General features: G+C 67.3%; 63 protein-coding genes, 38 tRNA genes and 1 other RNA gene. 72 read left to right on the forward strand and 30 right to left on the reverse strand.

From position 1 onward, the window contains the following. The first annotated feature begins 122 nt into the window (after positions 1-122). From DEJ19_RS21340 to DEJ19_RS21630, 58 genes are all read left to right on the forward strand, one after another. Positions 123-1,319, forward strand: a complete 1,197-nt coding sequence (locus DEJ19_RS21340) for a MinD/ParA family ATP-binding protein (protein WP_284176611.1) — start codon at positions 123-125, stop codon at positions 1,317-1,319. After that, the gene (locus DEJ19_RS21345; protein WP_111232453.1) at positions 1,316-1,687 is read left to right on the forward strand and encodes a WhiB family transcriptional regulator; all 372 of its coding nucleotides are present in this window, start codon (positions 1,316-1,318) and stop codon (positions 1,685-1,687) included. The genes DEJ19_RS21340 and DEJ19_RS21345 overlap by 4 nt, the downstream gene beginning before the upstream one ends. Beyond that, positions 1,684-2,664, forward strand: coding sequence for a hypothetical protein (locus DEJ19_RS21350; RefSeq protein WP_111232452.1), 981 nt, complete (start codon positions 1,684-1,686; stop codon positions 2,662-2,664). The genes DEJ19_RS21345 and DEJ19_RS21350 overlap by 4 nt, the downstream gene beginning before the upstream one ends. Before the next feature lie 107 nt (positions 2,665-2,771). Continuing rightward, positions 2,772-3,077: a hypothetical protein gene (locus DEJ19_RS21355; protein WP_146250600.1), complete on the forward strand. Its 306-nt coding sequence runs from the start codon at positions 2,772-2,774 to the stop codon at positions 3,075-3,077. Continuing rightward, entirely contained in the window at positions 3,074-3,919 is an 846-nt protein-coding gene (locus DEJ19_RS21360) for a hypothetical protein (protein ID WP_111232450.1), read from the forward strand. Before DEJ19_RS21355 ends, DEJ19_RS21360 begins: the two co-directional genes overlap by 4 nt. 81 nt (positions 3,920-4,000) lie before the next feature. Then, positions 4,001-5,344, forward strand: coding sequence for a hypothetical protein (locus DEJ19_RS21365; protein WP_111232449.1), 1,344 nt, complete (start codon positions 4,001-4,003; stop codon positions 5,342-5,344). 414 nt (positions 5,345-5,758) lie between these two features. Continuing rightward, positions 5,759-5,834: transfer RNA gene (locus DEJ19_RS21370), tRNA-Trp, on the forward strand. Positions 5,835-6,202: 368 nt separating this feature from the next. Next, a tRNA-Tyr gene (locus tag DEJ19_RS21375) sits at positions 6,203-6,287 on the forward strand. Between the two features lie 18 nt (positions 6,288-6,305). After that, positions 6,306-6,382, forward strand: a tRNA-Asp gene (locus tag DEJ19_RS21380). A gap of 124 nt (positions 6,383-6,506) precedes the next feature. Next, positions 6,507-6,602, forward strand: a tRNA-Ser gene (locus DEJ19_RS21385). A 99-nt stretch (positions 6,603-6,701) separates the two neighbouring features. After that, a tRNA-Ser gene (locus tag DEJ19_RS21390) sits at positions 6,702-6,791 on the forward strand. Between the two features lie 142 nt (positions 6,792-6,933). Next, a tRNA-Lys gene (locus DEJ19_RS21395) sits at positions 6,934-7,005 on the forward strand. A 15-nt stretch (positions 7,006-7,020) separates the two neighbouring features. Further along, positions 7,021-7,097, forward strand: a tRNA-Ile gene (locus DEJ19_RS21400). A 176-nt stretch (positions 7,098-7,273) separates the two neighbouring features. After that, positions 7,274-7,346, forward strand: a tRNA-Asn gene (locus DEJ19_RS21405). A gap of 431 nt (positions 7,347-7,777) precedes the next feature. Next, positions 7,778-7,853 (forward strand) — tRNA-Thr (locus DEJ19_RS21410). A gap of 105 nt (positions 7,854-7,958) precedes the next feature. After that, positions 7,959-8,030 (forward strand) — tRNA-Val (locus DEJ19_RS21415). Positions 8,031-8,051: 21 nt separating this feature from the next. Further along, complete coding sequence (locus tag DEJ19_RS21420; protein WP_111232448.1) at positions 8,052-8,315, forward strand: Panacea domain-containing protein; 264 nt, start codon at positions 8,052-8,054, stop codon at positions 8,313-8,315. Continuing rightward, a tRNA-Thr gene (locus DEJ19_RS21425) sits at positions 8,306-8,377 on the forward strand. The genes DEJ19_RS21420 and DEJ19_RS21425 overlap by 10 nt, the downstream gene beginning before the upstream one ends. Positions 8,378-8,549: 172 nt before the next feature. Beyond that, positions 8,550-8,941, forward strand: a transfer-messenger RNA (tmRNA) gene (ssrA, locus tag DEJ19_RS21430). Positions 8,942-8,985: 44 nt separating this feature from the next. Beyond that, positions 8,986-9,074 (forward strand) — tRNA-Ser (locus DEJ19_RS21435). Positions 9,075-9,214: 140 nt separating this feature from the next. Further along, a tRNA-Ser gene (locus DEJ19_RS21440) sits at positions 9,215-9,303 on the forward strand. Positions 9,304-9,312: 9 nt separating this feature from the next. Continuing rightward, positions 9,313-9,397: transfer RNA gene (locus DEJ19_RS21445), tRNA-Leu, on the forward strand. A gap of 55 nt (positions 9,398-9,452) precedes the next feature. Then, entirely contained in the window at positions 9,453-9,677 is a 225-nt protein-coding gene (locus DEJ19_RS21450) for a DUF3039 domain-containing protein (RefSeq protein ID WP_111232447.1), read from the forward strand. 117 nt (positions 9,678-9,794) lie between these two features. Next, positions 9,795-9,880: transfer RNA gene (locus DEJ19_RS21455), tRNA-Leu, on the forward strand. A 14-nt stretch (positions 9,881-9,894) separates the two neighbouring features. Next, positions 9,895-9,978 (forward strand) — tRNA-Leu (locus tag DEJ19_RS21460). A 13-nt stretch (positions 9,979-9,991) separates the two neighbouring features. Further along, a tRNA-Met gene (locus DEJ19_RS21465) sits at positions 9,992-10,067 on the forward strand. 257 nt (positions 10,068-10,324) lie between these two features. Next, positions 10,325-10,396 (forward strand) — tRNA-Gln (locus tag DEJ19_RS21470). A 2-nt stretch (positions 10,397-10,398) separates the two neighbouring features. Beyond that, positions 10,399-10,474, forward strand: a tRNA-His gene (locus tag DEJ19_RS21475). Positions 10,475-10,497: 23 nt separating this feature from the next. Next, positions 10,498-10,573 (forward strand) — tRNA-Arg (locus tag DEJ19_RS21480). 34 nt (positions 10,574-10,607) lie between these two features. Continuing rightward, positions 10,608-10,680, forward strand: a tRNA-Gln gene (locus DEJ19_RS21485). Positions 10,681-10,711: 31 nt separating this feature from the next. Then, positions 10,712-10,783 (forward strand) — tRNA-Gln (locus DEJ19_RS21490). A 39-nt stretch (positions 10,784-10,822) separates the two neighbouring features. Further along, complete coding sequence (locus tag DEJ19_RS21495; RefSeq protein WP_111232446.1) at positions 10,823-11,182, forward strand: hypothetical protein; 360 nt, start codon at positions 10,823-10,825, stop codon at positions 11,180-11,182. A 9-nt stretch (positions 11,183-11,191) separates the two neighbouring features. Continuing rightward, a tRNA-Glu gene (locus DEJ19_RS21500) sits at positions 11,192-11,264 on the forward strand. Positions 11,265-11,324: 60 nt separating this feature from the next. After that, a tRNA-Glu gene (locus DEJ19_RS21505) sits at positions 11,325-11,400 on the forward strand. 20 nt (positions 11,401-11,420) lie between these two features. Beyond that, on the forward strand, positions 11,421-11,597 hold the full coding sequence (locus DEJ19_RS21510; protein ID WP_181441463.1) for a hypothetical protein: 177 nt from the start codon (positions 11,421-11,423) through the stop codon (positions 11,595-11,597). A gap of 13 nt (positions 11,598-11,610) precedes the next feature. Further along, a tRNA-Met gene (locus tag DEJ19_RS21515) sits at positions 11,611-11,687 on the forward strand. Between the two features lie 21 nt (positions 11,688-11,708). Continuing rightward, positions 11,709-12,323 carry a hypothetical protein gene (locus DEJ19_RS21520; RefSeq protein ID WP_111232445.1) on the forward strand — a complete coding sequence of 205 codons (615 nt, stop codon included), beginning with the start codon at positions 11,709-11,711 and terminating at the stop codon, positions 12,321-12,323. A gap of 40 nt (positions 12,324-12,363) precedes the next feature. Continuing rightward, a complete protein-coding gene (locus DEJ19_RS21525; protein ID WP_111232444.1) occupies positions 12,364-12,750 on the forward strand; it encodes a hypothetical protein in 387 nt (128 codons plus the stop codon). Positions 12,751-12,787: 37 nt separating this feature from the next. Continuing rightward, positions 12,788-12,860 (forward strand) — tRNA-Phe (locus DEJ19_RS21530). Between the two features lie 30 nt (positions 12,861-12,890). After that, a tRNA-Pro gene (locus DEJ19_RS21535) sits at positions 12,891-12,964 on the forward strand. A 31-nt stretch (positions 12,965-12,995) separates the two neighbouring features. After that, a tRNA-Ala gene (locus DEJ19_RS21540) sits at positions 12,996-13,068 on the forward strand. Positions 13,069-13,208: 140 nt separating this feature from the next. Then, positions 13,209-13,284, forward strand: a tRNA-Ala gene (locus DEJ19_RS21545). Between the two features lie 24 nt (positions 13,285-13,308). Then, positions 13,309-13,385 (forward strand) — tRNA-Pro (locus tag DEJ19_RS21550). A gap of 37 nt (positions 13,386-13,422) precedes the next feature. Then, on the forward strand, positions 13,423-13,956 hold the full coding sequence (locus tag DEJ19_RS21555; protein WP_111232443.1) for an HAD domain-containing protein: 534 nt from the start codon (positions 13,423-13,425) through the stop codon (positions 13,954-13,956). A 9-nt stretch (positions 13,957-13,965) separates the two neighbouring features. Then, positions 13,966-14,041, forward strand: a tRNA-Arg gene (locus DEJ19_RS21560). Positions 14,042-14,059: 18 nt separating this feature from the next. After that, complete coding sequence (locus DEJ19_RS21565; RefSeq protein WP_146250599.1) at positions 14,060-14,410, forward strand: hypothetical protein; 351 nt, start codon at positions 14,060-14,062, stop codon at positions 14,408-14,410. A gap of 56 nt (positions 14,411-14,466) precedes the next feature. Then, a complete protein-coding gene (locus DEJ19_RS21570) occupies positions 14,467-15,528 on the forward strand; it encodes an RNA ligase (ATP) (protein ID WP_111232441.1) in 1,062 nt (353 codons plus the stop codon). A gap of 111 nt (positions 15,529-15,639) precedes the next feature. Further along, positions 15,640-15,712: transfer RNA gene (locus tag DEJ19_RS21575), tRNA-Ala, on the forward strand. A gap of 352 nt (positions 15,713-16,064) precedes the next feature. Further along, positions 16,065-16,139: transfer RNA gene (locus DEJ19_RS21580), tRNA-Cys, on the forward strand. A gap of 66 nt (positions 16,140-16,205) precedes the next feature. Continuing rightward, a complete protein-coding gene (locus DEJ19_RS21585) occupies positions 16,206-16,913 on the forward strand; it encodes a hypothetical protein (RefSeq protein WP_111232440.1) in 708 nt (235 codons plus the stop codon). Between the two features lie 84 nt (positions 16,914-16,997). Then, positions 16,998-17,069, forward strand: a tRNA-Thr gene (locus tag DEJ19_RS21590). Between the two features lie 24 nt (positions 17,070-17,093). Next, positions 17,094-17,169, forward strand: a tRNA-Lys gene (locus tag DEJ19_RS21595). 1 nt (position 17,170) lies between these two features. Further along, a tRNA-Gly gene (locus DEJ19_RS21600) sits at positions 17,171-17,245 on the forward strand. A 52-nt stretch (positions 17,246-17,297) separates the two neighbouring features. After that, positions 17,298-17,374, forward strand: a tRNA-Gly gene (locus DEJ19_RS21605). A gap of 118 nt (positions 17,375-17,492) precedes the next feature. Beyond that, positions 17,493-17,708: a hypothetical protein gene (locus tag DEJ19_RS21610; RefSeq protein ID WP_111232439.1), complete on the forward strand. Its 216-nt coding sequence runs from the start codon at positions 17,493-17,495 to the stop codon at positions 17,706-17,708. A gap of 28 nt (positions 17,709-17,736) precedes the next feature. Continuing rightward, positions 17,737-17,810: transfer RNA gene (locus tag DEJ19_RS21615), tRNA-Arg, on the forward strand. Between the two features lie 71 nt (positions 17,811-17,881). Further along, on the forward strand, positions 17,882-18,970 hold the full coding sequence (locus DEJ19_RS22055; RefSeq protein WP_111232438.1) for a DUF2510 domain-containing protein: 1,089 nt from the start codon (positions 17,882-17,884) through the stop codon (positions 18,968-18,970). Between the two features lie 69 nt (positions 18,971-19,039). Then, a complete protein-coding gene (locus DEJ19_RS21630; RefSeq protein WP_111232437.1) occupies positions 19,040-19,642 on the forward strand; it encodes a hypothetical protein in 603 nt (200 codons plus the stop codon). Between the two features lie 60 nt (positions 19,643-19,702). Here the strand turns inward: DEJ19_RS21630 and DEJ19_RS21635 are convergent, their stop codons facing one another. From DEJ19_RS21635 to DEJ19_RS21645, 3 genes are all read right to left on the reverse strand, one after another. Continuing rightward, entirely contained in the window at positions 19,703-20,701 is a 999-nt protein-coding gene (locus tag DEJ19_RS21635) for a DUF8359 domain-containing protein (RefSeq protein WP_111232436.1), read from the reverse strand. 62 nt (positions 20,702-20,763) lie between these two features. Then, on the reverse strand, positions 20,764-21,801 hold the full coding sequence (locus DEJ19_RS21640; protein WP_146250598.1) for a DUF8359 domain-containing protein: 1,038 nt from the start codon (positions 21,799-21,801) through the stop codon (positions 20,764-20,766). A gap of 18 nt (positions 21,802-21,819) precedes the next feature. Next, positions 21,820-22,596, reverse strand: coding sequence for a DUF8359 domain-containing protein (locus DEJ19_RS21645; RefSeq protein WP_146250597.1), 777 nt, complete (start codon positions 22,594-22,596; stop codon positions 21,820-21,822). 243 nt (positions 22,597-22,839) lie between these two features. On the opposite strand from DEJ19_RS21645, the gene DEJ19_RS21650 reads away from it, so the two are divergent. The 9 genes from DEJ19_RS21650 to DEJ19_RS22060 all read left to right on the forward strand — a co-directional run bounded on the left by DEJ19_RS21650 (position 22,840) and on the right by DEJ19_RS22060 (position 29,749). Beyond that, a complete protein-coding gene (locus DEJ19_RS21650) occupies positions 22,840-24,387 on the forward strand; it encodes a hypothetical protein (protein ID WP_111232433.1) in 1,548 nt (515 codons plus the stop codon). A gap of 136 nt (positions 24,388-24,523) precedes the next feature. Continuing rightward, positions 24,524-24,937: a hypothetical protein gene (locus DEJ19_RS21655; RefSeq protein WP_111232432.1), complete on the forward strand. Its 414-nt coding sequence runs from the start codon at positions 24,524-24,526 to the stop codon at positions 24,935-24,937. A 43-nt stretch (positions 24,938-24,980) separates the two neighbouring features. After that, complete coding sequence (locus DEJ19_RS21660) at positions 24,981-25,730, forward strand: hypothetical protein (protein WP_146250596.1); 750 nt, start codon at positions 24,981-24,983, stop codon at positions 25,728-25,730. A 29-nt stretch (positions 25,731-25,759) separates the two neighbouring features. Beyond that, positions 25,760-26,263 carry a hypothetical protein gene (locus tag DEJ19_RS21665; protein ID WP_111232430.1) on the forward strand — a complete coding sequence of 168 codons (504 nt, stop codon included), beginning with the start codon at positions 25,760-25,762 and terminating at the stop codon, positions 26,261-26,263. Between the two features lie 21 nt (positions 26,264-26,284). Continuing rightward, positions 26,285-26,848, forward strand: a complete 564-nt coding sequence (locus tag DEJ19_RS21670; RefSeq protein ID WP_146250595.1) for a hypothetical protein — start codon at positions 26,285-26,287, stop codon at positions 26,846-26,848. Positions 26,849-26,865: 17 nt separating this feature from the next. Next, positions 26,866-27,402 carry a hypothetical protein gene (locus DEJ19_RS21675; protein WP_111232428.1) on the forward strand — a complete coding sequence of 179 codons (537 nt, stop codon included), beginning with the start codon at positions 26,866-26,868 and terminating at the stop codon, positions 27,400-27,402. Between the two features lie 39 nt (positions 27,403-27,441). Then, on the forward strand, positions 27,442-28,644 hold the full coding sequence (locus DEJ19_RS21680) for an RtcB family protein (protein WP_111232427.1): 1,203 nt from the start codon (positions 27,442-27,444) through the stop codon (positions 28,642-28,644). A 3-nt stretch (positions 28,645-28,647) separates the two neighbouring features. Next, positions 28,648-28,971 (forward strand): hypothetical protein, encoded by a 324-nt coding sequence (locus DEJ19_RS21685; protein ID WP_111232426.1) that lies wholly within the window; start codon positions 28,648-28,650, stop codon positions 28,969-28,971. A gap of 103 nt (positions 28,972-29,074) precedes the next feature. Continuing rightward, complete coding sequence (locus DEJ19_RS22060) at positions 29,075-29,749, forward strand: DUF2510 domain-containing protein (RefSeq protein ID WP_502869801.1); 675 nt, start codon at positions 29,075-29,077, stop codon at positions 29,747-29,749. Positions 29,750-29,759: 10 nt separating this feature from the next. Here the strand turns inward: DEJ19_RS22060 and DEJ19_RS21700 are convergent, their stop codons facing one another. The 4 genes from DEJ19_RS21700 to DEJ19_RS21715 form a co-directional block, all read right to left on the reverse strand. After that, positions 29,760-31,103 carry an AlbA family DNA-binding domain-containing protein gene (locus tag DEJ19_RS21700; protein ID WP_111232424.1) on the reverse strand — a complete coding sequence of 448 codons (1,344 nt, stop codon included), beginning with the start codon at positions 31,101-31,103 and terminating at the stop codon, positions 29,760-29,762. A 40-nt stretch (positions 31,104-31,143) separates the two neighbouring features. After that, complete coding sequence (locus tag DEJ19_RS21705) at positions 31,144-32,115, reverse strand: ATP-dependent DNA ligase (RefSeq protein WP_111232423.1); 972 nt, start codon at positions 32,113-32,115, stop codon at positions 31,144-31,146. Between the two features lie 24 nt (positions 32,116-32,139). Further along, positions 32,140-32,814 (reverse strand): hypothetical protein, encoded by a 675-nt coding sequence (locus DEJ19_RS21710; protein WP_111232422.1) that lies wholly within the window; start codon positions 32,812-32,814, stop codon positions 32,140-32,142. A gap of 73 nt (positions 32,815-32,887) precedes the next feature. Beyond that, complete coding sequence (locus DEJ19_RS21715; RefSeq protein WP_146250594.1) at positions 32,888-33,298, reverse strand: hypothetical protein; 411 nt, start codon at positions 33,296-33,298, stop codon at positions 32,888-32,890. 91 nt (positions 33,299-33,389) lie between these two features. On the opposite strand from DEJ19_RS21715, the gene DEJ19_RS21720 reads away from it, so the two are divergent. From DEJ19_RS21720 to DEJ19_RS21740, 5 genes are all read left to right on the forward strand, one after another. Further along, positions 33,390-33,602, forward strand: a complete 213-nt coding sequence (locus DEJ19_RS21720; protein ID WP_146250593.1) for a hypothetical protein — start codon at positions 33,390-33,392, stop codon at positions 33,600-33,602. Continuing rightward, positions 33,599-33,964, forward strand: coding sequence for a hypothetical protein (locus DEJ19_RS21725; protein ID WP_146250592.1), 366 nt, complete (start codon positions 33,599-33,601; stop codon positions 33,962-33,964). Before DEJ19_RS21720 ends, DEJ19_RS21725 begins: the two co-directional genes overlap by 4 nt. A 72-nt stretch (positions 33,965-34,036) precedes the next feature. Further along, entirely contained in the window at positions 34,037-34,516 is a 480-nt protein-coding gene (locus DEJ19_RS21730; RefSeq protein ID WP_111232419.1) for a hypothetical protein, read from the forward strand. A gap of 90 nt (positions 34,517-34,606) precedes the next feature. Further along, positions 34,607-34,771, forward strand: coding sequence for a DUF4236 domain-containing protein (locus DEJ19_RS21735; RefSeq protein WP_111232418.1), 165 nt, complete (start codon positions 34,607-34,609; stop codon positions 34,769-34,771). Continuing rightward, positions 34,771-35,280, forward strand: coding sequence for a dihydrofolate reductase (locus tag DEJ19_RS21740; protein WP_111232417.1), 510 nt, complete (start codon positions 34,771-34,773; stop codon positions 35,278-35,280). The genes DEJ19_RS21735 and DEJ19_RS21740 overlap by 1 nt, the downstream gene beginning before the upstream one ends. Before the next feature lie 446 nt (positions 35,281-35,726). Here the strand turns inward: DEJ19_RS21740 and DEJ19_RS21745 are convergent, their stop codons facing one another. The 23 genes from DEJ19_RS21745 to DEJ19_RS21855 all read right to left on the reverse strand — a co-directional run bounded on the left by DEJ19_RS21745 (position 35,727) and on the right by DEJ19_RS21855 (position 51,100). Further along, positions 35,727-35,957: a hypothetical protein gene (locus DEJ19_RS21745; protein ID WP_111232415.1), complete on the reverse strand. Its 231-nt coding sequence runs from the start codon at positions 35,955-35,957 to the stop codon at positions 35,727-35,729. Between the two features lie 84 nt (positions 35,958-36,041). Further along, positions 36,042-36,767: an aggregation-promoting factor C-terminal-like domain-containing protein gene (locus tag DEJ19_RS21750; RefSeq protein WP_258377331.1), complete on the reverse strand. Its 726-nt coding sequence runs from the start codon at positions 36,765-36,767 to the stop codon at positions 36,042-36,044. A gap of 148 nt (positions 36,768-36,915) precedes the next feature. Then, positions 36,916-37,155, reverse strand: coding sequence for a DUF7455 domain-containing protein (locus DEJ19_RS21755; RefSeq protein WP_111232414.1), 240 nt, complete (start codon positions 37,153-37,155; stop codon positions 36,916-36,918). A gap of 48 nt (positions 37,156-37,203) precedes the next feature. Further along, entirely contained in the window at positions 37,204-38,007 is an 804-nt protein-coding gene (locus tag DEJ19_RS21760; protein WP_111232413.1) for a tRNA(His) guanylyltransferase Thg1 family protein, read from the reverse strand. Between the two features lie 90 nt (positions 38,008-38,097). Continuing rightward, positions 38,098-38,796 (reverse strand): P-loop nucleotide/nucleoside kinase family protein, encoded by a 699-nt coding sequence (locus DEJ19_RS21765; protein WP_181441462.1) that lies wholly within the window; start codon positions 38,794-38,796, stop codon positions 38,098-38,100. Positions 38,797-38,821: 25 nt separating this feature from the next. Then, entirely contained in the window at positions 38,822-39,115 is a 294-nt protein-coding gene (locus tag DEJ19_RS21770; RefSeq protein WP_284176612.1) for a hypothetical protein, read from the reverse strand. A gap of 206 nt (positions 39,116-39,321) precedes the next feature. Further along, entirely contained in the window at positions 39,322-39,942 is a 621-nt protein-coding gene (locus DEJ19_RS21775; RefSeq protein ID WP_111232410.1) for a hypothetical protein, read from the reverse strand. Continuing rightward, the gene (gene tmk, locus DEJ19_RS21780) at positions 39,939-40,571 is read right to left on the reverse strand and encodes a dTMP kinase (protein WP_111232409.1); all 633 of its coding nucleotides are present in this window, start codon (positions 40,569-40,571) and stop codon (positions 39,939-39,941) included. The genes DEJ19_RS21775 and tmk overlap by 4 nt, the downstream gene beginning before the upstream one ends. Next, the gene (locus DEJ19_RS21785) at positions 40,568-41,218 is read right to left on the reverse strand and encodes a deoxynucleotide monophosphate kinase family protein (protein WP_111232408.1); all 651 of its coding nucleotides are present in this window, start codon (positions 41,216-41,218) and stop codon (positions 40,568-40,570) included. Before DEJ19_RS21785 ends, tmk begins: the two co-directional genes overlap by 4 nt. A gap of 36 nt (positions 41,219-41,254) precedes the next feature. Then, entirely contained in the window at positions 41,255-42,073 is an 819-nt protein-coding gene (locus DEJ19_RS21790; RefSeq protein WP_111232407.1) for a hypothetical protein, read from the reverse strand. Positions 42,074-42,095: 22 nt separating this feature from the next. Further along, positions 42,096-42,494, reverse strand: a complete 399-nt coding sequence (locus tag DEJ19_RS21795) for a hypothetical protein (protein ID WP_111232406.1) — start codon at positions 42,492-42,494, stop codon at positions 42,096-42,098. Positions 42,495-42,790: 296 nt separating this feature from the next. Then, the gene (locus tag DEJ19_RS21800) at positions 42,791-42,946 is read right to left on the reverse strand and encodes a hypothetical protein (protein ID WP_181441461.1); all 156 of its coding nucleotides are present in this window, start codon (positions 42,944-42,946) and stop codon (positions 42,791-42,793) included. Then, complete coding sequence (locus tag DEJ19_RS21805) at positions 42,946-43,503, reverse strand: TerD family protein (protein ID WP_111232405.1); 558 nt, start codon at positions 43,501-43,503, stop codon at positions 42,946-42,948. The genes DEJ19_RS21800 and DEJ19_RS21805 overlap by 1 nt, the downstream gene beginning before the upstream one ends. Before the next feature lie 7 nt (positions 43,504-43,510). Then, entirely contained in the window at positions 43,511-43,789 is a 279-nt protein-coding gene (locus DEJ19_RS21810) for a hypothetical protein (RefSeq protein ID WP_111232404.1), read from the reverse strand. After that, entirely contained in the window at positions 43,786-44,235 is a 450-nt protein-coding gene (locus tag DEJ19_RS21815; RefSeq protein ID WP_146250591.1) for a hypothetical protein, read from the reverse strand. The genes DEJ19_RS21810 and DEJ19_RS21815 overlap by 4 nt, the downstream gene beginning before the upstream one ends. After that, positions 44,232-44,969 (reverse strand): DNA-methyltransferase, encoded by a 738-nt coding sequence (locus DEJ19_RS21820; RefSeq protein ID WP_111232402.1) that lies wholly within the window; start codon positions 44,967-44,969, stop codon positions 44,232-44,234. Before DEJ19_RS21820 ends, DEJ19_RS21815 begins: the two co-directional genes overlap by 4 nt. A 76-nt stretch (positions 44,970-45,045) precedes the next feature. Further along, complete coding sequence (locus DEJ19_RS21825) at positions 45,046-46,233, reverse strand: toxic anion resistance protein (protein ID WP_111232401.1); 1,188 nt, start codon at positions 46,231-46,233, stop codon at positions 45,046-45,048. Between the two features lie 85 nt (positions 46,234-46,318). After that, positions 46,319-46,897 carry a TerD family protein gene (locus tag DEJ19_RS21830; RefSeq protein ID WP_111232400.1) on the reverse strand — a complete coding sequence of 193 codons (579 nt, stop codon included), beginning with the start codon at positions 46,895-46,897 and terminating at the stop codon, positions 46,319-46,321. A 32-nt stretch (positions 46,898-46,929) separates the two neighbouring features. After that, positions 46,930-47,505 (reverse strand): TerD family protein, encoded by a 576-nt coding sequence (locus DEJ19_RS21835; RefSeq protein WP_111232399.1) that lies wholly within the window; start codon positions 47,503-47,505, stop codon positions 46,930-46,932. A 577-nt stretch (positions 47,506-48,082) separates the two neighbouring features. Continuing rightward, complete coding sequence (locus DEJ19_RS21840; protein ID WP_258377330.1) at positions 48,083-49,150, reverse strand: DUF475 domain-containing protein; 1,068 nt, start codon at positions 49,148-49,150, stop codon at positions 48,083-48,085. Positions 49,151-49,306: 156 nt separating this feature from the next. Next, complete coding sequence (locus DEJ19_RS21845) at positions 49,307-49,948, reverse strand: hypothetical protein (protein WP_111232398.1); 642 nt, start codon at positions 49,946-49,948, stop codon at positions 49,307-49,309. Continuing rightward, positions 49,945-50,448 carry a hypothetical protein gene (locus DEJ19_RS21850; protein WP_111232397.1) on the reverse strand — a complete coding sequence of 168 codons (504 nt, stop codon included), beginning with the start codon at positions 50,446-50,448 and terminating at the stop codon, positions 49,945-49,947. Before DEJ19_RS21850 ends, DEJ19_RS21845 begins: the two co-directional genes overlap by 4 nt. Positions 50,449-50,467: 19 nt before the next feature. Further along, complete coding sequence (locus tag DEJ19_RS21855) at positions 50,468-51,100, reverse strand: NUDIX hydrolase (RefSeq protein ID WP_146250590.1); 633 nt, start codon at positions 51,098-51,100, stop codon at positions 50,468-50,470. Between the last annotated feature and the right edge of the window lie 7 nt (positions 51,101-51,107).

The raw sequence follows: 51,107 nt of genomic DNA on the forward strand, positions 1-51,107 counted from the left end.
ATGCCGGCGGCGCCGACCTACCAGGAGCAGTACCAGCCGCCCGCAGCTCCGGCCATCCCCGAGCCCCAGTTCCAGGTGCCCGCCCCGCCCGCGTTCCAGGAGCCGCAGTTCCAGGCCCCGCAGTGCCGGCGCCGTCCGCTCCGCAGCAGTCGTACCAGGAGCCGCAGTTCCAGGCGCCGGCCGCCCCGCAGCCGTCGTTCCAGCAGCCGGCTGGGGACCCGTTCGCACAGCAGCAGTTCCCGCCGGCCCCGATCGGTGAGGCGTTCCCGGCTGCTCCGGCGTTCCTCGAGCCCGCTGCCCCGGCACCCGTGCAGGCCTACCAGGAGCCCACCGCCGCTGAGCCGGCGTTTGCTCCCGAGCCGACCGCAACCCTGTCGAAGGAAGCGCAGGAGTTCAGCCTCCCGGGCTTCGGCACCGGCGCAGCGTTCGGAGTCACCGGCACCACGTCGGCGGGCTTCCCGGAGATCCCAGACGTCGACGACTCCGCCATCCGCGCCAACGTCATCGTCTCCTACGGCGGAAAGGGCGGCGTCGGCAAGACCACCTGCGCCGTCCTCATGGCTCAGCGCGCCGCCGCGGCGGGCCTGCGGGTCGTCGTCGTGGACATGAACCGCGGGCAGGGCAACATCCGCTCCTACCTGCGTCTCGACAACCCCAACCTGCCGACCGTCTACAACGCAGCCGTCACCGGCAAGGCGCAGGACGCACTCATCAGCCCGAAGGTCCTCAAGGAGAACCGCGACTCGTCGCTGCCGTCGCTCGGCTTCGCCGTCGTGATGAGCCCGCCGCACTCCCTCGCCGACCCGAAGATCGTCTCCGCGGCGGTCTACTCCAAGGTCATCCGCTTCATCCAGACGCAGGCCGACCTCGTCATCCTCGACACCCAGATCGTCGAGGCGAAGGACACCTCCGGGCTCATCGACAACGTCATGGTGCCGCTGCTGATGCGCGGCGCGTGGGGCCTCGGCGTCGCCGATATGTCCCGCCCCGGACGCGAGGACCTCCTCAAGCGCACGCAGGGCTTCATCCACCAGGGCGTGAAGCGCGACCGGCTGATGCTCATGGTCAACAAGGCGCAGTCGTTCGGCAACGCCGAGCAGCAGCAGATCAACGAGGCGTTCTCCGGCTCCAGCGCCTTCCTCGGCGCAGCAGGTGAAGACCCGGAACTCGCATCGGCGATGAACTCCGGCTCGTTCGACGTGCAGAACTCGACCCTGCGCCCCATCCTCGACACCGCGCTGTACCAGGCGACCGGCCGGGATGTCTTCCTCCCCGACCAGGCACCGAAGCGCCGCGGCCTGTTCGGACGTCGGCGATGAGCGCCACCCGCCTGGCCGCGCCCGACTGGCGTGACCAGGCGGAGTGCCGCTTCGACCCGGACACCTGGTTCGACAAGCGGTCGGAGACCTTCGCCAAGGAGATCTGCGACACCGTCTGCCGTGTCCAGGAGCAGTGCCTCGTCTACGCACTCGCCCACGGAGAGGACTTCGGCATCCGCGCCGGGCTCACCCCGAGCGAGCTGAAGGCCCTTCCCGGGTTCGTCCGCGCCGGTACCACCTCCGAGTACGTCCCGGAGAGCGACGAACGGCACCTCGCCCGCTTCAGCAGCGCCGCCCGCAATCGCAAGACCCCGGACCCCCTCGCCGACCTCGACCACCCCGCAGACCGGAAGACCCCCGAGCAGTGAACGACGAACCACACCTCCCGCGCCTGGCGCAGCTGTGCGACAACATCGGCGCAGTCATCGCCGGCCGGCACGCTCAGAACCTGCTCGACAGCGACGACATCAGTGACGACGAGCCTGGCGTCATCGTCGTGCTCCCATCCTGGGTGTGGGTACTTCCCGGCATCGACGTCGGCCGGAAGGGCCTGGTCAACGGGGTCCGCCAGCCGATGCCATCCCGTCTCGGCTACGACCAGGGACCGGTGCGTGTCCTCAACGCCGACGAGACCATCACATGGGAGCTCGCCGGCCTCGGCAACAGTGACACCGGCGACGGCGTCGTTTCGTACACGCCCCTCCGGAAGCAGGTGACAGTCACCCTGTCGGAGACGATCGTCGTCACCGCGGAGGTGCACCCCGTCACCGGACGGAAGCACCGCGAACGGGTACTGCGCAGCATCGCGAAGGCCGGCCTCACCGCCCGCTGGGAACTGATGAGCGGCTTCGAGTTCTTCACGAAGCAGCGTCTCGCAGCAGCGAACAACATCGTCGCCGCGGAGATCGCGCAGCACAAGGGCATCCCGCTCGCCGGCGTCGTCGATGACATCACCCTCGAAGAGCTCGGCTCGCAGATGCTCTTCGGCCAGGGAGGCACGTCCGTCATCCAGCGGATGATCGACGTCGCCCTCGAACTGCACAAGTTCGACCGGGTGGATCCGATGCACTACTTCACCGTCGGCATCCGCGCCCGCGCGGAGGAAGCAGTCCGCCGTCAGATCGGTGACCCGAAGGTCGGCCCGAAGGTCCGGCGCGTCTTCGCCCGCACGCAGGCGTCCACCCTCGACGAACTCATCGACGAGTACAAGCGCCTGTACCCGAAGGACTCCCTCGCGAAGAAGCGTGCGCTCGCCGCGTTGACCGCCGGCCCAGACATCGCCACCACACAGCGGCAGTTCCGAGACGAGATCACCTCCGGCCCAGGAGACGGAGCGGAACTGTGACCGCGCGGCCGCCGCTCGAGGTTGCGAACAGCGCCCGGGAGGCCGCGCGGCACCTTCGCGCTGCCGCGCTCGTCCACATCGCTGAGGGCCGACGCAGCGTCCACGATGTGATCCGTCTCGCAGCCACAGAGAACGGCCGTCCGCTGCTGCGCATCACGGTCAAGCAGCTGCTACTGGCGCAGCCGGGCGTCGGCGACGAGTCCGTCCGACGCGTCATCGACCACATCACCACTGTCACCGGAGCCACCGACGTGCCCGTTCGCCGCATCACCGTGGCATGGCTGCTCGACGCACGCGCCGGCGGTCGCCGCTTCATGGCGTTCTGCGACGCGCTCGGCGACAACACGCAGACGCCCTGGCCCGGATTCCCGTTCACACCACGACCCGCACGGCGGTCAGGGGGACCACGATGAGCACGAACAGCATGGCCATCTCGGTGGAGATCGCCGAACTCGTCGAGCAGTACCGCGCAGCGGACGACCGCAGCCGGCACCGCTGGGTTGACCGGATCCTCCGGCTGATGCTGCCGCACTTCCGGAACTGGGCACCGACGCTGTGCCGCATCTCCGGCGACGTCTACGGCAACCACCGCGACGACGTGATCAGCGTCATCTCTGAACGGACCCTCGAAGTCCTCAGCGAAGCGCTCATCCCCGGCAAGCACGAGAAGGTCGCCAACTGGTACTCGTACCTCAACGGCATCAGCCGGTACGCGGCCCTGGCGTACTTCAACTCCTCCGAGGTGACCGCCGCATCCGGGATGGTCGCCCTGCAGCGTAAGCAGCGCCACGTCGCCCGGGTGCGTGAGGACCTGCGGAAGAAGCTCGGACGGGAACCGGAGCCGGCGGAGATCATCGACTCCGCGAACGAGCAGATGCGGGCCCGCCGTTCCAATCCGGAGAAGCAGGGTGTCCTCGTCGAACTGGCGGACCTCGACAACGTCCTGCCCGTCGCTGACATCGCCGACCACGACCGCGCAGTGGAAGACGACGACTACGTCCTCTCCCCTATCGAGGGTCGGGAGCTGGTCACCGCCATCATCGACGCCTGCTACCTCCGCTCCGACCAGCTCGGCAAGGCAGCCGACGTCTGGGTTGGCGACCTCTACGCGGAACCGCCGGCGCTGGGCACCGTCACCGAGATCGCCCGCACCCTCCACATTCGTCAGGACCGAGCAGCGGACCTCCTCGCTGACGTCCGCGTCATCTCACAGCAGGTGTGCGAGGACGAGTACGGCGTCGCCCTCCCGGTCTGAACCAGCGTCATCGGCACACCCGCCGCATAGAACCACCACGACAGCCCGGCAGCCGCCGCCCCACGCCCCGAAAGGCACGACGTGTCCCACTTCCCTGAGCACGACAAGATCGACGCCCACCGGTACTCGAACCCGCTCGCGACGAACCTCGCTCACATGCTCCTCAACGGACGCGGCTGGGTCCTCGAGAACAAGCTCACCGACCCGCCGGTGCGCCTCCCGGTCGCCCGGCTCGCAGCGGCGCTTCTCGGCGTCGATGCGGAGGCGTACCGCCGCGAACTCGACGCACGATTCGGGATCCCGACCGTCCCGTCGAGCATCGTCGAGGTGGTCACCGACTGGTCCATGGAGTCAGCGGTACTCGAGGAGCTCCGCGCCATCGACGATGAGGTGAGCGCTCGCATCACGAAGGTCATCTCCGACGCGGCTGCGGAGTCCCCCATCGCGGCTGCAGTCGCTGCCGGCTACCCACACCTTGTCGCTGATGGAACGCTCCTCGCCGCGCCGGATCCGGACGTCCGCCCGGAGCACCGTGGCACGCTTCTCGGCGCCGCGGTCAGTCTCGGCCTCATCACCAACGACGCCGCTTCCGCGCACCCCGCCGCCGGCGTCCCGCTGACCGAGGAGGACATCTTCGGCAAGCCGGAGGTGCCCGCCGCACCCGCTCCGAGCCCCGTGCTGGATCTGCCCGCCGTCGCGCCAGCTCCTGAGCCCGTCTTCCCCGTCGCAGCACCCGACGCGACGTGGACCCCTGATGCCGCTGCCCTCCCCGACCCCACCTGGCCTTCGGCGTCGACGGCCGAGCAGGTCACCCTCCCGTCGTTGCCGGACCTCAGCCAGCCGGCCCCGGCCCTGGACGTGCTGGACCTGCCAGCGTTCGAGTCCGGCAACGACTTCGCGCTGCCCGCTCCCGCCCCGGCGCCGGCACTGGCGCAGACCGACTGGAACGTCCCTGCGTTCGGTCCGACCCAGTTCGACGACCTCGGAGTCACACCGCCCGACACGGACTTCCAGTTCGGCTCGTACAACCTCGACCAGGACGGCGCTGGCGAGGACTTCAACCAGCCGCTGCTCGCCCCGACCGCGTACGACGTCGACGCTCCCGTCGAAGGGGTCGCCGAAGCGGTCAGCGACGCCGAGCTCGAGGCCCGCCGCGATGAGGCGCTGAGCTACCTCAACGAGACCGCCGGGGCCACCGCGGAGACCTCGGAGGATTCGGCACCGGCGGAAGAGCCGCTGCCGTTCCCCACTCCGGACACCAGCGCCGTGTTCCTGCCCGCGCCGGCGTTCGACGTGCCACTCGCGGCCCCCGCGTTCGAGGACGTCGTCGCCGGAACTGCTCCCGTGGATGAGGCGGCATCGACCGTCGAGCACAAGAGCTTCGACCTGCTGAACGTCCCCGACGGACGATTCCCAACCGCGTAAAACCAGCACTTCCAGCGCGACACGCCGATGCAGCTAGGCGAAAGTCAGATGTCGACGTTACCTTCTTCTTCGACCGCAACACCGCGTTCATTTCTCACCCGCTCGAAAGGCATCTGATGTCAGCGCTCACCATTCAGCACCGCGACTCCGGTCGCACGCTGCGCGCTGCCATGCCGTTGAACGGCGAATGGTCGCAGAATCACTGCGCAACCCCCAGCTACCAGCTGTTCGCGAAGGTGAACACCGTGTAAGGGCCGAAGACACCGCACCTCCTGAACGGGGCGGGGACCTCCAAGGCTCAACCGGACACGGTGACGCCAGCGGAAGGTCCCCGCCCCTTCTGCATGAACGGCATAGACGCAGCATCACAAGAAACACGAACGGTCCGCGGATAGGACCACAGCACGACCACCTAGGGGTGTAGCTCAACTGGAAGAGCAGCGGTCTCCAAAACCGCAGGTTGCAGGTTCAAGTCCTGTCGCCCCTGCCAAAGCCACACGCTGGCAATGGATATTGAGAACTCCACAGTGCAAGACAACCTGAACGCCAAACGGTGAAAGCCGCAGACGCGTTCAGCAGGGTCGGACCCACCAGTCCGACCGCGCGATGAAGGACCGACCGTCCTCGGGCTCACAGCTCCCACCGCACCCAGTGCATAGGGAACGAGCCGGCGACGAACAAGGCACACCGTGCCCCGCCGCCACCAGGCTCAGCACCCGACCACGGTTTCGGAACTTCACAGCGCACAACACCACGGCTTCGGGCCGTGACCTCCACGACGACGCATCGGCGCCCGGGAAGCACATCATCGCAACCCACGCCACACGCTCCGTCACGGAGGTCAGCCCGAAGCCACCTGGGTGGTTCGCATAGAGGCCGATTGCACCTGGCTGTAAACCAGGCGACTTAGTCCGCGGGAGTTCGAATCTCTCACCACCCACCAGCCGGCGCCAGCCGGTATGGCCCTGTAGCTCAGTTGGTTAGAGCGCCGCCCTGTCACGGCGGAGGTCGCCGGTTCAAGTCCGGTCAGGGTCGCCAGGCATGCGTGACCGCCGAAGGCGGGGCTCTCGTGCCCACGACACTCCCCCACATGCTCACCGTGAGCGCATCCTTCAAGAGGTCCAGTCGCGGTGTGGGACGAGGAAGACCAACGGTGAGTGATGGGAGGGCCAGCCGAATGACGGCGGCGGCACCCGATTCGAAATCGGACTGCTAGGTAACCACCCCTGGCGTGTGGGTTCGATCCCCACCCCTTCCGCTCGAGGAACGCGATGGTGGCGTCTTTCATCCCGGTTCACGGCACCGGGCCTCGAAAAGCCGTGCGCCGCCGCGGATGATTAACGCGGCGGCCAGACTTGGGCTGTTGGCAGAGCGGCCGATTGCAGCGGTCTTGAAAACCGCATCACGTTCACCCGTGACGGGGGTTCAAATCCCTCACAGCCCGCCACTTCGGACAACGACGTTCGACCACATTCTTGACAATTCGAAGGCGAGAGGCACACGCGCCGAAAGACCTTCGGTGACCAGTCAGCCGTGCACGGCGCTGGCATTCCTGGTCCGAATCCAGGTCGAGTTGTCGAGCTTTCCATGCCCCTGTAGCTCAGAGGAAGAGCAACCGACTTTTAATCGGTGGGTCGAGATGTCGGAATTCTCCGGGGGTACGAGTCACATTCTTCGGTGAGGTAGCTCAGTTGGTTAGAGCGCCTGCCTGATAAGCAGGAGGTCGCAGGTTCAAGTCCTGCTCTCGCCACCAACGGGTCACCCCGCCAAGGGTGCCTTCCCAGCGCCGGTATAGCCCGTAGAGGCCGGCCGCAGCAGTTGCGTGACCTGTTGGCGCAGGTCGCTGTATCTCCGTGGTGAGCAAGCGGCCTGCGGGTGCGCCTCTACTCCCCCAACCGTCACCTCCGCGCACTGAGGTGACACCCTTGATCCCCTGTAGCTCAATTGGCAGAGCACCCGGCTGTTAACCGGGCGGTTGATGGTTCGAGTCCATCCGGGGGAGCTCAGACTGCGACCAGGTCGTTCACCGACGGGTGATTTCCCGGCGCCGCGGAGTTCTAGACCCGCAGGCGCAGCTACGCCCCGGAAGTGGGCGGCCCGGCCGGTAGGTCGGGTGCCGGGCAACCGGTACGGCTTCGCAGTCGCCCACGTGGAGCGGCAGGCTCCCCACCACCTACGTGGTGAAACTCCTGCAAGTGCTCGCACGACTGGAACCGGGTTGATAGGTCCCGGTGAGCCGCCTGCCCGAGGCTGCACGAAACGGGCTTAGCCGGGATAGGGAAACGGTACACCTGGTCCTTCCGGAACGTGACCTCAGATACTAGTCAGAAAAGGGTCACGGAAAGGTCGGAGCGTCACTCCTGCAATGCCTCACGGGTCGCAACCGTGAGAGCGCACGATGATTGGCAGTTCAAGTCTGCCTCCCGGCTCTTCGCCTCCGTCGCATAGCGGCCAATTGCACCGTACTTGTAATACGGCACCCTCGCGAGTTCGAATCTCGCCGGAGGCTCGAGGGCGCGATGGACGCCCGTCACTGGAACCCCTTCGACGTCACCACGTGGTTCCGGTGGAACGGCTGGCGCACGTGACGGTGTGTCAGCCGAACCATCCCAACGGGCCTGTAGCTCAGAGGTAGAGCAACTGGTTTACACCCAGCGCGTCGGGGGTTCGATCCCCTCCGGGCCCACACACCAAGAAGGAGACCACGATGACGAAGTCCGAGACCGTCGCGGCGTACATGCTGCGCTGTGACCCGACGCTTCGCCGGCAGCCGCGGAAGCTGACTGCGCTGGTCTACCTCGCGCACGGACACCACCTCGCCGTCACAGGGATGCCCTTGTACGGCGAGGCCACGTACGCGAAGGCCGAGGGACCTGTCCCCGGTGGTCTCATCCGGTTCCGACGGCTCATGCGGCCGTGGAGTGCCGGATCTCGCACGCCGCGGCTGGTGTCCCGGCGTACGCCCCGATAGCTCAGTGGTAGAGCACCGCCATGGTAAGGCGGCGGTCGTCAGTTCAATCCTGACTCGGGGCTCGAACGCACACATGACGGGATGTGGCCCCGGATGATTGTGTGACGTCTATCGACGCTTCGCCGAGCGCCCGTACAGAGATCGGCTGCCACACCATGTTCTTCCCCACAAAACGGTGGGAGCGGTACCGGCTGGAAGCGCTGGTTCATGGGCAGGTCGTAACGCTGCCTGCACGGGGTCGACTTGGTTTCGATTCTGTGTGTTGCTTCGATGAGAAGCGTGCCGAGGGTTGGACGGCCACCTCGAAAATCAGACTGTCCACCAAGAGATGCCAACGCTTCTCGCAACGACTTCGCCCTCGCAGCCTAACCGGTTCGAGACTCATGGCGAGTCCCTCGCGCACTGCAACGGGAACGGTTTCGCCCGCAGTGCCGGGGTCAGCATCAGACGACCATGACGACCCGGTTGGACGCATCCCGGGTCGGCATCATCATTGCGCCTAGACCCGCCGGCTGAGCTGTTCACCGCAGAAGCCGAGGTCGAGAAGCAGCCCACGGTGAACTACGCACGTAGAAGGCTTCGTTCAGTCACAGAAGACGAGGGTTCGATCCCCTCCGACTCCACCTAGCCGCGACCGGCCGCGCGTACGCGCCGCAGGTCCGGCCCCCTTGGGGAGGTCGCCTAGAGGCCTATGGCGCCGCCTTGGAAAGGCGGTAGACCGCGCAATCGGTCTCGAGGGTTCGAATCCCTCTCTCCCCGCAGTGAGACCAGGACTACGAGCAGCCGGCCGAGGTTTCGGCTGCTCTACCTGCCGAGAGCCGGAGTCGACCCGTCTCGGACATCTGGACCCGGATGCTGTCAGGGCGAGCGGCATCTCGCTAACTGCCAGGGCACAACTCGGGTGCGTGGCAGAGAGGCCTATCGCACCGGCTTGCTAAGCCGGAGGGGCACGTCAGTGCCCCCGCAGGTTCGAATCCTGCCGCACCCGCACATACTCGCCCGTCTGGCTGGAACTGGTAGACGCAGCGCACTCAAAATGCGCCGCCCTCACGGGCGTGCGGGTTCGAGTCCCGCGATGGGCACACAGCACGCCGGCGGCTCCGCGCATAGACGTGGAGACGAAAGGACCATCCCCTCATGGCCAGTGACCTCCTCGAGAAGGAGAAGGTGGAGCAGACCACCGACTCCGGCGACCACGACAAGTTCGCGCACTACGTCCGCAAGAGCGACCAGGACGAGTACTGGCTGACCGGTAAGCCCGTCCGAGCGCTGTGCGGCAAGGTCTGGGCGCCGACCAGCGACCCGCAGCGGTTCACCGTCTGCCCGTCCTGCAAGGACGTGTGGGAGCAGATGAACCCATGACCCGCGACGACACCCAGTCCGACTTCATCCTCACCAGCGACGTGCCGGCGTTCCTCACCGAACACGGCATCGACCTGGACTGACCGGAACCGACCCGACACCGGGTCGGCTCCACATGCCCGTCTGGCGAAATGGCAGACGCGCCGGCCTCAGGTGCCGGTGCCCGAAAGGGCGTGCGGGTTCAAGTCCCGCGGCGGGTACCAAGCATCACCCCTTTGCCCGGTTGGTGGAACTGGTAGACACGCAGGCTTGAGGAGTCTGTGCCCTTCGGGGCGTGCCGGTTCAACTCCGGCATCGGGCACACAGCAACATGACGCGCGGTAGCTCAGACGGTAGAGCGACGGACTCATAACCCGTAGGTCGGAGGATCGATACCTCCCCGCGCGACCAACTACACGACCCAGGCACGATCCGCCTGACGCCGTGCAGTGAACGGGACGCCCGGCAAGGGCGATTGCAGACCGGTACAGCCCGTGAAGGCCGGTCACAGCAGTGCGATGGTCGGTTGCCGCCGGCCGCTGCTACATGAACGTTCGGACCTCGTCCGCCTGCCCTTCATCAAGGAGCGGCGGACGACCCGAGCACCCGCCGGTTCGACGCGCTGAACCGGCAACACTCCCCCGTCCGGGCCCGGGCGGAGGACGTGGTCCCCGATGGTGTAACTGGCAGCACGACTGGTTCTGGTCCAGTTGGTCGAGGTTCGACTCCTTGTCGGGGAGCTGTGGTCGTAGCTCAACTGGTGGAGCAGCGGGTTGTGGACCCGCCGGTTGCGGGTTCGAGCCCCGTCGATCACCCCAAGTACCGCCACCGCGCGGGACATGCCTCTCTAGCTCAGCGGATAGAGCGTCGCACTACGGATGCGAAGGTCGGGGGTTCGAATCCCTCGAGAGGCACCAGTCGGACGGACGGCCGACGTGAATCACCGTCTGGTCCCCGATGGTCTGCTGGCAGGCCAGCTGGCTTCTGGTGCCAGCCTCCGTTGGTTCGATTCCAGCTCGGGGAGCGCAACAACACCCGGACGCGTCAGCGTCTGATCCCCGTTGGTGTAACGGCAGCACGTCGGCCTTTGGTGCCGGTAGGACGGGGTTCGAATCCTCGACGGGGAGCCGCCAGTTCAGTCATCTCACCGACCACCCGGAGGCATCATGAGCACGCTGCAGTCCACCGCCACGGACCGTCCCGCTGACGACTCGTGGAAGCACACTCCGCACCGTCGGAAGAACACGAAGCGGTGGTGCAAGGGCCACGTCGGCAGGGAGCACGCCCTCGAGGTGCGCACCAGCACCCGGTGGACCCGCACGTACACGTGCGGCCTGCCGCAGCAGGGCTCCTTCCACACGCTGTTCGGCCGTGACGCCGACTGGACCTGCTACCACGAGGAGGCGTGCACGACGTGCGGGAAGGTGCTCCGGCTGTCCATCCCGAAGTTGGAATGCCCGACGTACCTGTCCGACCCGGTCAGCGTCCGCAACATCGTGAAGTCTTCCGACTCGGCGCCGTACTGACGGTGCCACGGCCTGTTAGTGCAGCGGCCCAGCACTCCTGGTTCTCAGCCAGGTAACGCCGGTTCGAACCCGGCACAGGTCACACCACGCGTCCACCTCCGCGCATAGGGGTGGCACGGCCGGCGGCGACGTCGGCTCCTGCGCCCCCATCGTTTAGAGGCCCAGGACACCGCCCTTTCACGGCGGATGCGCGGGTTCGAATCCCGCTGGGGGTACCACCACCGAGAAGGAGCACACCGTGAGTGTCAGCATCAGCCTCACCAACGAGGAAGCCGAAGAGCTGATGCACCTCCTCGACGACCTCCGGAACGTCTCCGATGTCCCCGCCGAACAGAAGATGGCGGAGTCGGTGTACCGGAAGACCATCGCCGCCTACCAGCGCCCGAAGCGCCGGCGGCCCGCCACTCAACGCTGAGTGGCCCACAGACCGCGGAGTGGAGCAGTTCGGTAGCTCGCTGGGCTCATATCCCAGAGGTCGCAGGTTCAAATCCTGCCTCCGCAACCACGTCAGTTGGAAGGACACAGCATGCGCCCCACCAAGCAGGTACTCGCCCTGGAAGCGAAGTACGCAGACCGTGGCTTGCGCTTCGGCCGAGACCGTGAGGGACGTGTCGCTGGAATGGGATCCGTTCCGGTGCAGGCGTTCGGTCACATCGACGGGCAACGGTTCTACTTCCGGTTCCGCCGCGACGACGCATCCATCAGAGTCGGCCCGTTCGACGAGGCGCTCGAGCTCGCCCTGTGGGAGCGTGGGGAACAGGTTCGGAAGGACCGCCTCGCAAAGCTCGAAGCGTCCGGCGAACGCTACGACGATGACGGGCGGGAGAGCTTCATGTGGCTCTTCGATTCCAGGCCCTCGGTCGCGCCGTCAGCCGATGACGCGTCCTTCGCTCCCTCTCGCACGACCGCGGTCGCCGCTGAGTGGGACATCTTCAACGACCCGTACCTCGGCACCCTCGAAGATGACCAGTTCGAGCAGCTCTTCACTCGCCTCATCGACGCGCTCGAACCGGTCGACGAGGACGACCAGGTGAGCGCCCTCACCATCCAGTACCTGACCGAAGGCGGCCTCTGGCCGCTGCCCACCTCCGAAGGAGCACATCGTGAGCACCCCCGACCTGTAGTGAACGTCACCCCGTAGAGGGACCCATCCTGAAGGTGACGTTCGGAACAGGCACACCATGTCCCGAACACGGAAGGACCGCCCGTACTGGGTCGTCCGAAACAAACGCCAGTACCACCGGGGCGATGACCACTCCTGGTGGCAGCACCACCGCGCCGAGTGCGACATCGACCAGCAGGCACGCCCCGGCGGCCGCGGGCTCCCCCGCTGCAGCCACCTGCTCGCCTGGTCCGCCGGATCCGTCGCCCAGCGCAACGAAGTGCACCGCTGCCGCGTCGGAAAGCTCCGCCGCCGCACGGAACTGTGGAAGCCGGACCGCACCGCAACCCGCGACGCCCTCGACAAGGCGACCGGGGACTGGAACACGGCCGGCACCATCGACGAGGACGCAGTTCCTCTTCGTCAGACCCGCCGCGGCCCGTACACGGGCGGCTACTGGGACTGACACCCACCGCGCCACGCAGGCGGTCATCTGCGGCTGAGGCGAGGTAGCTCAGCTGGAAGAGCGTTCGGTTGAAACCCGAAAGGCCCACGGATCAAGACCGTGTCTCGCCACCCCACGACGCCCTCCGTGCGGCGCCGTAACCGGCTATAGCGCAGCTTGGTAGCGCGCCTCGTTCGGGACGAGGAGGTCGCCAGTTCGAATCTGGCTAGCCGGACCCTGCCGGCCACCGTGGAGTGGTTGGTCTCGGGCCTGTAGCTCAGTTGGGAGAGCGCGTCGTTCGCAACGATGAGGTCGCCGGTTCGATTCCGGCCAGGTCCACGCGCGCCCTTCAACGCGATCGCCCCGCTCGTCGGAACGTCCGCGCATAGGGAGGGTGTCGGTGAAGCACTCCCCCACCGACAGGTTCACCTGCCGGTGAACCATCCCCTAGCGGTAGCCGCTCCACCGGTTGCCGCTTCGGGCCCGTAGCTCAATTGGTAGAGCGCCGCTTTTGCAAGGCGGAGGTCGAGGGTTCGATTCCCTTCGGGTCCACCAACTCCCCTTCCGGGGAGCGCATGACCGGACGTAGCTCAGCTTGGTAGAGCGCCCGCTTTGGGAGCGGGAGGCCGCAGGTTCAAATCCTGTCGTCCGGACCACCACCGTCGGCCATGAGACGAAGGAAGGGGTGCGACGATGCTGCAGCCTGTCCTGTACCTCGACGTCGACGACGTCATCTGCGCCGACTACGCCGACCGCGTGTGGGCCGGCGGAACCACCACGGTCGAGTTCGTGCAGAAGTACCCCGGCGGGTTCGGGATGCTTCGCCGCGTGACCTTCGCCGATGCGCTCGTCCGTGCTCTCGGGCAGATCGTTGACGACTTCGACGTGGAACTCGTCTGGGACACCTCCTGGTGTGAGGACCTGCTCGTCACTCGGAAGCTCGTCCCAAAGTTCGGGGGCGCCCTCATGGGCGGCCGAGTCGCCCAGTACCCGTATGGAGAGGACGGTGAAGACGGCGCCTGGAAGCGGGACTTCGTCCTCTCCGACCAGCACGGGGACCCGCGGCCGTTCGTCTGGGTTGACGACACCGAAGTCCCTGCGCACGGCGACACCGTGCGCCGGCTGACAGCGCCGACGACCAGCCTGCTGCTCGCCCCCGAAGCGAACATCGGCCTCACCCCGTCTCACGTCGAACTCATCCGCGAGTTCTTCTCCGCCGTCTCTTGACGGCGCCCCGCCCAGGTAGCTCAGTGGAGAGAGCGTCCGCCTCCGGAGCGGAAGGCCGCAGGTTCGAATCCTGTCCCGGGCACCAGCCGCACACATGCCGACCATGACCACGTTCGTCGAAACCGACCACCCACGCGCAGCAGGCGATGGCCGCTTCACCGAGAAGACCTTCGCCGCGCCGACTGTCGGCCTCAACGCTCACGGCGTGAGCACGGACGGCCTCGCACCGGTCGATGTGGCAACCGCTGAGGACGGTGACCGGGCTGTGTTCCGCATCAGCGCCGGCGACGACGACCACTACGCGTACGACGGCACGTTCATCACCGACACTGACGGGGTCAGCGCCATCGTCCGCCTGGACGGCAAGGACGAGGAACTCGTCCTCATCGGCGGGGAGCGCGGCACCTGGTTCACCGAGAACGGCCGCCGGGTCACCGCGTTCACACCGTTCTGAGCAAGCCCGAGCCGGTCGTCCCACAGCAGCAGCACGCTTCCGCGCATAGGGACGGCATGACCGACACACTCATCGCACCGCCGACCACCGAGCGTGCTCTCGCCACCGTCGAGACGATCCTCGACGTGCAGCCCATCCCCGACGCCGACTCCATCGAACGTGTCCGCGTCCGCGGCTGGGACGTCGTCGTCAAGAAGGGCGAGTTCGTCGCCAGCGACCCGTGCGTGTACATCGAGGTGGACTCCCACCTCGACACGAAGGACCCCCGCTTCTCGTTCCTCGCTGCCCGCGGCGAGCGCACCGACGAGCTCACCGGCTTCACCGGGCACGTGCTGAAGACCGCGCGCCTGCGTGGTCAGTACTCGCAGGGCATCGTCTTCCCGCTGTCGGAGTTCCCCGAAGTCGCCGACCTCCCCTACGGCACCGACATCACCGACATCCTCGGCGTCCGCAAGTGGGACCCGCCGCTGCCGGCCGGCATCGCCGGTGACGTCGCAGGTGTCTTCCCGTCGCAGTTCCCGAAGACCGACGAGGAGCGCATCCAGAACGTTCCGGAGCCGCTGCGCGCACGAGACGTCGAGTGGGTCGCCACCGAGAAGGTCGACGGCACCTCGATGACGGTGTTCATCGTCGGGGAGAAGGACGGCGTCGCCGGCCGGAACTACGAGTTCAAGCGCAACGAGGACCACTCCATGTGGAAGAAGGCCCTCGAGCTCGGCCTCCACGACAAGCTGCGGGCAGCGTTCCCGGACGCCACGTCGATGGCGTTGCAGGGCGAGTTGTTCGGGCCGGGCATCCAGAAGAACCCGCTGCAGGTCCGCGACGTCACGTTCGCGGCGTTCACCCTCGTCGTGGACGGGCAGGAACTCCCGCGTGACCAGTGGCCGGCGTTCGTCCTCGACATCGCCGTCCCGGTCTACGACCTGCCGTACCCGGAGACCTCCGACGAGGCCCTGGCGCAGGTGGACGGGTTGAAGTCGCTGGTGAACCCTGAGCGGAACGCTGAGGGTGTCGTCTGGCGGGCGAAGACCACGTCGAAGGTCGTCGTGGACGGCAAGGTCATCCGCGCGTCCTGGAAGGCCATCAGCAACAAGTACATCCTCAAGCACGACCGCTGAGGAAGGACGTCCCCGGCTGCGTCACGTTGTCCGGGGTCGGCTTCGCACTGAGCCTGTCAGTGCAACCCGCCCGGCCGTCGGCAGCAGAAACTGTCCGGCGGCCGGTTGCGCGGGCCTGTGGCGCAGTTGGTAGCGCACCTGCATGGCATGCAGGGGGTCGCCGGATCGAGCCCGGCCAGGTCCACACGGGGAGCCACACCGGGAGGTGTGACCAGTACGCCGCACACAAATCGTGCCCAGTGAAACACCTGGGCGCGCGCCTTTGAAACACACTGCCCCGCGGCGCGGTGAAGCCAAGCCCATCCAGCACGGCCAGTCCGAAGCAGTACCAGCAGACCAGCGTCCGGCGTCGTCCGTGGCGTCTCGGCCCGCTGCGACCCGAACGCCGGCAAGGTCCGGCAGCAGCACGGTGCAAGACGCCGAGGGTGTTCAGCCCCTCGGAGCAGTCCTCTCCCGTCTCGCATCCACCTCCTGGTTCGGCCAGCCGGGAGCGCCCGCGGGGATTCACAATCCCGTGGCGGGCACCCCTTCATCGCGCCGGTTTGGCCGAACGGGTCAGGCGCCTGGCTGCAACCCAGGAGAAGCGGGTTCGACCCCCGCAACCGGCTCCACAGGAGCGTTCTCGCTCCGCGCATAGACCTCGTGTACGGCGACCATCGCTGTGGACGAGGAGCATCATGTCGAGGAACATCATCTGGGTCGGCGCGCGAGCGTCTGTCTCCGAGCCGGGCCCTGGCGTGCCCTACTACGGCGAGGTCATCGCCATCGACGGTGACCAGGTGACGCTGCGGCTCGAGCGCGGTCCGAAGCACATCGATGCCGGCGCCCCGGAGACGATGGTCTTCCCCGCCACCCGACTGCGCGCGGAAGCACCGGAGACCGTGCAGGTCAGCATGCCGACGTCGCGCCCGCTTGTCCTCGCGGAGCCGGGCGAGGAGCTCACGTCGCTGGTGCTGATCCACCGGGAGCACCGCAACACGTACGGTCCGGCGGACATCGTCATCGCGAACGCGGTCCCTGACTTCCGGGAGCGGGAGCAGTACTTCTCCGTGAAGAGCCTGCACCCGTGGGCTCGTGACGGGGATGTGAAGCCGGCGTACCGGTTCGACGCGGAGTTCGACATGCTCCGCTTCGACCGAGCCGACGAGCAGGGCATCTACTGGACCGGACTGTTGAAGAGCATCCGGTTCTACGACCCGGCCGGAGACTCCCCGTTCAAGCGGGCGACGAAACCGACCAGCGGCGACCGGGATGACGCTGCCGGGTTCCCGTACCAGCCGCCACGCGTGATCCTGAAGGACTTCCAGCACCGCCCGATGGTCGCGGTCACCGTCGTGTCAGGCGACCTGCAGGACGCCTTCGACTGGCACACGCAGCGACGCTGACCGTTCCGGCGCCGCCGCACACAACCAGTGCATAGACACACCATCCCGCCGGGTTGACCACGCACACCCGGCGGGGTGACCAATGCCCGAATAGCTCAGTGGTAGAGCGGCTCCCTCGTAAGGAGCAGGTCCTCGGTTCGAATCCGAGTTCGGGCTCGACAGCGCAGAAATGCGCTGCACGCCTCCGTAGCTGAGATGGCATTAGCAACCGGCTCTTACCCGGTGGACGCCCGTTCGAGTCGGGCCGGGGGCACCACGCTGACGTAGCTCAATTGGCAGAGCGCCAGGCTTCCACCCTGGATGTGCGGGTTCGAGACCCGTCGTCGGCTCCACGTCCCGCAGCGGCTTCCGCAGCCGTCCGGGTCAGGCGCGCAAGCGTCGCATGCGGCAGTAGCTCAGTTGGCCAGAGCACCTCGTTGCCTACGAGGGTGTCGCCGGTTCGAATCCGGTCTGCCGCTCCAACGTCGCCGTTCTGGCGGCCGCCCCTCGCTGGCGCTCCTGCCGGCCTTGTCGTCGCGTCTGCGCCCTGCCGGCGTCCCGGCTTCTCCCCCACCGTTTTCTTCTGAGAGGAGTTCGGCTATGACCGTTCTCACATCCCCTTCGTCCATCCGCGATGTTGTCGGTCGGCGCACGCCGGCGGAGATCCGCACGTACGTCCTCGAGCACGCTGACGCCGACCCGGCGGATTTGGCGTGGCTGACGTCGGTCGCTGACCGGTTGGCGGTGTCCGGGTTCCTGACGTTGAACGACGTCAGCGATGACGAGTTCGACGACATCGTCGCTCGCGCCGCCTGACCGGCGTCCTGTCTTGCACTGTGGGCTTGCCTCCGTGGCCCAATGGACTACGGCAGCCGGTTTCTACCCGGCAGATTCCGGGTTCGAGTCCCGGCGGAGGCACCCTTTCCGAGGTTGCAGTCGCGAAGCGAACGCTCATGCCAGGATTGCTTCACCCGAGCTTGGAGAGCCCGATGACGACGCTTCCACCTTCCCCACCTGAGGGTTGGTACCCCGACGCAGTAACCCCTTCGCAGGAGCGTTGGTGGGATGGCGAGAAGTGGACCGGTGCAACTCGTCCGGCCGCCAGCACGCCTCCTCCCCCGGCGGTGACCGTTCCTGCTCCTGAGCCCGATCCGCCGGCTGCTGCCGCGGACTCGCCACGTCCAGGTGTTGATGAGGTGACGGTCCCGGCGACTCAGGTCGTCGGAGCGATCGTCGACGTGCGCAAGAACGTGCTCTCGTACCGTTCCCTGGCGACCGAACGTGCGCCTCGGCTCACTGTTCCGTTGAACACGGTCGCGGCTGTCCGAGTCAGCGAATCCGGCCGTGTCATCGACTTCGACCGTGTGGGCGCAGCTCCTCTCACTGAGGTAACCGCGACCACACCCACGGCGCTCGTTCGCCCGGACTCCATGTCGGATGTCGAATGGGCGAACCTTCGCCGGGTGCTGACTGACCTCGTTGATGCGCAGACCAACCGGGTCGCCCCGGCAGAGAACCCCGCTCGGCCTCAGAAGGCCCGGGCGGCACGGAAGCCGCGCAACCCAGGTGTCGCCGTCGGGTGGATCGCCGGCATCGGCGGCGCCCTGCTGGGCGGCTTCATCGGCAACATCGCCAACGGAGTCTCCGGCGCAATCATCCTCGGCGTCATCGCCGGCGTCGGCTTCGGGCTCTACTTCGCCGCGAAGGAACGGAAGGAGCACGCCGCTGTCGGCCAATCCCACACGGGTTCCCTCGGCGGAGTCACCTTCACCAGGGACCGCATCTCATACGCCGGCGAGAGCCAACCCATCGCCGGAGCGCACGTCGAGGTGCTCACGTCTGGGCAGATCAGCCGCCGTTTCGACTGGGGGAACACCATCACCGGCGCTGTTCTCTTCGGCCCGGTCGGCGCGATGATCGGCGCCGGCGAGAAGAAGTCCGACGACCGGGAGCTGTACCTCGTCATCGTCGGTGCGGAAAAGCAGTGGGCCGCGAAGTTGAACCCGAAGGACACGCCTCTCGCGCATGGTTTCGCGGCCGCGGCGAACACCGCCGCGATGGCAGCGTCGAAGAGGTAAGCACCGCAGCAGTAGCCGGTGGCATAGACCGTTCGACCGCGACCACGCGATGAACGGAGCACCACCGTCATGCTCAACCCCCGCACCCGCATCGAATACACCAGCGTCGACGACTTCGTCGTTGTCGGTGTCCACACCATCCGCCCTGTGCTTCTCCGCGCCCTGCTGGCTGCTCCGACGGCCGCGTTGGCGGCTGCGTTCCTGCTCGCATTGAGCCAGACCAAAGGTCACCTGCTGGACTCGCTGTGGCTGTGCGCGTTCACCGCCGTGTGCGTCTTCCTCACGCTGCAGACGATGACGGTTCCCCGTCCCCGTGTCGCACCGTCGTCGAAGGAGTTCGCTTCCCTGCCCGGCTACCGCAAGGCAGTCATCGTGCACATGCTCGAGCTGCAGGGCCTTCTCGACGCCGCGGATGAGGCGATTCCACTCCCCCGTCAAACCCGGCGACGCGTAGACGCCGTGGTTCGGCAGACGCAGTACGTGGCGACGCTGCTGTTGCTGGCGGCCCGAGCAGAGGCACCGCCGACGGATCAGTCCTGGTGGGAGCGAGCGCAGTTGGACGACGTCGAGACGCTCCTGCTCGCCTTGTCCGAACAGGACTCGAAGCTGATCCGGTTGCGCGCCGACGTACGTGCCGAGCTGCGCTCCACAGCGGTAGAGCAGCCGGCGTAGACCCACACGATCAGCGAAGCGCCACGACCCGTCAGACGGGACCGTGGCGCTTCGTCGTTGTCAGAGGAGGATGCCGTCTTCTGCGGCGCGGTCGAGGTAGCTCTTGTACGCCGACTTGTGGTCGTCGGTGAGCTTCGACCAGTCGACACGGCGGCGGGATCCGCCTGCTCCGTCGTCTTCGGTGATGACCGCTCCGGGGACCGACTCGATGCCGTTGCGGAGCTGTGTGAACCCGGTGTGGAAGTCCTCGGTCCGGTAGGCGTGGTCGTAGTCGAAGCGGGGCGCCTGCTGCCACGTGGACCCGGGCGTGAATGCGCCGGTCACGTCGATGCGGGGTGCGTTCCGCAGCGACTCGAGGGACTCCGTGTCTCCGCGTCGGGTGGCGACGCCGACCGCGTACTCCACCGCCTCGTCGTACTGGTCGGCGGGGAAGTAGCTTCTGCCGGCTGCTTCGTCCGTCGTGTCTGGTGCGCTCTGGATGGACAGACCGGTCCCGCCGTGGTTCCCGCCGAATCCGAACGTGGTGATCGAGTAGACGGGCTCTGGCGCCTTCGCCCAGGTCTTCCCGTCGATGACGATGATGCCGGAAGCCCTCTCGTCGATGCTGCTCTTCACGTCCTCCTCCGAGCGCTGGTTCCACTGGTCGCCGCTTGCATCCCGCGTCCAGTCGTCGATGAGGAGGTCGGCTGGTGACCACGGCTCACCGCGGTACCCGTCAGCGTCGGCGTACAGCTCCCCGTCGATGACGCGGTAGTTCACGTCTCCGCCATCGGACCGCCGGCTGGGACGACTGAACGCGGTCGGTGCGTCCTCCGGGGCGACGTGGCGGACGGTGACCGTGTGCACGCCGTGCTTCTCGACTGGCACGAGTTTCCGGTGCCGGCTGGACGGGAGCTCCATGCTGTGCCAGGTGATGTGGACGTCGCGGGTGATCGGTGGGAGGTTCCCTCCGCCGAGGGTGATGTCGGCTTCGCTGCGGGCGTGGGTGCCGAACTCGCCCTTGTTGCCGGCTTCCCCGGTGTGGCTCTTGCGTGTGTACTGGTCGCTCATGCCGGTCATGTGCGCGGGGAATGTCGAAGCGCCACGACCAAAGCAGGTCGTGGCGCTTCGTCTGCTGCGGGTCAGAGGAAGATGCCCTCGGCGACGCTCTTCTCGACGAACTCCTTGTAGTGGCGCTGCTGCTCGTCGGTGAGCTTCGACCAGTCGATGCGCTTGCGGCCGTCTCGGTCTTCCTGCACGGCGCCGGGTACCGTGGAGATGGCTGTGCGGAACGCGTCGAAGGACGTGTGGAGCAGGGCGCCCTTCATGTCCCAGGTTGGCTCGGGGTACGTCAGCCGTGGCGCCGGCGACCAGGTGCTGCCCGGGTTGAAGCCGTCGGCGACGACGATGCGGTCTGCGTCGGGGACTCCGCGGACTCCGCTTTCGCCTCGGTCTTCCGCCCGTGCGTACGCGAGAGCATCGTCGTACTGGTCGGCGGTGAAGAAGTTGTCTGGCGCGGTGCTCTTGTCGTCGTCGGGGGCGTAGGTGACTTCGATGCTTGGGCCGCGCCAGTGGCTTCCGGTGTCGACCTTGTACACCGGCTCCGGCGTTCGGATCCACGGTTCGCCGTCGATGACGACGTAATCCTTGAGCGCGTCCTGCATCTTCTGCGCGACAGTCCACTGACTGTCCGGCGGGGTGCTGCTTCCCCACCGGGTGTTCTCGTACCCCTCGCTGCCTTTGTCGTACCGGGTGGCTCGGTCGAAGACCTCGTCGAGGGAGCCGACGGGCTCATCGCCGATGTGCTGGGAGAAGAACTGCCCGTCGATGAGCCGGAACTGCTGCTCGTACTCGACGGCGTCGCTGCGCCAGCCGCGCTTCTTGACGGTCATCATCTGCGGCGCGTCCGCGCTGCTGACCTGTTCGAGCCCGACGGTGGTGGTCCCTTCGTGCAGGACGGGCACGTACTTCCGGTGGCGGGCGGATGGCAGTTCCATCTCGTACCAGGAGTACGGCAATTCGCGTTCGATGTCCGGCAGCGCTTCGGCGGTGGCGCCGGCGAAGCCGAGGGTGATGGCGTCGCCGTCGTGCTGCTGCTCGCCGAACTTCCCGTCGCCGTGGCGTGCGGCTTCCCGCGCTGTGACGGCGCCTTGGTTGATGCTGATGGTCATACCGCTCATGTGCGCGGCATGGCGGCGTTACGGGCGGGGCACTTCGACGCCGGCGTCCTGGAGTCGGCGGACGACGTCGGCACGCTGGTCGAACAGCGTCTGCATCACCTCGGGCTGGTCGCGCCCCTCGTAGCGCCGGTCCGCGATGTCGGTGCGGAGGTCGTCGAGGTGGCCGAGGAGGAACTCCGGGTCGTTCCACATGTTCCGCTGCGGAGCGGGCTGCGGAACGTCGATTGGCCGCACGCTCGTGATGGAGTCCATGGATCCAGTATCGCCTCGCTCGACGGCGAGCTCGAGGGCGGCGTGCACTGCGCTGCCGTGCCCGGCGGCGCCGGCGGGGAACCACGGCTCGCCGTACTTGTCGGCACCTTCGAGGGCGTAGCCGATTGTGGTTTTGCTGTCCTTGCTGCCGGGCTGCCCGTGGGTGCGAACCTGGTACCCGGGCGGCGTGGTCTTCTCCCAGACGGTGCCGTCGATGACGATGGTGTCCCGCAGGCGGTTTGCTGCTTCCTGCTCGGCGTGCTCCTTGCTGAGATGCGTCTCCTCGCTGATGCGCGTAGCAACCTGCCCGAGCCGCTGTTCCGCGGTGGCGGACGTGTCGTAGAACGGCGTCGACCAGTACAGCGCCCCGTCGTACTCGCGGAACTCACGGGCCTCGGCGACGTCGTCCGTGAACTCGGACGGCACTCGGTAGGCCACCGGTGCGTCTGCGGCACCGACCACGGGGAGACCGATGGTGATGGCGGCGGTCCGTCGCTCCCTGCGGGGCTTCCGCTGCCGGCCGACAGGTGGGATGGTCTCCACCCAGTACACGGTCACTTCACGAGTGACGGCGGTCGGCGGTTCCGAGGCTCCGAGAGTCACCTCGTCAGCGGTGCGCGCGTGGGTTCCGAAGTGGCCTCCGTTCCGAGTCGGCTCACCGGTCTGGGACTTGCGGACGAACGCGTCTGTCATGCCTCGCATGTGCGCGGCTTCCACCTTCGAGACGGATCCGCGCATAGGGTCGGTGCGGCCGATCGGCGGCCGCAGAACGGAACCATCACTCTCATGCGTCGCTCGTCCGCGATTCGACCGGTCGTCATCTCCGCGATCGTCCTCGCTGTCATCCTCGTCCCCCTCTGCCTGCTGTGGGGTCCTCAGATGGCTCACGCCCTGTACCGGATGTTCACCGCCGGCTTGTTCGTCGTCGTTCCCCTCTTCGTCGGCGCGGTGCTGCTCATCGCGGCGTCCGTGACGACCGGCGCTGCCCGCGGGACGAGCGTCGCGGTTCTGGTCCTCGGCGCGCTGGCAACCACCGCGTTCGCGTGGGTGCCGCACAATTACCAGGTGGACCGGCACTACGTCGGCGACGTGAAGATGGTGAACCACACCGCCCCGTCGTTCGGTGACCGAGCGCCGTACCAGGTCGCTTCCACGTCGAGCACGAAGAACCTCGGCAACACCACCGGCCAGGCGGAGAGCGTGAAGAGCCTCAACGACCAGGCCGACAACGGCCTCTGGACCGCCCTCGTGGTCCGTCGCGGTGTCTGGGTCGGTTACGAGTCGGTGCAGGTGCAGGACATGCCGCTGTTCGGTCAGACGGAACCGGACCAGGTCACCACCTGCGCCTTCCCGAAGACGTCGAGCCTGCGCATCGGCGGTTCCCTGCCGAAGAACTCCCTCACCCGTGCCATCTACGCGGCGACGCCGCCGGCAGTGAAGTTCGACGCCGGGGACGCTTACGGGTACTGCGACGGGAAGAGCCCGAAGGTCGTCGTTCCCCTCACCGAGGTGAAGGGTGCCTGGACCGTCAGCGAGGACTACTTCGGCGACGCCGTCTACGACGGGAAGACCGGCAAGGTCACCATCGTCACCGACTCGGAGAAGGTCAACGCCATCCCCGGCCCCGTCTACCCGCAGTCCCTCGCCGCCCGCCAGCGCACGGCGTTGACCGCACTCGGTTCGTTCAGCGACTACTTCTTCCATCGCACCGGGTACGAGACGACTGCTGACGACTCGGACAACCCGGACTCGTTCAACCCGACGGAGATCGGTCTCCGTCAGGTGTCGAACGACCACGCCACCTACGTCACCCCGCTCACCCCTCCCGGGTCGTCCACCTCGGTTGTTGCCCTGTCGGTCGTGGACGCGTCCACGGGGAAGACCGGCGACCGGAACACCCTCACCGTGTTCAAGTACGCGGACGGTCACGCCCGGCAGGCGAACAGCTCCGTCGCGTCGAACATCAAGCAGTCCACGAGCTGGCTGCCCGACTGGGCCAGCGGCATCAAGATCTTCGAGATCGTCCCCGGTAAGAAGGACGAGTGGGTCGCGTCCATCGGTCAGTCCCAGGGTGTCGTGTACCGCGCGGTCATCGACGCGAAGGGGAAGGCCACGCTGTACGACGAGTCCGGCGACGTCGTCACCCGCACCGGCGCGCAGACCCCATCGAACGGCGACACGGACGGTGACACCACGGGTGCAGCCAACGGTGACTTGTCGAAGATGACGCCGGCGCAGCTGCAGAACCTCGCCGACCGGGTCCTCTCGGAGCTGACCAAGCGTGCCGAGTCCGCCCCCACCCCGACGAGCAGCCCGACACCGAAGAGCAAGTAGCCCCGCGCACATCACGGGCATGCAGCAGCCTGCCCGTGTTCCCGCCGGCGTCCGAGCCGGAGGTCAGTTCGCTTCTGACCCCCGCCCGGACGCCGGCGTCGTGCTGTCCCCTCCGGTGCCGGATTGCGCTGAGCGGGTGCCGCTGACCGACGCTGAGCTCGAGACGCTGTTCCGCGACGCGGAGCTGCCGGCGCGCGAGGAGTTCAAGGCTCTCACCGCTTCGCTGGCCCAGAAGTACCCGTACGAGGTGGGGCGCACCCGCATCGTCTTCCACCGCGGCGACGACGTCCTCAAGGTGCCGCTCACCGACGAGGGCCTGCATGGTTCGTCGTGGGAGGCGGAGTGGTCGGAGCGGTACGGGAAGACCGGCTTCATCCCCATCGCCGACTCGTCGATCGAGTACATCGACGATTTGCCCGTCCTCCGTATGGAGCGGGTGCAGATGATCGCCGGCGACCAGTGGAAGACCCTTCCAGCTTGGATCGGGTCCGTCGACTGCATGCAGGTCGGGTACACCGCCGCCGGTGAACTCGTCGCCTTCGACCTCTGAACTCAGGGTGGTGGCGCTCACCCAGGTCTGGTTCGATGCAGGCATGCGCGCCGAAGGTATCGATGGGACTGTCGAGCTCACCGACACGGAACTCGTCGTCATCCTCGAGCCGAACCCGAAGGCGCACCGTGTTGACCGGTGGGAGCGGCGGTTTGCTCTCGACGGCATCATCACGGTGACGCACCGTCCGTCGAAGCGTCGCCAGCCGGACATGCTTGAGCTAGTCGCCGAGCCGCGGAAGCCCGGCCATCCCGTTCAACGATGCGAGTTCCGGTTCGGTGATGAAGACGCCGGCGGCCGCTTCTTCGCGGCGCTCCGTGACACGCTCGGGCCCCTTCCGGAGTTCGACGTCGTCGATGCGGAACTGCGCGCGCAGGCCCAGCAGCTCGACGCGGACCAGCAGCGCGCGTACCGAGCACTCCGCAAACGCGAGCGGAAGGCAGTCGCCGACGTTCCGGAGTCAGCGTCCTTCGCCGGGTACAGCATCCGCGGCGACCGCATCCACCACGGCGCATCGTCCTGGCCAGTAGCCGGTGCATCCGCTGACGTTGACGGCACCACAGCGTCCCGCGTCGGCATTACTCGCACTGTCGGAGGCGCAGCAGCCGGCACTCTCATCGCCCCGGGACTCGGCACCGTAGCGGGCGCCCTCCTCGGCGCATCCGCGAAGAAGGATGCGTCGAAGCGGTACATCACCGTTACCACCACGACTGGGTCGTTCGTCATCTCGTTTCACCCGACGCAGGAGACTGCCGCTCGGCAGTTCGCCGCTGCGATCAACACCGTCACCTGACCTGTGGGGTGTCCGCGCACAGAGTGACTATGACGACACCGTTCGATCCCGCCCAGCATCCCCGCAACGGCCAGCACGGCGCTCCCGGTAACCCGGGCGCTTTCACCGCGGCACGCCACGATGACGCACCGACGACGATCAGCTCCCCTGACGCTGTTCTCTCTGCTGCACGGTCGGCCATTGATGAGCGGAAGGCGGACCGCCGGCACCTCGAGGACCGGCTGGCGGCCACGGACCACGAACTGCGTCTCGCCGCCCGCACCGCGCTCATCGCTGGCGGGCAGAAGTTCGCCCCTCAGGCGGACGCGCTCATGCTCGAGCTTGCTCACGGTGAGCCGGCACCGACCGTCGCCGGCATCCGCCTCCGCGGCGAAGACGGGTGGGTGGACGCTCCGATGATCTGCGAGGTGGAGCTCACGGAATACGCGAACCTCCTCGGTGGCGACGAAGTCCTCATCGCCGACGCGTTCGGCGACTCCGACTACTACATCTCCGACCGCACAAACGTCCGCTGGTGGCTGCCTCTCAACTGAGCCGCCGCCCACATGACGGGCATGACCGACCACATCACGCGCAAGGGCGAAGCTGGGCAGCCGACGACGAACAGGGCCCACTTCGCCGCGAAGCAGCAGACCGAGGCAGCCGTCACCCTGAGCGGCCCTGCGGAGCCGTTCGTGTGGGACGGCGACTACGACAACCATGAGCAGGTCCGGCCGCTGTTCGCCGACTACGAGCGGATTCGCGACGAGCTGACCGAAGCCGGGAAATACCCCTACAACGACTCGTTCAAGGGTCGCATCCCCGCGCTCGCCGCCGCGTCCGAGAGCCACGAGGACACCGCCATCTACATGCTGCAGCAGATGCGCTCCCGCGACGAGATGCACCGGAGCCGTGAGGCGTTCATCGCCGACGGCGGCTACGACGTCGAGGAGATCGTCGGAGAGCAGCGAGGCGACATCGCCACGTACGGCTACTACGTCGGCGGAACAGGGTGGAGCGTCATCGAGAACGCGCGCGTGAAGCGCGAGAGCGGCCGCACCCTGGTCAAGGAGCCGCGTCAGCGGAACTGGCGGGTCCTCGGGGCTGGGAACGCACTGTTCAAGCCCGCCGGCAAGTAGCCGCCCACATGACGGGCATGACCGACCACATCACGCGCAAGGGCGAAGCTGGGCAGCCGACGACGAACAGGGCCCACTTCGCCGCGAAGCAGCAGTCCGAAGCAGCCGTCACCCTCACCACGGCGCCGGCCGCACCGGAGCCGCTCGGCCTGCCAGCCAGGACCCTCCAAGGCTCCTACAGGCACATGAAGGACCTCGACCGGCAGCGTGAGGAAGCGCTCGCCGCGGTCGCCGCCATCGACTTCGAGCGGGGGAAGGCTGCGCTGGAACAGATCCAGCTGTACGCGCAGAAGAACCTCCCGAACGCTGAGGCGGTCCGCGTCAGCGTCTCCGGGTGGGACGCGAACATCACCGGGTACTACACGAATGATGGCGGCGAGGTGGACCTCGGCCGGGACGCCCCTGCCGCACAGAAGATGCGGAAGATGCTCGACGTCGTCACCGAGAAGTGGGGCCGCACCCGCGTCAACGTCCAGGACGACATCGGCCGCTACGGCCTCACCCGCGAAGGCACCATGGGTCGCGTCTTCGTGCTCGAGGTTCCGCAAGGCTGAACGCAGCGGCACCGGGACGGGTCCGCGCATAGGAGGACCATGACGAACCACGAGTTCCCGGTACCGCTACGCGGTGCGAAGACGGACACCCTGCTGTGGGCGCACGAGCACGACGTCGAGCAGGCTGCGTTGCAGCAGCTCCGAGCCATCGGCACGCTCCCCTGGGTGCACGGCATCCGCGTGATGCCGGACGTGCACCTCGGCAAGGGCGCAACCGTCGGCAGTGTCATCGCGATGGACCAGGCCATCAGCCCGAACGCCGTCGGCGTCGACATCGGCTGCGGTGTCTCCGCCGTTCGCACGAACCTCACCGTCGAGCACCTGGAGCGCCTCCCGGAGCTCCGTGCAGCGTTCGAGAACGCCATTCCGGTCGGCCCCAACGGGCACGACGACCCGGTGAACGTCGGCAAGCTCGGTCTCAACCGCGGCTGGCAGGGGTTCTGGGGACAGTTCCGTGACCTTCACTCCGGCGTGCAGAAGCTCGAGGGGAAGGCGCAGAAGCAGATGGGCTCCCTCGGTGGCGGCAACCACTTCATCGAGGTGTGCGTCGACTCCGAGGGGCGACTGTGGCTGACGCTGCACTCCGGCTCCCGGAACATCGGCAAGGTGCTCGCTGAGGAGCACATCGCCATCGCGAAGACCCTGCCGCACAACCAGGACCTGCAGGGCGAAGCGCGCGACCTCGCCGTGTTCCTCAGCGGATCGCCGCAGATGGACGCGTACCGCCGCGACCTGACCTGGGCGCAGGAGTACGCGCTCCGCAGCCGCGCCATCATGATGGGCCTCGCGAAGCAGGCGTTCCGCGACCACTACGCGGGCGTTCCGGTGACGTTCGACTCCGACATCAACGTCCACCACAACTACGTGGCGGAGGAGACCATCGACGGCCGGAACATGCTCGTCACCCGCAAGGGCGCCATCCGCGCCGGCAAGGGCGACCTGGCGCTCATCCCGGGGTCGATGGGCACCGGTTCCTACATCGTCCGCGGGCTCGGCAACGACACCTCGTACCAGTCGGCGTCACACGGTGCTGGCCGGGTGATGTCCCGCAGCGAGGCGAAGCGTCGCTTCACCCTTGACGACCTGAACGAGCAGATGGGCACCATCGAGTCGCGACGGGACGCGTCCGTCATCGACGAGATCCCCGGCGCGTACAAGGACATTCACTCCGTCGTCGCCGCGCAGTCCGAACTGGTGGACGTCGTCGAACACCTGCAGACGCTGCTCTGCGTGAAGGGGTAAGCCATGACCATCCTCGAACTCACTTCCGAGTCCCCTGCTGGTACCTACGAGGTGCTGACCTCGTCCGGCAGCCGTTACGTCGTGCAGGTCGGCGACGAGGTGACTTCGACCAGGGTGCCGGATGCTGTGCCGTCGGTCGAGTGGTACCTGTCGAAGGCTCGCTACCGCGATGCGGAACCGCTGGTCTGCACGATGATGCGGTTCGTCGTCGGCGGGCAGGGAGTCATGCGGTACGTGAAGGCGGAGCGCCGGGGCGACCCGGAGTACGTCGCTTCGACACGGCTTACTACTCCGGTGACGGCCATCCGCCTTCTCCCCGCCAAGTAGCCCTCGACCTCCTGAACGCCCGGGGTGTCCGCCGCATCTGCTGATGTGACGGCCGCGCCGGGCGTTCGCCGTATCCAGCAGAAGGGGACCCCAGACGATGACGATGCCTCCCGCCGGCTGGTACCCGTCACCTGGGGAGCCGGGGCTTCTGCGTTGGTGGGATGGTGCGGGCTGGTCTGAGCATCGGCAGAACGCTGCGGTAACCCCGGCGCCGGCGCTGGACCCTGAGCCGTCCCTGGACGCCTCTCCTACCGCAACAACATCGTCGCGTCCCCTCACCGTCACGACCCGGCCGGCGAAGCGGTCCCGCCAGCGGACCGTCGCGGCCGCGGCTGCGGTCGGGCTCGGTGTTCTCTGGTTCGCCGCGGCCGCGACCCTGCTGGGGACGTTCTCCCCCGCTGCGTCACCGGCGAAGGGTGAGCGTGCAGCCGCGGGCACGGTTGTGTCTGTCGTCTGGTCCGAGGGGTCCGCAACGTACAACGCCGACGGGTCGCTGCAGAAGGCGACCGGGGATCCAGCGTGCGCCGCGGTCGTGGAAGCGAACGTCGCCGGGCAGAAGTACCAGAAGCAGGAAACCGCGTTCCAGGCGCCGTGCACGGTGAAGGTAGGCGACAGCCGGCAGGTGTTCTACGACCCGGAGAACGCTGCCGCGTCCATGCATGTCGCGCCCGGGCAGCCGCACACGCTGCTGCAGAGTCTCGTGCCAGCCGCCGGCGCGATTCCCGTGGTAGCTGGAGGGATGCTCCTCATCCGTCGGCGACGGAAGAACGCCGCGTAGCGCGTCAGCCTCAGGCGACGACAGGGGGCAGCAGGTTCTCCTCGGCGAGGACGGGCACGACGGCGGTTACGGGAACTGACCCCTGCCACTGACCGGACCGGTTCGCCGCCGTGATGCTCACCGGCAGGTCCCACCGTGCGCCGGCGATGTTGCCGGCGCCGACCTCGCTGAGCTTCGTGAACAGCAGGATCGAATCGGTTGTCTCGGCCCGGTGCGGGTGGATGTCGGTGATGCTGAACGTCACCGACCGACCGTCCTCGGCGATGTAGAAGCGGTCGAACATCCCGGACATGTCAGCCGGGCGAAAGCGCCCACCGTAGATAGCGGCGAGATCCCCGACCGGGAACGCCGACGGCTTCTTCGGCCGGTCGGGCAGCTCTACAAGGTTGTCGCCAGGAGCCGGGAACGCGTGGACGTCGTCCGGGATGTCCACTCGGAGTTGCAAGTCAGTGAGGATGGTGTCGGAGTTGTTCGTGATTCGCAGCGCGAACGGTGCCCCGTGCCGACGCCCTGCCATGTCGAGGGCATACGGAAGGAGTGCCGCTCTGAAGTCGCGGAGATATTGTTGGCGCTCCCGTTCGTACCGGTCTCGTTCCTCCGACCGGTGGAACTCGAAAGTGGGCACGACCCCGCGTGGCGGGCCGGGCTCGAACCAAGAAGTTGAAGTCTTCAGCGGCGGCACCGCCTTCTCCTCTTCGGCGTACCGCGCGTCCTCGGCCTCTTGGGTGAAGTTGAGGACGCGGACGGCGCCGAGCGAGTCCGCCGTGAGCTTGTCGAACGCTTCGACGCCGGACCGTCCGGCGAGGAGTCGCTGCTCGAGCTCACGGATGTCAGCGGTGGTCGCCGGCACCGACTGTGCGTGATGCCGAACGAAGATGGTGCCTTCCTGGTGCCCGCCCTTGCCGCTGTCCGGTGTGTAGGTCTTCCTCAGCGTGTGGATCTTGTCGCTGTCGCTCGGCGGCTCGATGGTGATGACGAGGATGCTCTGCCCGTTGACGTCCACTGACCGCGGGCTCCAGGAGGGGCCGTCGTTGCCGAGGTACTTCACCAGCCATGGCTCGAGTTGTGCAAGGTCGGGGATGATGACGCCCGGAGTGTTGCTCGGCTCCGCGCCAATGACCATGTAGCCGCAGCCGCCGAAGACCAGCGAGGCCTTCTGCACCGGTCGGTTGCTCATGCCGATGATGCACTTAGCGATAGCGAACCAGCCGGCGGCTTTCGTGAGGTCAAGGTCGCGCTTCCACTCCAAGAAGTGGGACTCGTCAGAAGACTCGGCGCCGGTGACCGCGTCGATGAGGTTCCGGAGGTCCTGGAGGCTTCGCAGCTGACGGCTGGTGTCGATGTTGAGCGCCACGGGTCCATCTTGGCGTGGACGGCCGACAGGTGGCGCGTGTTCACCGCTGCAGCTTCTCTGGCAGTTCGACGTCGGCGGCCGCGACTTCTGGCCGGGGGCGAAGGTACCGGAGCGTGTGCCTGAAACGTCGCCCGTCCCAGGCTGTGTCGGCTGCGATTTCGACGACGATCGGCTCGACATGAGTGAGGGCGACCGGCTCCCCGCGGCGAGCGCCCCACTGGCCGGAGGGGATGTTGTCCGGCCACGGCGGTTCCTGTAGTGGTTCGTGCAGGTGCTGCGTGAGCGTCTTCGCTGTGCGGGCGGTGAGGGTGCCGGTCCGGCCGACGATGCCGAGTTCACCGTCGAGCGGCAATCCGACGATGAGTTCACGAGGGTGGTCGCGGCTGCCGGTGATGGCGGCGCAGATGACGTCGATGCTGTCGCGGTGCTTCACCTTCACCCAGGCGCGCCGGCCGGCGGGATACGGCTCGTCGAGTCGCTTCGCCATGACCCCTTCGATGCCGGCGGCCGGCATGGTGCGGAACCATTCTTCAGCGAGGGCACGGTCGGTGGTCTGTGGGCTGAGTTCCAGCGGTGGCGCCCAGGTTTCGGCGAGCGCTTCCAGGAGCTGTCGTCGGGCGCGGAGCGGCTGACGGGTGGTGTCGTGGCCTGCGACGGTGAGCACGTCGAAGACCACGAACGTCGCCGGGTGGTCGTGGATGACCTGCGGAAGTTGGTGGCCGGCGGTGAACCGCCGTTGCAGCGCTTCGAAGTCGAGCCGTCCGCCGTCCGGGGACCAGACGATTGCTTCCCCGTCGAGGGTGAACCCGGGTGGGACGTGTTCCTCGAGCACGGCGGCAAGGTCCCGAAGCCGTTCGGTGAGGTCGGTGCCGTGCCGGGACCAGAGGGTGACGCCGCGCTCAGTCGTTTTTGCTCGGACGCGCCACCCGTCGTACTTCATCTCGTACGCCCAGGCCTTGCCGGTGGGGAGCATGCCGGGTGCGGCGAGCGCGGCGGCGGGAACGGGTGGCATGCGTTCAGCATGCTCCCTGAGGTCCTACCGGCGGCTGCCGAACCCGTACGAGGCTGCGTGGTCGTGCCAGGCGTCGCCGTTCTTGGTCAGCTCGGGGTAGATCTGGATGATGAGGTCCGCGTCGATCTCGTAGAGAGCGTCGGTCTGCGCCTGCATCTCTTCCGGGCTGCTGGTGTCACCGTGGGCGCGGCGGCCACGTTCGTACGCGGCGGTGTACTCCGCTCGGTTGCCGTCGCTGACGGGGACGAGGGCACCACGTGCGGCGAGCGCGTCGAAGAACGTCGCACCGTACGGGCCCATGTTCCGCTCGTCGTTGACGGCGCCGTTGTCGATGTCGTCCACGACGGTCTTCCGGCTGATGGTCCATGACCCGCCGGAGCGTTCTGGGGCGAAGACGAGTGCTGCTTTCAGCTTGAGCTCGTCGGTGTCTCCACCGGTGCGGTACCGGACGCCGGAGAGGTCGTCGGACGGCCGCCAGGTGGTTGTGTCCGCGCGGACGCCCTGCGCGATGCGGACCTGCCGTTGGCTGTCCTGCTTCGGGGTGAGCGCGAGCGGGTCGTTGTCGAAGGAGGTGGTGTGGGTGAGGCCGAGGTCGATGACGTCGGTGGTGTGCTCAGCGTGAGCGAACTGGCCGGCGTGGCCGGGCAAACCCCGGTCGCCGTTGCGTGGGTGCTGGCGGGCGTCGAAGGTCATCGTCATGACTGGGATGTGTGCGGGACGACGAAAGCGCCGGCGCCCCGGTCCTCGGGGTGCCGGCGCTTGTCGTGGTGGCTTACCGCTCGGGCCAGGCGACGACCGGGCCGTCGGGGTTGCTGACCGTGCCGTTGTCTCCGTCGTTGACGGTCCAGCCGGTCATCTCGTGGGCGCCGGCGGCGTGGCTGATGGCGGCGAGGGCGAGCTGGAGGTTGGTGCGGTCGAGGCCGCGGAACGCGTCCTTGAGGTTGACGTTCTGCTCACCGAGCAGGGAGGCAACCAGACGGAGGATCTGTTCCTGACTGTGGGAGTAGCTGCGGGCACGGTCGATGATCTTGTCGGCGCGCACTTCGATGAACGCACTGTTGGTGTCACCGTAGAAGTCGGCGTCGTCGGTGGCCAGACCGGTTCGGATGAGGAGCTCCACGGCTGCCTCGGTCGGGTAGATGCCCTTCGCCCAGGCGCGGATCCCGTCGTGCAAGGTTGTCATGGTGCTCTCCATCAGGTTGTCGGCTGGGGTGCTGTCTCCACTGTGATCCGCGGATTGGCCGCAGTTCTGGTGGTCGCAGCATAGGAGCGGCATGAGCACCACCACACCGCAGCCGCCGACGACCTGGTTCGGGAAGACCCGGGATCGTCTCGCAGGCCGCCTAGCGAACGCTGCGTTGCGTCTCGCGACGCCGTACTACCGGGGCATGATCGGCGGTTCCATCGAGTACGGGTTGCGAGCTGCTGCTCGCGACAGCCGGGAAGACCGGCCGTCTCCTGGACCGTGGAAGAAGACGGCCCTGTGACTGACAACCTGGACCCAACCCTGCGTCGCATGGTGGAGAACGCCGACCAGGTGGAACGGGTCGCCGCGGAGCAGTTCCGTGCCGAGCAGGCGATGATCACTCCGTCCGCGAAGCACCTGGACGAGTTCACTCGTGCAGCGATGGTGCTGAACCTCCTCGCGAACGGCCGCGAGCAGTACGCGGAGAACGCACCTGAAGGGGTGCGGGAGAACCTGCTGCGTGAGGTGAATGCGTTCCGCATCGGTGCGAAGGTCCTCGCCGGGGACGCCTGGGCGGCGCACAGCACGCTCCCGTCCTGGAAGTGGGACGAGTTCGACCGCGCGGTCAGCGCCGTCGGTCTCGAGTTGGCGTACGGCGACTGACCGTTTCGCCGCATACCTGCTGGGTGAAGCGTCACGCCGCCTTGGGGTGACCCCGACGTGCAGGAGCACTCTTTGCCCGAGATCACCAACCCGTCGTTCGAGCCGGCCTGGCAGGACTACCTGCTGACGGCGACCACCCAGACCGGTGAGAAGCTGACGGCGTACTCGCCCCTGTACGGGGTGTTCCGTGAGGCCTTCGCTGCGGGGTTCGCTGCGCGTGACGCGGAGGTCGAGGCGCTGCGTGGCGACCTGGACCGTGCGTTCGTCGTCCCTGACGTTCCGGCGCCGGCCGTCGAGGCCGTCGAGCCGGATGTTCCGGCTGCGGACCACGTCGTCGTCGCGCGTGTGCTGCGTGCCGCGGCTGAGGAGGCCGGCGACATCGAGCGCATCGGTCAGACGCCGTACGCGAGCATCGCGACGGACGAGGCGGAGCGGTTCAACGGGCACCCGCTCTCGAACCTGTACCGTCAGTCGGACACCCGGGCGCACATCACCTGGCTCCTGGGTGCGGCGGACGCAGCTGATGCGGGAGTGCTGCTCCGCGGGCTGTAGCCCACACACCTTTTTCGCCCGGTCCGCGCATACCCCTGGTACGCCGGACCGGGCGAACCCGATCCACACCCTCGTTGAAAGGTCACCCTCATGGGCCTGCAGTACCGCCGCCGCATCCGCACTGGGAAGAACACCTTCGTGAACGTCTCCGGCAGCGGCGTCTCGATGACGAAGCGCTTCGGACCGGTCTCCATCAACAGCCGCGGCCACGTCAGCATCCGCCTCGGCAACGGCTTCTCCTTCCGCGTCTTCTGATGCCAGCGAAGGCCGACCAGCTCGTCCTCATCGCCGCGGTGGCGGAGAACGGCGTCATCGGCGCTGACGGCGGTATGCCGTGGCATCTGCCGGCCGACCTTCGCCACTTCAAGGCGACGACGAACGGGCACCCGGTCATCATGGGCCGGAAGACGTTCGAGGCCGTCGGCGCGCTCCCCGGCCGCGACATCATCGTCATCTCCCGCGACCGCACGTGGACCACTCCCCCGACTCCCGCCGCCCAGCGGCGGCGCACCTTCACCGCCAGGTCCCTCGACAACGCGGTGACCATCGCAACCGCAGACGGGTACGCCGGCCCGGTGTTCGTCGCCGGTGGCGCTCAGATCTACCGTCTCGCCCTCGATGCGGGGGCGCGACGTCAGGTGCTGTCCGAGGTTCCCGGCCGCCCGAATGGGGACACGCTGTACCCGGACTTCGACCGGACAGCGTGGTCCGTCGAATCCCGTGAACACCGCGAGGGGTTCGACGTCGTCACCTGGGTCCGCTGACCCCTCCACACGACAGCACCGCCGGCACTCATGTGAGCCGGCGGTGCTTACTCGTTCACGGGAGGTGAGCGAGGCTGAGTTCCACCGCGGTGCCGACCTCTGCCCGAAACTCCGCAGCGGACCCTGCGACTGTGTGCCTCGTGCGTCCGGCGACACTCGGACCATGCTCTGCCGTGAGCACCTCGACTGCCCGAGCGGCCGCGTCTGCGAGCGTGCCGGTCTTCCCGCGAACGAACGCGACACCGTGTCCGTGTTCCCGGCAGGTGATGAGCCATCCGGGAGTGCGTGGTGCGTCGGCAGGCACGGCACGTCCGGTCGCGACACGGGTATCCCGCTCGAGCGCGGCGCTCCACCGGTAGTCGATGGTGAAGTTCGGGAGAGTGTCGGTGTCCATGCGCGGTCCTTCCGGAGGCGTCGACCATCCCGTCGACCACCGACACTTCCCGTCAGGTGATGATGACGTCGAAGTCGTCGTCTCCGACCCAGTGGGGTGTACCAGGAGCGGCGACAGAGTCGATGAGGGTTCGCATCACCAGCGGCCCGTCGAACGTGCCCGGCAGCATCCGACTGGTGAGGATCCGGAACGGACCGGAACCGGCGAATCGGGGGTGCGCTTCGGTGAAAACGCTTCCCGCTCGCAGTGTGACCTGGACTTCGGTGGCGAGGGCTGCCGTCATGCTGTGGGGTATGCGGCGGGAACACGACGAACGCCCTGCCGGTCAGAGGACGGGCAGGGCGTTCGGAGCGGGTTCGCAGGCGGTCTAGTACCAGCCGGTCGCCTGCGAGTGACCCCAGGCGCCGCAGGGGCTGCCGTAGGAGCCCTTGATGTACCCGAGCCCCCAGTTGATCTGCGTCTGCGGGTTCGTCCGCCAGTCGGCGCCGGCGGACGCCATCTTCGAGCCCGGCAGCGACTGCGGGATGCCGTACGCGCCGGAGCTGGGGTTCGAGGCCTGGTAGTTCCAGGTCGACTCCTTCGTCCACAGCGACACCAGGCATGCCATCTGGTCCGGCCCCCAGCCGTAGTCGCTGAGCTTCGACGCGGCGTACGCCTGCGCGGACCCGGGGCTGGTGTCCCAGGTGACGGCGACGGGCATTGGTGCAGCTGACTGAACCGCGGGGACTGCGGCTGGCTGCTTCGGCGTGGCGTTGCCCGTCGGCTTCGCGGCCGGCGACGGCTTCAGCGGAGCGGGCGCAGGCTTTGGCTTCGGCTTCGGCTTCGGCACCGTGACGGTATAAGCGTCGCGGGTCACGATCGGGCTCGCTGCCTGCGACGAGCTGGTGAAGTCCTGCCGGTCGGGGTTCGCGAGCGGGCTTGTCGACGGAAGGGGCGTCAACGGGGCGGCCTGCGGGATCGGGCTCAGCGGCGCGATGGGCGTGTACGGCGTGATGGGGGCTGCGAGAGCAGCGGCTGGCGCTGCTCCGGCTACTGCCAGCGCGGCGGTCAGCGTGACCGCGGCGACGGCTATTCGTGTTCGGTTGGAACGCATGCGTCCTCCACTCTTGGGGCGGAGAGGGGGTCTCCGCTGTCGGGGTGTGCTGAACGCTTCCGATGCGCGAAACAGCGGCCGGTTCTATGCGTGATGCAGGGAACCGGCCGCTGTTTCTTGTTACCGGCCTGTGATGACCGGGCGGGCGCTACTTGCCGACGATGGCGTCTCGATTGTCGATGACGGCGTACGCCTGCTTCTCGAGCGCGGCGAGGTACTTCGTCGTGTGGTGTCCGCAGAAGAGCAGCTCACCGCTGGCGAACGACGCGGCGCCGTATGCCTGGGCGCCGCAGCCGCCGACGTCGCAACGGTCGCTGGTGTTGAACTGTCGGGCGGCCGGCTTCTGCTCGGTGGGGATGGTCTCGATGGTGGGGGCGTTGCTGGGCATGCGGGGTCCTTCCGTGCTGAGGGGGGTGGTGCTGTGACGTCGTGTTGGTCAGCGTGTCCGCGGCGGCTCCGGGATGAGGTCGGCGCCGGCGGTCCGGAAGTCCGGTGCGTCGCTGAGGTTCAGCACGCTGCGTTCGTACGTGACGGTCTGCGTCTCGTGGGTGCGCTCGTGAGTGAACGTCGTCGTTCCAGGTTCTGTTCCGGGGATGAGGATGCGGCCCTGGGTGAATCCGACGGGTAGGTCGGCTGGGTCCACGCCGATGCCGAGGAGTAGCTCGTGCTGTTCCCGAGTGCCCAGGGCGTTGAGCTGCTTGGCGGAGAACTTCGTCCGGGCGAGCATCGACAGGGTGTTCCGGCGTGCGTCGGCCTGCCGCCATGAGAGGTAGTCGCGGACGTTGGCGGGGCTGTCGAGTGAGAACGCTCGGGCGTCGAACAGTGCCGTGCCGCCGTCGGGGCGTCGGCGGTTGAACTCGACGGAGCACACGGACGCGGCGATGGTGATCAGCTTCTGCACGGCGCCGCCGAACATCAGCTGCCCGCGTCTTGCCTCATCGGGGTCCCGGGTCGGGTCCCATGCTGTGATGATGACGCTGATCTCGTCCGACTGGACGTAGGTGAGTCGGACGCCGTGGAGAGCGGTGGCGACCGCGCGGGCGGCGGCGTCCATGTCAGCCATGAACTGCTCGTCGTACGGCTTGTTGAGCCCTCGCGTGTAGGTGCGGAACGCGCGGCCGTCGAGGCGAATGACGGCGTACTGCTCCTTCGGGAGGTACGTGCGGTGCTGACGTTCGAGGTCCTTGAACGTGGAGCCGTACTCCTCGTCGGGCGCGGGGGTCGCGGCGGTGGGCTGCATGCACCCCCTATGCGCGGACTTCTGTTGCACCTGGAGTGCGCCGGCTGAACGCCTGCCCCGGAGGGTTCCGTCGTTCAGCCGGCGGTCGTCCTACCAGGCGATGGCGCGAACAGCGGAGGTGGGGGCTGCGACGGATGCGATGAACTTGGACGCGGCTTGCTCGAGGGAGGTGAATGCGTCGAGGGTGTTGTCTACGACGTCGTCTGCTGCTGCTCGGAAGGGCACTGGGTTGACGGTGCGGACGTAGTCGTCCCAGTTCGCCAGCTTCCAGTTGTCTCGTCCGGCGCCGCGCTGCGTGATGCGGGCTCGCATCATGTGTTCGTCGCAGTCCACCCACACGATGTGGAGCTTCGTGTCGAGGGTCTTCAGCTTGTTGCGCAGCGACGCCACCCACTTCGGGTTGCTGAGCTCGAGCAGGAACGGAGCGGTGACGACGGCTGAGAGACCGGCGTTGACGTTGTCGAGCGTCGCTTCGAGCAGCGCCTGGTACTCCAGCGGGCGGACCAGGTTCAGGTACTGCTGGGAGTGGCGGTCGTTCAGGTCTCCGGTGATGCGGCTGATGAGCCCTTCAACGAGTGGGCCGCTGAGGCTGTCCTTGTCCAGCAGCGGCCACGACAGCCCTTCGCTGATGCGTCGGCTGAACTCGCTCTTGCCGCTGCCGGCGTACCCGGCGACGAGGACGACGTACGGTGAGCTGGCTGCGGCGGCGGGTGCGGTTCCACCCGGGGTGACGAGGCCTGGTCGGGTGGGAGCGTGCCGGGGAGCTGCGATGGTGGAGGTTCTGTGCACGACCTTATCTATGCGACGAACCTGGTCAGCGTCGCCGTCCTCGGATGGTCTGGACGATGTCGAACACTGCTGCTGCCGCGGCGGCTACTGCCGCGATGATGAGGCCGACGGGCAGGTCCGCTTCCACCCACTGGATGAGGTTGGTCAAGCCGACGGCTGCTGTGATGCCGAGCGTTGCGGCGGCGAGACGTCGGCGACCCGCGGGCCAGTCGGAGACTCGGAGTCGTCGGATCTTCGACGCTCCGCCGATGACGGCGAGGGCGAAGTACCAGGCGCCGAGCAGCCCGGCGAGCATCACGGGGAGGGCGATGCTGGTCATGATGAACACGTACTGGGAGTCGGCAGCCCGACCGGCGTTCCATCCTGCTGGCACGGCGATGGCGGTGAGCAGCACCCAGGTGGTAAGCAGCGTCAGCCGCTGCGTGGCGCGGGTTTTCGGCAGCCACGGGGGCCGGCGAAGACCCCGTTTCCGCTTCGGAGTGGTCCGGTTGCCGTGCGTGGTGTTCCGCTTTGCGGGGTTGCCGCTCACCCGTCGCACAGGTCGTCTCCGAGTTCAGTTGCACGCAGTTCGAGGATGCCGACGTCTGCCGCGTCGAAGTCCTTCGCGAAGGTCGCCAACGTGTACGCCTGGTCGTGGCCCTGCCAACGGTCGCGGCAGGTCTGCGTGTACACGGCGAGGACCTGCAGCTGCGCCTGCTGCTTCACGGTGATGGACGGCTGCGACTCTGCGCGTTCCGCCGCCCACGCACGGTACTGGGCACGGAGGTTCGGGAAGATGAGGCCGTCGGCGACCTTGTTCGCTGCGGCGTGGTCACGCTTGGCGGCTTCGTCCTGCTTGACGGTGAGGTAGTCGATGAACGTGTTCCACTGCGGCCCGTAGGACTCCTCGGTGGAGGCGATCAGCTGCTTCGCGTCGTCGGTCTGCAGCAGCTTCGCGTCGGACTTCATCGACTGGTTCCGGTAGTACGACGCGGTGTCTGCGTTCGCTGTGGTCTCCGACACCCAGGTTGACTGCACCGTGTAGGCGCCGAGGCTGACGATGCCGCCGACGAGCAGCAGAACGGCGACACCCCACAGCGCCGCCCGACGGTTCGCCGTGCGCGAGAGTCGTTTCGCTGCGACTGCGATCGGGTGTGTGCTGCTCATCGGGTGAGGAGCCGGTTCGTGATGGCGGACCGTACGTGCCCGGCGACCTGCGCTTCGGTGTTCCCGGCGTCGATGATGACGAAGCGGTCCGGTTCCGCTGCAGCGAGCTGCAGGAGGCCGCCACGCAGTCGCACACGGAACTCGTCGTGCTCCTGCTCGATGCGGTCCTGTTCGCCGCGGGAGCCCACACGTGCGGCGGCGATGGCGGGGTCCAGGTCGAGGAGGATGGTGAGCTCCGGCAGCGCTCCCCCGGTCGCCCACATGCTGAGGTGGCGGACCTCGGCCGGGTCGAGATCACGGCCGTACCCCTGGTAGGCGACGGATGAGTCGAGATACCGGTCCTGGATGACGTCGGTGCCCGCAGCGAGCGCCGGCTCGACGAGTGTGCGGATGTGGTCGGCCCGGTTCGCGGCGAACAGGAGGGCTTCGGTGTGGGAGCCCATCTGCTCGGTGAGGATGAGATGGCGGAGCTTGTCGCCGAGTGGTGTGCCGCCGGGTTCGCGGGTGCGGAGGACGTCGCGACCGAGGCTGCGGAGGTAGCGGCGGGCGTGGTCGGCCTGGGTGGTCTTCCCGGTGCCGTCTCCGCCTTCGAAGGTGACCCAGAGGCCGCGGTTGTTCAGTCGGTTCATGCTGCCTTCTCCTCGAGGCCGAGGAGGGTCTCTCCCGCGCGGTACAGGTCGGTGATGGAGCCGTCATTGACGAGGACGTCGTCGAACGTGTCGGCGGTGAGGGTCTGCTCGGTCGCGTGTCCGGCGGCGTCCGCCGTCGGAGCTGGCAGCGACGGTCGGTCCACCCAGATGAGGCGGCCACCGTGCGCGTGGACGAGGGCCTGCTCGTTGGGGAACCGGATCCCGGAGATGATGACCCCGGTGCCCGCTTCGCGGTACGCGACGACGGCACGACTGACGATGTTGGTCCACACGTCGTCGCCGATGATGAGCCGGCCACCGTCGTACCCGATGCGCTGCAGGAGCGCGCGGACCTCGGGGTGCTTCTTCGCTTCGGTGTACCCGCCGGCCATCTGCTCGTACTCGCGGTACCGGACGTACGAGTGCGTGACGGTGCGGCCGAGGAGGACGGCGAGCGCCTGCCGCTTCCGGACAGGCTTGGCGTAGACGATCGGGTTGACCGCGATGAGGAAGTCGCGGATCGGGGCCGACATGTTGACCTTGACGAAGCCGTGTCGGTCGACGAGGTGGTCGGCGATGGTGTCCTTGCCGGAGCGGAGGTAGCCGCCGAAGCCGATGAATGGGGCGAGCTCTGTGGGTGCTGTCACGCCCTGTCTATGCGGGCTGTGACGAACCGGCGGGGCTTAGCTGAGTCCGAGGCGAGTGCGAAGCCGTTCTTCCCCGCGGGTGAGCCGTGCTGGGCTGATGCTGCCGACGACGGTGACGATGTCGGTTCCGCTGAGGTTGTGGACGCCGTTGTCGGTGGTGATGGTGACCTGTTCCGCGCCGTACCGTTGGTAGTTGCTGGCGGAGGTGTGCGTGTCGACGTCGGTGATGATGCCGAGCGGGGTTCCGCCGTCGCTAGCCAGGGTGAGGCCGAGGTGTCTGTCGGAGAGGCCGTCCGCTCGAACGCGTCTCAGGGCGCGGGTCGCGCCGTGCAGCTCTGGTTCGCAGGCGCCGCACTGGCGAATGCCCGCCAGTCGGTTCTGCGCGTCTTCCCGGGTGTGAAAAGTGGGCAACGGCGGGCGGATCTCAGGGTCTTCTGCGAGCCGTTCCCGGAAGCGCTGCGTCCACGCGAGTTGCCGGTTGAGCACTGAGGTGAGGCCTGGGCAGCCGATGCGATGCAGGACCCGTTCCCGCGGCTTGTGTGGTCGCACGAGGACGATGCTCACCCCGCGGAGGAGCGCGTCACGGATGACGCCGTTTTCCTCTTCGATGATCCGGTTGACCTCGTCGTCGCTGGCAACCGCAGGTTTCGGTCGTAGCTCACGGACTGTCTGCCAGGTGGAGACCTCTCGGCTGATGACCACTCCGCCGCTGACCTTCGCCGTCTCCTCAGCGGCTGTGCGGTCCGCGGTCGGCTCGGCGAGCAGCGCCCACATGCCGCCGCGGTTCGTCGCGGCGGCCCATTCCACGGTGCTTTCCGACGGGTAGTCGCCGCTGTCGTCGACGGTGATGGCCATGCTGCCCAGTGTGGCAGTGCCCTCAGACGACGAAGCCGAAGTCGGCCACGGTCGCCGGTCCTTCGTAGCGCACCTCGAGGACGTCCCCGACCCGATGCACGTATGCAGTGCCGTTGACGGTGACGGTCTTCCCACTCTCAGTTGTGACGGTGACGGAGTCGCCAGCTGCGGTGATGACGGCCCGGTGGACGTCGTGGAGATGGCGGAGGTTGATGAGGACCCGCTGCGTGGTGACGCGTTCAAACAGGGGCCGGTTGGCGTGGACGGGTCCACCGCGGAGGCTGGTCCCAGCCCTGCTGACGCCGGCCGTTCCGTCGACGCTGGTCCAGCCGATGTCGGCGGCTCCGTCGATGCGAAGCACGCCGATGGCGGATTGCCTGCGGGTGAGCCGGATGACGGGTTCCGCGGCGGTGAGAGTCACGGCTGTGTCGAGGGTGGGCGCTTCGGTGAGTGCGATGGAAGCTGCGGGAGCGGGACGCGGTGCGGGGGTTGTCGGCGCCGCCGGTGCATTGCCGATGCGTAGCGGTGCGCCTCCTGCCGGCGCTGGTGCGGCTGAGCGTGGCCGGGTGAAGTCGAGTTGTGGCGCGGTGATTGCTGGTGCCGTCGCGGACGGGCGAGGACGGTCGAAGTTCAGTGCCGGCGTTGCTTGCGCAATGGGTTGCGGCCGAGGCGTGCGGCGGGTGATGAAGGTCCAGTTGCGGCGCGCGTGGAGGCTGGTCATGCGCCCTCCGTGGGGTGGTGCATCATGAACGCTCCGCCTGCGATCGCCGTACCAGCGACGATGACGGTGAGGGTCTGCTCGATGCCGAAGGTCGTGACGGCGAGCGCGAGGAGGAGCGCCGCTGCGGTGATGGCGAGGATGAGGCCGCGCATCAGATCGTGAACCCGAAGGTCTCGGCGACGGCGCGCACACCGCCGGTGTAGCCGCTACCGAGTGCTCGGAACTTCCACTGCCCCTTGTAGCGGTACAGCTCAGCGATGACGACGGCGTCTGCGTCTTCGATGCTGCTGGTGGTGATGTTCACGTGCGCGAGCTGTTCACCGGCGGCGGTGCTGATGTTCGCCCGGGCGCTGCGGACTGCTCGGAACGTCCCTGGCCGTCGGGGGTCGGGGTTGATGAACAGCAGAAACAGCAGGGTCTTCGCTTCGGCTGGGACAGCGGGGAGGTGGATGTCCACCTGCTCCAGGTCGTCGCCGGTGACGTACTGGACGGCGCCGGCGGCCGCGCTGAGCTGGTTGAAGAACGCGACGGCGTCCGGGTCGATGACCTGTTCGTCCTCGTCGAGGATCAGCACCATGGGGACGAGCTCAGGGTCGGGTGAGTTCGAGGTGATGACGTCCCAGCTGAAGCCGACGACGACGTCCGTGGGGGTCTCCCCCTGGTCTGTGACGACGATGCTGAGACCGTTGGTGAGGTTCGCGCTGCTCATGCTGGCCCTATGCGGAGCGAAGCGGCTCAGCGGGCAGCACGTCGGTGCTCGTGTCGGTGGTGAGGTCGCGGCTGTCGGAGATGGCAGCAGCGTGCATTCGCTGCTGCGCAGCGAGGTCGCCGAAGCCTGCTTCGTTCAGCCGGCTGTACAGGTCGAACGATGCGTTGAGGTAGTCGCTGGCGTCGGCTCCGCGGGGGTCGGCGTTCATCATCCCCGTGAGGTAGCGGTCGTGTTCGGCGATCACGCGGCGGAGGGCAGCGTTCTCGGTTGCGGTGTGGTCGGTCATCGGAGTGCCTGTTCGAGGAAGAAGCCGTTGGTGGTCATAGCTTGGAGCGCGTCGGTTCGCATCGTGTCGCCGAAGTCACGTGCTCGCTGTTCGAGGGCGAGGAGCTGCTCGCAGAGCATCGTGTCGCCTCGTCCGCCGTGCCGCTGGTCGGCGGCGGGTAGGCCGAGGAACAGGTTGAGTGTGTCGGGCACGAATGTGGCGATGAAGTGGTCGATGGCGACTTCGTGTTCGGGGAGGATGTCCCGACCTTCGAGGTCGTCGATGAGGGGCCGCATGCGATCGTCGATGCGCCGGAGGGTGGAGAACGCTGCGGGGCTGATGACCGCAGATGCCTGACGGCTGGCGGCGGCGAGGGTGTCGAGGTGTGCCCGGTAGCGGTCGGTAACACTCTGCGGCGCCAGCTGCACGGGGACGGGTGCGGTGTTCCCGCGGAACCACCCCATCATGCGGCTGCCGCCGGCGGGGACGACGGCAGGTCGAGGCGGCGGCGGACGATGTTCGCGTACTCCGGCTCCTGCTCCATGCCGATGGCGTTGCGGCCGAGGTCTCGGGCGGCGAGGAGTGTGGACCCGGATCCGGCGAACGGGTCGAGGACCGTGTCGCCGGGTTCGGAGAACACCTCCACCACGCGGCGCATCCACGCCTGCGGCTTCGTTGTCGGGTGCTCCGACTCCCCCTTCGTCTTCTTGATGTCGAACAGGTTCGCGATGTTCCGGTCGGGGTTGATTTGCCGCGTGCCGCCGGGACGCCTGGCGTAGAACGCAAGCTCAAACCGTGGCATGAGCATGCTTCGGCTTTTCGCGAACGACCCACCGCCGGTGAAGACGAGCACGTCGAGGATCTCGAAGCCGACGGTGCTGGCGATGGTGACCATCTCGGCGAAGGTGCGGTTGCCGCAGAACGCGACGAGGGTGCCGCCCTTGGGGAGACTGTGCAGCATCCCGTCGAACGCGGGGGTGAGGATCTCGGCGAACTTGGCTGAGTTGTGGTCGTAGTAGCCGCGGGTGTGGGCGCCCTTGCCGTGGTAGTTGCTGGCGATCTGGCCGAGCATCCGGCCGTGACGGTCGACGGCGTACGGCGGGTCGGTGATGACGACGTCGGCGGGCGTCGGCAGGAACTCCCGGCAGTCCCCTTCGTGGAACTGGACGGTGCCGGGAGTGATGATGTCGAGGTCGGTCATGCCGGCTCTATGCCGCGTGGAAGCTCGAAGCGGGCCCGAGACGGAGGACGTCCCGGGCCCGCTTCGGTGGGCTGCGTTACTTCGCTGCTTCGAGTGCCTTCGCACGCTCCAGCTGCGGCTTCGCCTGCTCGAGCTGGCGGGTGAGCGCAGAGATGTTGCCCTCGATGGCCTCGTTGGCGTTCCGGTTGAACGTGTCGATCTCGTCGAGGGTGGAGTGGATGTCGTTGAACGCCTGCTCGAGGACGGCGATGGCGACGGCGGGTTCGACGGCCTTCTGGTGGATGGCGACGGTGTTCTGCTTCAGCAGCGCACTGGTGGCGAGAATGGCCTGTCCGGTCGCTTCGCGGACCGCGTCGACGCTCTCCAGCACCTTCATCTGTGTGTCGAGGGCTGCTGCGGTCTGCATGGCGACTCGGAGGGCGAAGATGGTGGTCGTCTTCGCTTCCTCGACGGCCTTGATGAGCTCTTCGCTGTTCTTCTGCGTGAGGTTCATCGACATGTAGCCCTGCACGGCCACGGTCAGCTGGACCAGCAGCTGCTGGTGGCGCTGGTTCACCGCCTTGAGCATCTCCGACTCCATGGCGTCCGCAGCAGGGTTGTTGCCGGCGTTGCGGAGGGAGGCGATCTGGTCCTTGAGCTCGGCCTTCATCGCTTCGGCGAGGACGATGTACTCGTTGAGGGACCCCATCGCTTCCCAGAGGTTCGCCTTCTCCGTCTGCAGGTCAGCCCAGTCGCGCTTGAGTTCGACCTGGCCGGCTTCGAGGCTCTTGACGATGCCCTTGATCTTCTGGTCGGCGGTCTCGTACTTCTGGAAGTACTTCCGGAGCTTGTTGCCGCCGGGGATGAAGCCGAGGATCTTCTCCGACTTGGTCAGGTCGGCGGTGTTCGGCGTCAGGTCCTGCACGGTGGCGCGGAGGTCCGACAGCGTGCCGATGACCTTCGACGACGCGTCGCCTCCCTTCGACTTGAACGTTGCTGCGCTGCGGTCCAGGAGGCGGGAGGAGCCGGCGCCGGTGGCGACGATCTCCTTCGCGGCGAGGCTGTTGATGTCGGCGATCTTCGCGACGAACTGCGGAGAGTTGGGGTTGAACGTCGCCAGGTCAGCGACGAGGTCCTTCGCCTGGGAGCCGATCTCGAGTGCGCGGCCGGGCGCGACCGGGTCGAGCATCGTCTGCACGGAGTCGGGGGTCGCTTCGACGACGGGTTCGGGCTGCTCGAGCTTGAACGGGGCTCCGTCGTTCGACGGTGCGGCGAGGAGTGTCACGGTGAGGTCCTTCTGCTGGTGGGGTGAGCTGGGGACGGCGGGACGACTTCGAGGTGAAGGTCGTCCCGCCGTGAGGGGGTGCTGGTCAGCCGACGTTGACGCCGAAGTCGCGGGCGATGCCACCGAGACCGTTGGTGTAGCCCTGGCCGACGGCGGAGAACGCCCATCCGGAGCTGGTGCGCTCGAACTCGCCGAAGATGAGTGCGTTCTCGACTGCGCCCTCCTCGCGGAGGTCGTAGCGGAGGATCTCCTCGTCCGTCTCGTCGTTGGTGACGTGGATGTACGGCTTGCGGACCTGACCGAAGTTCTGACCGCGGGCGGCTGCGTCGTGGATGGTGACGGCGAAGACGATCTTGTCCACGTCGGCGCCGACCTTGGAGAAGTCGACGGTGATGACCTCGTCGTCGCCGTCGGCGTCTCCGGTGAGGTTGTCGCCGGAGTGGATGACGGAGCCGTCGGCGTGGACGAGCTGGTTGTAGAAGATGAAGTCGCCGTCGTTGCGGACCTTGCCGTTCTCCTTGACGAGGATCGCGGAGGCGTCGAGGTCGAACGGGTGGCCGTTGAAGGAGTTTGCCTGCCAGCCGAGGCCGACCTTGGCCTTGACGAGCGCGGGCGCTGCCTTCGCGAGGGAGATGAAGCCGCCCTTGTCGAGGGAGATCGTCATGATGTGGTGTTCCTGTTCTGTTCGGTCGAGGGTCAGTTGGTGACGGTGGCGAGGGCTGCGGGGACGAGCGCCTTCGCTGTCTTGCCGTTGGCGGGGATGCCGAGGGCGGTGAACTTCCAGCCGGTGCCGGCGCGGGTGAACTTCGCGATGACGTTGCCGGTGGTGTCGCCGTACTCGGCGAGGTTGTAGCGCGCGACTTCCTCGTCGTGTGAGGCGACGTCGTTGACGCGGGCGTAGACGTTCTGGACCTCGTTGAACCGCTGCCCGGTGTAGGAGGTGATGACGAAGACGACGGTGTCGATGTGCTCGGGGAGCTGGGCGAGGTTGATGAGGATCTGCTCGTCGTCACCGTTGCCGTCGCCGGTGCGGTTGTCACCGGTGTGGGTGATCGCGCCGTCCTTGCTGCTGAGCTGGCCGTAGTAGACGATGTCGATGGCCTTCTGGCCGCTGAGGAGGATCGCGGACGCGTCGAGGTCCACTTCCTTCGTGCGTCCGAACAGGCCACGCGGTGCGGCGTCCCAGCCGAGGCCGAGGCGGACACGGTGCAGCGGGGTGTGGTCTGCCTTCTCCAGGCTGATGGCCTGGCCCTTCGCGAGGTTGATGCTCATGCGGTTCCTTCGTGTGAATGGGTGCGGCTTCGTTGCGGCCGCACGGGGTCTATGCGGGTTCAGGGGAACCGGCTGTGGGTCGCTCGAGTCGGCTGCGTCGCGCGGCGTCCTCCGCGCTGCTGGCGGCCGTGACGCCAGGCGGGGTGGTCTGCTCGGGGTTGCAGCGCCCAGCCCTCGTCGATGACGAAGCCGGAGAGGGGCGCTCTTCGATGCGCGCGGCAGGCGTACCGGCGGGCGTCTCGTCTGCAGCAGCGAGCTCAGCCCCGTCCGGTCGCCGCCGGGTGTCGATCTCCTCGTGGGACAGTGCGGTGAGCATCAAGCCGCCCCTGGCATTGGTGATGGGTCTCGTCAGCGGCGGGGTGCCCGTCAAAATCCGAGGCCGTCCATGCGGTCGAGCGATGAGTATTCGGGGTTCGGGTCGTCGGCGATGAGCCAGCCTGCGAGGCGCTGACGGAGGGTGCGACGAACGGCCGTCGCAGTGTCTGTGCGACGGCCGTTCGGGGTGGGGCGCTGCAGCATTGGTGCTCCTCGTCTCTGCACCGCCTGTCGGGTGCGAGGAGTCCTATGCCGCGGAGGGTCAGTTGGCGGTGACGCCGGCCTTCTCCTCGCGGTTCTTCCGTGTGACAGAGGAGATCACCGCGGCGACGATGAGGACGACGCCGGTGAGGCCGGTGACCGCCTCGGGGATCTCGAACTTCAGCGACAGGATGAGCAGCGCGGCAAGGGCGCCGATGGCCCAGTGCGCGCCGTGTTCGAGGTACACGTACGAGTCGAGCGTGCCGGCCTTGACGAGGTGGACGGTGATGGAGCGGACGAACAGTGCGCCGATGATGCCGAGACCGAGCGCGATGATCAGCGGGTCGGAGGTGATGGCGAACGCGCCGATGACACCGTCGAAGGAGAACGACGAGTCGATGACTTCGAGGTAGAGGAACGAGAAGAACGCAGCCTTGCCGACGAGCTTGGTGACGTCGTTCGGTCCGGTGGACTCCTCGGCGTCCTCGTCGGGGCCGAACAGGTCGCCGAGGCCGTTGACGAGGATGTAGGTGACGATGCCGATGATGCCAGCGATGAGGACCTGTGCGGGGTGCTCGCTGATCTGCGCGCCGATGATGAGGGCGATGCCTGCGACCGCGTACGAGAGGGCGTTCAGGCGGCCGATCTTCGACAGCGGCTTTTCCAGCCACGTCAGCCACTGGATCTCACGCTCCTCGAAGATGTAGTCGAGGAACAGCAGCAGGAGGAACATGCCACCGAACGCGGCGATCTGCGGGTGCGCTTCGGTCAGGTAGTAGCCGAACGTGCCGTGCTCCTCCGGGGAGCCCTTCGCGAGTGCGAGCTCGAGGACCTTCGCCGGGTTCAGCCCGGTGGTGACGACGACGAGCAGCATGGGGAGGAGGAAGCGCATGCCGACGACGGCGATGAGCAGACCCCAGGTGAGGAAGATCTTCTGCCACTTGTCGGACATGTGCTTGAGGATGCGCGCGTTGATGACGGCGTTGTCGAACGACAGCGACACCTCCATCACACCGAGGATGGCGACGAGTCCTGCGACCTGCGGGCCGCCGTAGAAGTAGCCGACGGCGACAGCGATCGCCGAGATGATGAGCGCCCACTTGTGGTGGGCGAAGATGGACTTGAACACGTCGTTCCCGTTCGTGCAGGGTCAGCGGTGACGCTGACGGTGACTAGCCGGGACTTCCCCGGACGCCACCCCTATGCGACGGGTGCGGAACCGGCGGGTGGGCATGTCGAAGCCCGCCGGAGCGGGATGCTCGGCGGGCTTCGTTGGCTGTTGTGACTACTCGGCGTCTGCATTCTCGACGCTGTAGCCGAAGTCGGCCGCGTCGAGGCCGTGCATGAGCCAGCCGGCTCCGTTCTTGCCGGCGACGGCGGTGAGGCCGTTTCGGATTCGCTCCGATTCGTGGCGCAGACGCGACGTGTCGGTTCCCTCGGGGAGTTCTTCTTCGGCGGCCCATCCGTTGCTGAGCTCTTCACCGAGGGATGCCTGCTGTGCGACCTGCTGGTACGCGGCCGGCAGGGTGAGCCCGGCGCCGTCCTGCCGTTCGAAGACGATCGCTTCCGTGAACTGGTCGCCGGCGAGGTGCACCCATTTCGCCTCGTGCGTGGCTGGGGTGTACCCGTACACCTTCGCCATCTCGGAGTTGAACGCTTCCCGTGGTGCAGGGACAGACACGTTGCCTTGGAGGCGGAGGCTGTTGATCGACGCTGCCATTCCCTCGAGGGACAGGCCGTGCTCTTCCATGTCGTGAAGCTGTTCACCACCGGTGACACGGAGGGTCTTTCCGTCGTCGTGGAACTCGGCGGACCGAACACTGGAGAGATTCACCGTCTCATCGTAGGAAGGCTTCTCCGCCTCGAATCGTCCGCCGCCGGGCGTGCCGGCTGCTGCGTGGGAGCGGCCGTTGCTGTCGATGCTCATGCTTCGGATGTGTGCGGGGCGTTGGCGGCGCCGAAGTCGAAGTAGCCGCCGTCGTATGGTTCGTCGTCGTAGTAGGCGCTGATGAGCACGTCGATGTGTGTGTCGCCGCGGCGGAGGGCGTCGGTGAGGCGGTGGTGCCCGTCGGTCACCTCGAAGTGCGCGTCGGTGCCCTCGTGGAGGCAGAGCTCGACGGGTTGTCCGGTGCTGTCGCTGGTGCGGCCGGAGGTGATGGTGTTGACCATCGGCTGATGCTCGGCGATGAGGTGGCTCATCGCGATGCGTCCCCGCCACCACCCGCCGTATGGGTCGTCGATGAACTGCATGGCGGGGCGGGGGTCGGCCAGTTTCGGCAGGTCGCTGTCGCCCGCGAGGGGCGCCACGTTGGCGATGCGGTCTTCGAGCCGGGGGTGGAGCGTGTTCGTGGCGGCAGGTCTGGTCGGTGCAGCGAAGCGCCCGCCGTTGCTGGTGGGCGCTCCGTGGTCCTTCTCGCGCGGGGTCACGCCTGGTGTGTGCGCGGCGCTACTGCCACTTCCACAGGTTGGCTGGACGGCCGCCGCCGGTCTTCTTCATCCGTTCGGCGGTCCCTACTTGCGTGAGGTGTTCGTTCCCGCGGAGGGATCGGTTGAGGTTGCCGGCGTCGGGCTTCTTCCGAGTCATCTGCGCCGTGAGTGCGCTGGCGTCGGCAGTGCTGAACACGTCTCCGGTGAGCGCCTGCGTGAAGGGCTTGTCAGCCCAGAGCCGCGTGCGTGCGGTCTCTCGGGCGGCGTCGAGGATGGTGCCGTGGTCGAAGGGCAGCGCTGGTGTGGCATGCCAAGCGTTCCACCCGGTCGCTGATGCGTACGGTTCGACGACGGCGAGGAACGCGACACTGATCGCTTTGTCGCGGGGGTCGCGGCTCGGACCGTCGAACGCGCCGACCTGCACGAGGTGGCGCACCTTCGACGCGTCGATGCCGGCCTTGTCGTTCAGTGCCCGGAGGGCTGCCGCGGTGAGGGTCTCATCTGCACCGAGGAGCACTCCGGGGAGTGCGTGCTGGCCGGCGTACGGCTCGTACTGGCGTTCGGCGGTGCCGAAGACGAGTTCGGCGGTTCGGCTGTCGAAGTAGACGGGCACGACGTCGATGGCGATGAGCGGCTGCTGGCGGTCGGTCATGGTGTTG

Origin of the sequence: Curtobacterium sp. MCSS17_016 (assembly GCF_003234255.2) — a bacterium.
Lineage (GTDB): Bacteria > Actinomycetota > Actinomycetes > Actinomycetales > Microbacteriaceae > Curtobacterium > Curtobacterium flaccumfaciens.

Coding starts and splice junctions, on each gene's coding strand:
- DEJ19_RS21345 (WP_111232453.1), top strand. CDS start 1,316: ATGAGCGCCACCCGCCTGGCCGCGCCCGACTGGCGTGACCAGGCGGAG.
- DEJ19_RS21360 (WP_111232450.1), top strand. CDS start 3,074: ATGAGCACGAACAGCATGGCCATCTCGGTGGAGATCGCCGAACTCGTC.
- DEJ19_RS21420 (WP_111232448.1), top strand. CDS start 8,052: ATGACGAAGTCCGAGACCGTCGCGGCGTACATGCTGCGCTGTGACCCG.
- DEJ19_RS21450 (WP_111232447.1), top strand. CDS start 9,453: ATGGCCAGTGACCTCCTCGAGAAGGAGAAGGTGGAGCAGACCACCGAC.
- DEJ19_RS21495 (WP_111232446.1), top strand. CDS start 10,823: ATGAGCACGCTGCAGTCCACCGCCACGGACCGTCCCGCTGACGACTCG.
- DEJ19_RS21520 (WP_111232445.1), top strand. CDS start 11,709: ATGCGCCCCACCAAGCAGGTACTCGCCCTGGAAGCGAAGTACGCAGAC.
- DEJ19_RS21525 (WP_111232444.1), top strand. CDS start 12,364: ATGTCCCGAACACGGAAGGACCGCCCGTACTGGGTCGTCCGAAACAAA.
- DEJ19_RS21555 (WP_111232443.1), top strand. CDS start 13,423: ATGCTGCAGCCTGTCCTGTACCTCGACGTCGACGACGTCATCTGCGCC.
- DEJ19_RS21565 (WP_146250599.1), top strand. CDS start 14,060: ATGACCACGTTCGTCGAAACCGACCACCCACGCGCAGCAGGCGATGGC.
- DEJ19_RS21570 (WP_111232441.1), top strand. CDS start 14,467: ATGACCGACACACTCATCGCACCGCCGACCACCGAGCGTGCTCTCGCC.
- DEJ19_RS21585 (WP_111232440.1), top strand. CDS start 16,206: ATGTCGAGGAACATCATCTGGGTCGGCGCGCGAGCGTCTGTCTCCGAG.
- DEJ19_RS21610 (WP_111232439.1), top strand. CDS start 17,493: ATGACCGTTCTCACATCCCCTTCGTCCATCCGCGATGTTGTCGGTCGG.
- DEJ19_RS22055 (WP_111232438.1), top strand. CDS start 17,882: ATGACGACGCTTCCACCTTCCCCACCTGAGGGTTGGTACCCCGACGCA.
- DEJ19_RS21630 (WP_111232437.1), top strand. CDS start 19,040: ATGCTCAACCCCCGCACCCGCATCGAATACACCAGCGTCGACGACTTC.
- DEJ19_RS21635 (WP_111232436.1), bottom strand. CDS start 20,701: ATGACCGGCATGAGCGACCAGTACACACGCAAGAGCCACACCGGGGAA.
- DEJ19_RS21640 (WP_146250598.1), bottom strand. CDS start 21,801: ATGAGCGGTATGACCATCAGCATCAACCAAGGCGCCGTCACAGCGCGG.
- DEJ19_RS21650 (WP_111232433.1), top strand. CDS start 22,840: ATGCGTCGCTCGTCCGCGATTCGACCGGTCGTCATCTCCGCGATCGTC.
- DEJ19_RS21660 (WP_146250596.1), top strand. CDS start 24,981: ATGCGCGCCGAAGGTATCGATGGGACTGTCGAGCTCACCGACACGGAA.
- DEJ19_RS21665 (WP_111232430.1), top strand. CDS start 25,760: ATGACGACACCGTTCGATCCCGCCCAGCATCCCCGCAACGGCCAGCAC.
- DEJ19_RS21670 (WP_146250595.1), top strand. CDS start 26,285: ATGACCGACCACATCACGCGCAAGGGCGAAGCTGGGCAGCCGACGACG.
- DEJ19_RS21675 (WP_111232428.1), top strand. CDS start 26,866: ATGACCGACCACATCACGCGCAAGGGCGAAGCTGGGCAGCCGACGACG.
- DEJ19_RS21680 (WP_111232427.1), top strand. CDS start 27,442: ATGACGAACCACGAGTTCCCGGTACCGCTACGCGGTGCGAAGACGGAC.
- DEJ19_RS21685 (WP_111232426.1), top strand. CDS start 28,648: ATGACCATCCTCGAACTCACTTCCGAGTCCCCTGCTGGTACCTACGAG.
- DEJ19_RS22060 (WP_502869801.1), top strand. CDS start 29,075: ATGCCTCCCGCCGGCTGGTACCCGTCACCTGGGGAGCCGGGGCTTCTG.
- DEJ19_RS21705 (WP_111232423.1), bottom strand. CDS start 32,115: ATGCCACCCGTTCCCGCCGCCGCGCTCGCCGCACCCGGCATGCTCCCC.
- DEJ19_RS21710 (WP_111232422.1), bottom strand. CDS start 32,814: ATGACGATGACCTTCGACGCCCGCCAGCACCCACGCAACGGCGACCGG.
- DEJ19_RS21715 (WP_146250594.1), bottom strand. CDS start 33,298: ATGACAACCTTGCACGACGGGATCCGCGCCTGGGCGAAGGGCATCTAC.
- DEJ19_RS21720 (WP_146250593.1), top strand. CDS start 33,390: ATGAGCACCACCACACCGCAGCCGCCGACGACCTGGTTCGGGAAGACC.
- DEJ19_RS21735 (WP_111232418.1), top strand. CDS start 34,607: ATGGGCCTGCAGTACCGCCGCCGCATCCGCACTGGGAAGAACACCTTC.
- DEJ19_RS21740 (WP_111232417.1), top strand. CDS start 34,771: ATGCCAGCGAAGGCCGACCAGCTCGTCCTCATCGCCGCGGTGGCGGAG.
- DEJ19_RS21745 (WP_111232415.1), bottom strand. CDS start 35,957: ATGACGGCAGCCCTCGCCACCGAAGTCCAGGTCACACTGCGAGCGGGA.
- DEJ19_RS21750 (WP_258377331.1), bottom strand. CDS start 36,767: ATGCGTTCCAACCGAACACGAATAGCCGTCGCCGCGGTCACGCTGACC.
- DEJ19_RS21755 (WP_111232414.1), bottom strand. CDS start 37,155: ATGCCCAGCAACGCCCCCACCATCGAGACCATCCCCACCGAGCAGAAG.
- DEJ19_RS21760 (WP_111232413.1), bottom strand. CDS start 38,007: ATGCAGCCCACCGCCGCGACCCCCGCGCCCGACGAGGAGTACGGCTCC.
- DEJ19_RS21770 (WP_284176612.1), bottom strand. CDS start 39,115: ATGACCAGCATCGCCCTCCCCGTGATGCTCGCCGGGCTGCTCGGCGCC.
- DEJ19_RS21775 (WP_111232410.1), bottom strand. CDS start 39,942: ATGAGCAGCACACACCCGATCGCAGTCGCAGCGAAACGACTCTCGCGC.
- tmk (WP_111232409.1), bottom strand. CDS start 40,571: ATGAACCGACTGAACAACCGCGGCCTCTGGGTCACCTTCGAAGGCGGA.
- DEJ19_RS21790 (WP_111232407.1), bottom strand. CDS start 42,073: ATGGCCATCACCGTCGACGACAGCGGCGACTACCCGTCGGAAAGCACC.
- DEJ19_RS21800 (WP_181441461.1), bottom strand. CDS start 42,946: ATGCGCGGCCTCATCCTCGCCATCACCGCAGCGGCGCTCCTCCTCGCG.
- DEJ19_RS21805 (WP_111232405.1), bottom strand. CDS start 43,503: ATGAGCAGCGCGAACCTCACCAACGGTCTCAGCATCGTCGTCACAGAC.
- DEJ19_RS21810 (WP_111232404.1), bottom strand. CDS start 43,789: ATGACCGACCACACCGCAACCGAGAACGCTGCCCTCCGCCGCGTGATC.
- DEJ19_RS21815 (WP_146250591.1), bottom strand. CDS start 44,235: ATGATGGGGTGGTTCCGCGGGAACACCGCACCCGTCCCCGTGCAGCTG.
- DEJ19_RS21820 (WP_111232402.1), bottom strand. CDS start 44,969: ATGACCGACCTCGACATCATCACTCCCGGCACCGTCCAGTTCCACGAA.
- DEJ19_RS21830 (WP_111232400.1), bottom strand. CDS start 46,897: ATGACGATCTCCCTCGACAAGGGCGGCTTCATCTCCCTCGCGAAGGCA.
- DEJ19_RS21835 (WP_111232399.1), bottom strand. CDS start 47,505: ATGAGCATCAACCTCGCGAAGGGCCAGGCCATCAGCCTGGAGAAGGCA.
- DEJ19_RS21845 (WP_111232398.1), bottom strand. CDS start 49,948: ATGAGCATCGACAGCAACGGCCGCTCCCACGCAGCAGCCGGCACGCCC.
- DEJ19_RS21855 (WP_146250590.1), bottom strand. CDS start 51,100: ATGACCGACCGCCAGCAGCCGCTCATCGCCATCGACGTCGTGCCCGTC.